Here is a 55954-nt window from a genome sequence, read left to right as displayed (position 1 = left end):
CGTCTTGCCGATGGTGTCGACGACCTGCTGCTGGCCTTCGCCGGGCACGCTCACCACGATGTTGTTGCTGCCCTGCTTGTTCACCTCCGCGTCGGACACGCCCAGGCCGTTCACCCGCTGGGTGATGATCTTCACGGCCTGGTCCATCTGACTGGCAGGCGGATTCTTGCCCGCCTCGGTCTTGGCGGTGAGCGTCACCGTCGTGCCGCCGGCAAGGTCGAGCCCCAGTTTCGGGGTGCTCCTCCCCTGGAGGAACATGACCCCTGTCAGGGCCACCATGACCGCGAGCAATCCGAGGAGCGTGCGCGCGGGATTGGGAATGCTGCTACGAGGCGGAGCCACTGGTCGTCTTACTTCCCGTCTTCAATTCGTTGCCTGCGCGCCGTCAGGCCGAGGGCTTCTCCGTCGAGGAGGCCTTGGCCGCGGGCTTCGACTCGGCGTCGTCCTTCGCCTCGCCGGCAACGTCCTTCTCGTCCTTGGACAGATCGATCGAGTCACCAGAGGACTTGCCGTCCTCGTCGCCGCCCTCGGCGTCCTCGGTGTCCTCGAGCTCGTCGCCCTCGTCGTCCTTGACGACGTTCATGATGGCCTGCTTGACGAACCGGGCCTCGACGCCCGGAGCGATCTCCAGGACCAGCCCGTCGTCGTCGGTGGCCACGACGGTCGCGTACATGCCGCTGGTGGTGATGACGCGGGCGCCGGGCTCGATGGAGCTCTGCATCTGCAGCTGCTCCTTGCGGCGCTTGCTCTGCGGCCTGATCAGCAAGAAGTAGAAGACCAGGGGCACGGCGAGGAGAAGCAGCAGATTGAACGCTCCGCCGCCGCCACCGTTCGCCGCAATAATCGTGTTGCCGCCCATTGCTGGGGCTTCCTTCCGATGTGGTTTATCCAGCCTGTCGCCAGAATGGCCTCACGCGTGGGAACCGCCCGGCTGGGGGACGGTGACCAAGTCCCGGAGTCTAGAGAGTACGCGAGAGCCCGGCAACGACGTGACGACCGGCGGCGCCGGGAAGTTCCCAAGCCGTTACTCCATGCCCGCCGGGCTGTGACCACTGGGACGAACGAGGGCCGGGGCAGACCACGGCAGGCCGGCCCCTGAGGACCGGCCTGCCTCACGCTTCGGCGGTCAGCGCATGCGGAACTTCTGGGAGCAGCGGGGGTCCTTGCCCTTCTTGTCGAAAATGATCAGGAAGGAGGAGTACCCCTGGCCCCGGGTGTACCTGCCCGAGAGCTTGTGCCACTTGCCGTCCTGCTTGGCCCTGGCCGTCTTGCGCACGGTGGCCGGGAGCGTGGCGCCGTCCCACCAGCGGACGTCCGCCTTGTGCCGGCCCTTGCCCGCCTTGCCGGTGATCTTGTACTGGATCCAGTTGACCCGCCAGACGCGGCCGCTCCCGCGCTCGAAGTTGACGTACACGTACCCGGTGAAGCCGCCTGCGGAGCACTTGTAGGTGTAGCCCGCGCTGGCCGCCGCCTTGGCCGGCCCCTGCGCCGCCACGCTCTCCGTGGCCGTGCCGGCCTGGGCCGCCGGGGCGGACAGGGTGAACGCCGCGGTGGCGAGTGCGAGAGAGGCCCCGGTGATTGCAAGTCGCATTGGACGCCCTTCGTGATCCCGAGATTCGTCGGTCAGAAGGACGGAATCATCGACGCGTCTCCCTGCTGCCTCCGTGATGTCTCCGCGGCGTCTCCACGCTGTCTCCGCCGCAGGTCACCGGCGAGCGGAAATGGTCCGATCACACAGAGTCGTCGTCGATTTCGAAGAGGGCGCCCGCCATCGGGGAGGTCGGCGGCGGGGTCAGGCCCAGATGGGCCCAGGCCGCCGGAGTGGCGATGCGGCCGCGGGGGGTGCGGGCCAGCAGGCCCTGGCGGACGAGGAAGGGCTCCGCCACGACCTCGACGGTCTCGGGCTCCTCCCCCACCGAGACCGCCAGCGTCGAAAGCCCGACCGGCCCCCCGCCGAACTTGCGCATGAGGGAGCTCAGCACGGCCCGGTCGAGCCGGTCCAGGCCGCGTTCGTCCACCTCGTAGAGGGTGAGCGCGGCCCGGGCCAGCTCGAGGTTGATCACCCCGTCCGCGCGGACCTCGGCGAAGTCGCGGACACGGCGCAGCAGGCGGTTGGCGATGCGTGGGGTGCCGCGGGAACGGCCGGCCACCTCGGCGGCGCCGTCGTCGGAGATCTCCACGCCCAGCAGGCGGGCGGACCGTTTGACGATCACCTCCAGCTCGGCGGGCTCGTAGAAGTCCATGTGCGCGACGAAGCCGAACCGGTCACGGAGCGGGCCGGGGAGCATGCCGGCCCGGGTGGTGGCGCCCACGAGGGTGAACGGCGCGATGTCCAGCGGGATCGCGGTCGCGCCTGGCCCCTTGCCGACCACGACGTCGACGCGGAAGTCCTCCATCGCCATGTAGAGCATCTCTTCGGCGGGACGGGCCATCCGGTGGATCTCGTCCAGGAACAGCACCTCGCCCTCGGCCAGCGTGGACAGGACCGCCGCCAGGTCGCCCGCCCGCTCGATCGCCGGGCCGGAGGAGATGCGCAGCGGCGCGTTCAGCTCCGCTGCGATGATCATGGCCAGGGTGGTCTTGCCGAGCCCCGGGCCGCCGGACAGCAGCACGTGATCGGGTGTCCGGCCGCGCCGGAGGGCGCTGTGCAGGACGAGGGAGAGCTGCTCGCGGACACGTTCCTGGCCGATGAAGTCGTCGAGCTTCTTGGGCCGGAGGGCGGCCTCGATGACCTCCTCCTCAGGCCCGTCCGCATCGGCTGACACGAGCCGTTCCTCGAAGTCCCCCACTACTTGCTCAGCTTCTTGAGCGCGGCCTTGAGCAAGGCCGGGACCGGCGGGGTCTCGCCGCCATCGAGATCGGCGGCGACGGCGTCCACGGCCGCGTCGGCGTCCTTGGCCGACCAGCCGAGGTTGATCAGACCGGCCTGGACCTGCTCGCGCCAGATCTCGGTGCGGACGGGCACGCGGACGTCGTCGGCATCGCCGATCGGCCCGCCCAGGCGGTCCCGGAGTTCGAGGACGATGCGCTGGGCGCCCTTCTTGCCGATGCCGGGGACCTTGGTGAGCGCGGTCAAGTCCTCGGTGGACACGGCCCGCCGCAGGGCGTTGGGCGTGTGCACGGCGAGCATGGCCAGCGCCAGTCTGGGGCCCACGCCGCTCGCGGTCTGGAGGAGCTCGAACACCGACCGCTCGTCCTCGTCCGCGAAGCCGAAGAGCGTCAGCGAGTCCTCGCGGACGACCAGGGAGGTCGGCACCTGAGCCTGGTCGCCGACCCGCAGCCCGGCGAGCGTGGCGGGCGTGCACTGCACGGCGAAGCCGACCCCGCCGACGTCCACCACGGCTCCGTCTGGTCCGGCGGCGGCCACCCGGCCGCTGACGAAGGCGATCACCCTGTGGTCCTTCCTGTCGTACGCGCGGCCAGCCGGGCCGCGTTGATCCGGGCCTGGGCGCCGCCGCGCCACACGTGGCAGATGGCCAGCGCAAGCGCGTCGGCGGCGTCGGCGGGTTTGGGAGGGGCGTCCAGGCGCAGCAGGCGGGTGACCATCGCGGTCACCTGGGCCTTGTCGGCGCGCCCGTTGCCGGTGATGGCGGCCTTGGCCTCGCTGGGGGTGTGCATGGCGACCGGGATGCCGCGCCGGGCGGCGCAGACCATGGCGATGCCTGCGGCCTGCGCGGTGCCCATCACCGTGCGCACGTTGTGCTGGGCGAACACGCGTTCGACCGCGACGGCGTCCGGCCGCATCTCGTCCAGCAGGGCCTCAAGGCCGGTTTCGATGCCGAGCAGCCGGGCGGCGATGTCGTCGTCCGGGCTGGTCCGGATGACGTCCACGCACACCAGCCGGAGCGCCTTGCCAGGCGCGCCCTCCACGACGCCGACACCGCATCTGGTGAGCCCCGGGTCCACTCCCAGCACCCGCACGGCCCACCCCTTCGATCATTTGTTCGGCACCGCCAACGCTACCGAAACAGCATGACATCGTCCCGCAACCCACGCCCCGTGTCCCGGCCGGCCAGGTCGAGGTCGTCGAACACGCGGATTTCGGTGATCCAGACCGTATCCCGCCCGGAAACGACGAAGGCCCGGCCCCCGAGGAGATCTCGGAAGCCGGGCCAGGCCACCAGAGCCATGACCTAGGCGTCGATCTTTTCCATGACTTCGTCGGAGACGTCGAAGTTGGCGTAGACCTCCTGGACGTCGTCGCTGTCCTCCAGCGCGTCCAGCAGGCGGAACACCTTGCGGGCGTTGTCCTCGTCGAGCGGCACCGACATGGTCGGCAGGAACTTGCTCTCCGCCGAGTCGTAGTCGATGCCCGCGTCCTTGAGGGCGGTGCGGACGGCGACCAGGTCACCGGCCTCGCAGACGACCTCGAAGCTCTCGCCCAGGTCGTTGACCTCCTCCGCGCCGGCGTCGAGGACGGCCATCATCACGTCGTCCTCGTCGGTGCCCTCCTTGGGCACGATCACGACGCCCTTGCGGTTGAACATGTACGACACCGAGCCCGGGTCGGCCAGGGAACCGCCGTTGCGGGTGAGCCCGACGCGGACCTCGGAGGCGGCGCGGTTGCGGTTGTCGGTGAGGCACTCGATGAGCACCGCGACCCCGCCGGGCGCGTAGCCCTCGTACATGATGGTCTGCCAGTCGGCGCCGCCCGCCTCCTCACCGGCGCCGCGCTTGCGCGCGCGCTCGATGTTGTCGTTGGGGACCGAGCTCTTCTTCGCCTTGTAGATGGCGTCGTACAGCGTCGGGTTGGCCTCGGGGTCACCGCCGCCGGTGCGGGCCGCCACCTCGATGTTCTTGATCAGCTTGGCGAAGAGCTTGCCCCGCTTGGCGTCGAGGGCCGCCTTCTTGTGCTTGGTCGTCGCCCATTTGGAATGGCCGGACATCTGTCAATCCTCCTGCTCCGTCGCCCGGCGCACCAGATCGGCGAAGTAGTGGTGCACGCGGAAGTCGCCCGTCAGCTCCGGGTGGAAAGCGGTCGCCATGAGACGGCCCTGACGGACGGCGACGATCCTACCGGCGTTGGAACCGGTCTCGGCGCGGCCGAGCACCTCGACGCCGGCGCCGACCGACTCGACCCACGGGGCCCGGATGAAAACAGCGTGGTAGGGGGCGTCGCCGATGCCGCTGAGCCGCACGTCGGACTCGAACGAGTCGACCTGGCGGCCGAAGGCGTTCCGGCGCACCGTCATGTCGATGCCGCCGACGGTCTCCTGGCCTTCGATGCCGTCCCGGATCCGGTCGGCCAGCATGATCATGCCGGCGCACGATCCGTACGCGGGCATGCCGGCCTCGATGCGTTTGCGCAGCGGGTCGAGCAGGTCGAAGGCGCGGGCCAGCTTCCACATCGTGGTGGACTCGCCGCCGGGCAGGACCAGCGCGTCGACGCGTTCGAGCTCCTCGGGCCGGCGGACCGGGCGGGTGCGCACCCCCGCCGCCTCCAGGGCCCGCGCGTGCTCACGCACGTCACCCTGCAGAGCGAGCACGCCGATCTCGGGCACAGCAGTCACCAGTGGAAACCTTCCGGGGAGTCGGGGGGCCGTTCACAACCCTAGACGCTCCTTACAACGCCCCGGCACCTGCCAGATCTTCCCTAGCCGAGCTTGAAACGGCGCAGAGGGAGCTCCATCGGCAGGAAACCGTCGGGTCCGCGCTCGGCCAGGTGGCGGCCGAACATGTGCCGCTCGGCGAGCGCGAGGCCGAACTGCTCCGGGTCGAACGGCAGGGGCACGTCGTCGGCGCCCTCGTCGATCGCCTTCCAGAAGGGGCGTTCGGCGGGCAGCCGGGGCCCCTGGTCGAGGACCACGCCGTCCTCGGCGGTGACGAACACGTCCCGGCGCAGCTCGCCCGCCTCGTACCAGCGGAACCAGCACCCGGAGATCACGCTGTGCAGCACGAGCACGCCGCAGTTGGCCCCCGGCAGGGCCGCGGCGGCCGTGTCGGCGATCCGGCGGGCGTCGTCGTCCAGGCAGAACAGGCGCCGGTCGCACAGCAGCAGGGCACGGTCGAACACGCCCACGAACAGCTCGTCCTCGTACGGCCAGAGCGCGAAGTCCAGCACGGTGTCGCCGGTCTCCACGAGGGAGGCCGCCGGATAGAGCCCGCGCGCCATGCTCGCCGCCGCCTCCGGGTCTGCCACCAGTCCCGGCCTGAACACCTTGCCCGGCTCGCCCTCGCTCGCGCAGGCGAGCGCAACGGACCACCCCATGCTCGTCCCCTCCCGCGACCGCCCGACGGGCCCGCCCGCCCCTCGATCCGGCCGCGGCCAGCGTAATCCCTCAAATGGCGGCTGTGGAGGGGCAGCGAAAAGTAACCACCCGGTCACCGGATCGGATGGTCTCCCACTCCATCAGCCCTGCCTGCCGCCGCGACTACCAGCCGCGGTGCGCGAACTTCTGGTCTTCGCCCAGCGAGGCGACGTTGATGCCGACCATCGCGTCGCCCAGGCCGCGCGACACCTTGGCGATCACGTCCGGGTCGTCGTGGAACGTCGTGGCCTTGACGATGGCCTCGGCGCGCTGCGCGGGGTTGCCGGACTTGAAGATGCCCGAGCCGACGAACACGCCCTCGGCGCCCAGCTGCATCATCATCGCCGCGTCGGCCGGGGTGGCGATGCCACCGGCGGTGAACATCACGACCGGCAGCTTGCCCGCCTGCGCCACCTCCTTGACCAGCTCGTACGGGGCCTGCAGCTCCTTGGCGGCCACGAACAGCTCGTCCTCGGGCAGCGACTGCAGCCGCCGGATCTCGCCGCGGATCTGGCGCATGTGGGTGGTGGCGTTGGAGACGTCGCCGGTGCCGGCCTCGCCCTTGGAGCGGATCATCGCGGCGCCCTCGGTGATGCGGCGCAGGGCCTCGCCGAGGTTGGTGGCGCCGCAGACGAACGGCACGGTGAAGGCCCACTTGTCGATGTGGTTGGCGTAGTCGGCCGGGGTCAGCACCTCGGACTCGTCGACGTAGTCGACGCCGAGGGCCTGCAGCACCTGGGCCTCGACGAAGTGGCCGATGCGGGCCTTGGCCATGACCGGGATCGAGACGGCGCCGATGATGCCCTCGATCATGTCGGGGTCGCTCATCCGGGAGATGCCGCCCTCGGCGCGGATGTCGGCGGGCACCCGCTCCAGCGCCATGACGGCGACCGCCCCGGCGTCCTCAGCGATCTTGGCCTGCTCGGGCGTGACGACGTCCATGATCACGCCGCCCTTGAGCATCTCCGCCATGCCGCGCTTGACCCGGGCAGTCCCGGTCGCGGGCGCGGTGTTGTCGGGAGCGGGACTGGAAGTGGACACGGGCATTCCTCACATGAGCGTACGACGGGACAACTTCCATGATATTGCCTGCTCTCACCCCGTCTCGACCCGGCACAGTGTCAGCAACAGGGATCGGCGCCTTACGGCATGTAGGGCTTGCCGTCGTTGACCAGCGCGACCCAGACCTGGCCGGGGGCGAAGGTCATCGGCTTGCCGTCGGCGGTGGTGAAGGTCGTGCCCTTCTCCTCCGACGGCCGTGACCACTTGGCGTCGTAGGCCTTGCCGTCGCGCAGGACCAGGGCCCTGCCGGTCCCGGTGGTCTTGATCAACGGGGTGTACGCGCCGAGCACGTCGCGGAACTGCGACCGCCCGGTCTTGGCGTACTGGATGACGACGGTCTGCCCGCCGAGCCGGCCGCCCTCGCGCGCCACGTCGGGGCTGCCGTTGTACGAGGCCAGCCAGCGCTTCTGCTTCGCCGACCAGGTGAAGCCCATCCGGACAGCGGGCCACCTGGCGGTGAACGACTTCATGGGCCTGCCCCCGGCGGGCGCCGGGCCGAACCGGAAGCCGATGTCACGCGGCCCGGTGGCCTTCGGCGCCTGCTTCAGCAGATCCTTGGGGTCGGCGTAGAGGTTGTAGGGGATCGGCTTCGGCCCCCAGCGGACGTAGGAGCTGCCGCCGTTGTCCTGCGAGATGTCGTAGACCGGCGACTTGCGGATGTACTTCTTCATCTTCGGCTGGACGCCGGAGAAGGCGAAGGCCGGCCTGCCGAACTGCGGCAGGATGTGCATGTCGGAGATGCGCGCGCTGCGGACCGGGCCCACCCGGCGGGGCAGCTTGGACGAGTAGACCGCCATGAGACGCGTCTCACCGCCCTCGACCTGCTCGATGTAGACGATGTCGGCGGCCGAGACGCCGCTCTGCGGCATGGCGTTGCGGGTGTTCTCGATCTTCACGGCCAGCACCGGGTTCTTCAGCCCGGACCTGCCGCCGGTGAAGGGATGGGTGGTGGGCGGCGGGCTCGCGCTGGACGGGGCGGCACCGGGAGTGCCGGGCGGCGCGGCCTTCGCGGGCTTGTCCGAGCCGGAGCAACCCGCGAGCGAGCCGCCGAGCGCGATCACCCCGAGCAGCGCCGCCGTCCTCCCATGGACAATCCCGTTCCATGCGTTTCGCACCATTCACCCCTTCTCTGGTGACCCGCCAGAGGTTAGCGAATTCTCGTGAACGTCAAGACATACTCGGCCCGGGGGTTGATCGGTTCAGAGTCGTGGCGGGTCGTCGTCGATCTCGAAGAAGCCCGGCAGGGGCGCCCGGCCCGCCAGCGGCAGCACCCTGATCAGCAGCTTGCGCCGGGCGATCCGGGCGGCGGAGACCGCGTCGTTGTAGAAGCGGCGCGCGTAGGCCACCTTGGCGGCCGCGGCGCCCAGCTCCTCCAGGACGTCCTGCCCGTCGCCCTTGGCCTCCAGGGTGGCCGCGAAGTCGGGCTGGTCGACCACCGCCCGCAGCGCCCGCGACAGGTCGCTCTCGGCGAACTCCCGGTTGTCGGCGTCGGCGGTGCGGGCCTCGTGGGCGGCGGTGGCCAGGACCAGGCTGGTCGCCGGATCCAGCAGATGCGAGGCGGCCAGCTCCAGGGAGACGGCCGCCCGGCGCACCAGCGCCGCGTCGAGCGCGGCGCGGGCGGTCTCCACCCGCACGTGCAGCCGGTCCAGCCGGGTCGCACGCCAGGAGACGTACACGCCGATCAGGAAGAGGACGGCGACCCAGAACAGCACGTCGACGATCCAGTCGGGGAACATTCAGACCACCCCTCAGGCCCCGACGCCGGACTCGACAACGCCGGAACCGCCTAGGGCGACCGTCTCGTACACCCGCAGCACGTCGCGCGCCACCGCCGACCAGTCGTAGGCGCGGACCGCCGCGCGCGCCTCCGCCGACAGGTGCTTGCGCCGCGCCGGGTCGTCCAGCAGCTCCCCCGCCGCCGTGGCGAGCGCCGCATGCTCGCCGACCGGGAACAATGCCCCGGCCCGGCCGCCCAGCAGAACCCGGTCGAACGCCTCGATGTCGCTGGCCAGGATCGGCGCGCCCGCCGACATGGCCTCGGCGAGCACGATGCCGAAGCTCTCGCCGCCCACGTTGGGCGCCACGAAGACGTCCACGGAGTGGTAGGCGCGGATCTTGTCCTCCTCGCTCACCATCCCCAGCACCATGACCCGGTCGCGCAGCTCCGGCGACACCTTGGCGATCGCGTCGTCGGCGTCGCCCGGTCCCGCGATCAGCAGCCGCAGGCCGGGACGTTCGCGGCCGAGGGTCTCGAACGCGCGCAGCAGCACCTGCAGGCCCTTGCGCGGCTCGTCCATCCGGCCGAGGAATCCGAGCGTTCCGCCGCCCGCCCTGCTCTGGTCGCCGTCGCCGCGACCAGGCCACCCGTCCAGCGGCTCTGCCATGGCATAGCGCTCGGTGGCCACGCCGTTGGGGATCAGGACCGCGTCACCGCCGAGATGCTCGACAAGGGTCGTGCGCGCGGCCTCGGACACCGCGATCCGGCCGGTGATCTTCTCCAGCGCGCTCTGCAGGATGGGCGCGGTGACCGAGACCACCCGCGACTTCTCGTACGAGGCGTGGAAGGTGCCCACGATCGGGCCGTCGGCCGCCCAGCAGGCCAGGATGCCCAGCGACGGCGCCGCGGGCTCGTGCACGTGCAGAACGTCGAACCGGCCCTCGTTGATCCACCGCCGAACCCGGCCCGCCGACAGGAAGCCGAACGCCAGCCGCGCCACCGACCCGTTGTAGGGCACCGGCACCGCGCGCCCCGCCGACACCGCGTACGGCGGCAGCCGCTCGTCGTCGTCGGCCGGTGTGATCACTGACACCTGGTGGCCGAAGCCGATCAGCGCCTCTGCCAGGTCGCGGATGTGCTGCTGGACGCCGCCGGGGACGTTCCAGGTGTAGGGACAGACGATCCCGACCCTCACCGGCCGTCCCCCGCCGCGGCCGCGGGCAGGTCCGCCACCCACACCTTCTGCAGCATGTGCCAGTCTTCGGGATGCGCGGCGATCCCCTCTTGGAAGGCGCGCGCGAGCTCCTGGGTCATGACCTGGATCATCTCCTGTCTGACGCCCTGGGCGGGAACGGGGATCTCCTCATGGACCCGCGCTCCCCAGTAGTCGCCCTCGTACCACAGGGTCACCGGGAACAGGGCGGCTCCCGTCTGGATCGCCAGCGCCGCCGACACGGCGGGCATCCGGGCCGTCGAACCGAAGAACTCGACATCGATGCCCTTGTCGGTCAGGTCACGGTCGACGACCAGGCAGACCGGCCGGCCGCCGCGGAGCCGCTGGGCCATCCGCCCGAACGCGGAAGCGCCCTTGTGCGGCAGTACCTCCATACCCAGGCTCTCGCGGAATTCTACGAAACGGTCGAAAAGGGACTCGGGCTTCAGCCTTTCGGCCACCGTGGTGAACGGGTAGCCGCTGTGCACGAGCCATGCCCCGGCCTGCTCGTAGTTGCCCATGTGCGGCAGCGCCAGGATGGCCCCGCGGCCGGAGTCGAGCGTGGCGAAGAGCTTCTCGTGGCCGGTCACGCGCATCCGGCCCAGGATGCGCTCCTTGTCGTATTCCGGCAGCCGGAAGACCTCCAGCCAGTAGCGGAAGTACGAACGCATCACCCGCTTGCTCAGGATCCGCACTTCGTCGTCGACCGCGTCCTTGCCAAGGACGCGGCAGAGGTTCTTCTCCAGCTGCTTGACGCCCGCGCCGTGCTGGTGCCAGGTGCGATCCGCGAGCGCCGCGAACGCCGCCCGGGCGACGCGCTCAGGCATCTTGCGGACGACCGTCCAGCCCATGGCGTAGGCGGCGTCCATCACCTCGTCCCGCAGGGGCACGTTCATGCGGGTGACCCGGCTGAGGACTCGTGGTTCTGTGCGGGGGGCCCGGAGGGCTTCTCGGAGTCCCGTGCCTGCTGGTAGACGGTGGCGAAGCGCTGGCCGACGGTGACCGTGCTGAGGACGGCCAGGGCCCAGAGCGCAAGCGCCAGGATGTAGGGCACGCCCAGGCCGTCGAATCCGGCCGCCACGAGCGCGACGATGAGCCGTTCGGCGCGTTCGGCGATGCCCACGTTGCAGGTGTAGCCCAGCCCCTCGGCGCGGGCCTTGGCGTACGAGACGACGACACCCGACACGAGGCAGTAGAGCGCGACCGCCGCCAGCACCTCCCGGTCGTCGCGGTAGAGCCCGATCATCAGCCCGGAGAAGATCGCCGCGTCCGCGACCCGGTCCATCGTGGAGTCCAGGAACGCGCCGAACTTGGAGATCTTGCCGGTGACCCGGGCGACCGCGCCGTCCAGCATGTCGAACAGCACGAACGCGGTGATCACCATCGTGCCCCAGAAGAACGCACCGCGGGGGAAGAAACCGAGCGCTCCGACGGCCACCCCGATGGTGCCGATGACGGTGATGGCGTTGGGCGAGACCCCGGTCCGCGCGACCGCCTGTCCGATGGGGGTCAGGACGCGTCCCAGCGCGGGCCGCAGTTTGTTGAGCATCGCCGTCCGTTCTCGTGAATTCCCTTGAGGGGTGTGCGCCGTATGAGGGTGTGCCCGCGGCCGCCACCGCGACGACGCGGGGGACAGGGCGACACAGCGCGCCCATCGTAGTGGGCGTGGTCAGCACAGGTGGTGAAGGCGGGGCACTGATCCTGGTTCGCCCGGAAAGAGATGACCATCACTTGAAACTCACCCCTTGTGATCCTGGCCGTCCCGGGAAAAGGTGTTGAACACGGGTGTGACGCCGGTCACGCACGTCGGGCGTACTCCGCCCGTCGGACGACGCCGTTCGGAAGGAGGGGCCGCCACCGCGCCGCACTCGGACGGAGGGCCTGGCCCAGAGGGCCGGGCTCCAACTGCACGCGGGCCCGCACCCGTCGGGCCCGTCCGAGGAGGTAGTCATGGCGGACAGAGGAGGCCACCCGGGAGCCGCCGGCAGGGCACCGGAGGCCGGCCGGCCCGACAGGGTTCGCAACGTCGCGCTGGTCGGCCATTCGGGCGCGGGAAAGACCACGCTCGTCGAGGCCCTGCTCAGTGCGACCGGTACGATCCAGCGGCCCGGGCGCGTCGAGGACGGCTCGACGGTCAGCGACTTCGACGAGGTCGAGGTGCGCCAGCAACGCTCGGTCAACCTGGCCCTTGCCCCGTTCATGCACGGGGACGTCAAGGTCAATCTCATCGACACCCCCGGCTACGCCGACTTCGTGGGCGACCTGCGAGCCGGGCTGCGCGCCGCCGACGCGGCGCTGTTCGTCATCTCCGCGGTGGACGGCATCGACGGCCTCACCAGGCTGCTCTGGGAGGAGTGCGCCGCGGTCGGCATGCCGCGCGCGGTCGTCATCACCAAGATCGACCAGCAGCGGGGTGACTTCGACGACGTGGTGCTCACCTGCCAGGACGTCTTCGGCGAAGGCGTGCTCCCCTGCTACTTCCCGGTCGGGGCGGGCGACGAGCTCAAGGGCCTGATCGGCCTGCTCACCCAGCGCTGCTTCGACTACTCCTCCGGGGAACGCGTCGAATGCGCCCCGGATCCCTCCTTCCTGGGCCAGATCGAGGAGCAGCGCGGCGCGCTCATCGAGGGGATCATCCAGGAGAGCGAGGACGAGGGCCTCATGGACCGGTATCTGGCCGGTGAGGACATCGACGTCAAGGCGCTCATCGAGGACCTGGAGACGGCCGTCGCGCGCGGCTCGTTCTACCCGGTGCTGGCCACCTCCGTGCCGCACGGCGACCACCCCGGCCCGGTCATCGGCATCCAGGAGCTGCTGGAGGTCATCACCCAGGCCTTCCCGTCCCCCCTCGAACACGGCATCCCGCCCGTCACCGCCGTGACCGGAGGCCCTCCCAAGAACATCGAGTGCGATCCGGAGGGGCCGCTCGTCGCCGAGGTCGTGAAGACGACGTCCGACCCGTACGTCGGCCGGATCTCGCTGGTCCGCGTGTTCTCCGGCACGCTGCGGCCCGACACCGTGGTGCACGTCTCCGGCCACGGCCTGGAGGACCGCGGGCATGAGGACCACGACGTGGACGAGCGCGTGGGCGCCCTCACCTCGCCGCTCGGGAAGACGCAGCGGACGATCTCCGCGTGCCGGGCCGGCGACATCTGCGCGGTCGCCAAGCTCAGCCGGGCCGAGTCCGGCGACACGCTCTCCGATCCGGGCAACCCCCTGCTGATGGCGCCCTGGTCCATGCCGGACCCGCTGCTGCCGGTGGCGATCCGCGCGCACTCCAAGGCCGATGAGGACAAGCTCAGCCAGGCGCTCGGCCGGTTGGTGGCCGAGGACCCGACGCTGCGGCTGGAGAACAACTCTGAGACCCGCCAGCTGGTCCTGTGGTGCATGGGCGAGGCCCACGCCGACGTGCTGATCGACCGGCTCCGCACCCGCTACGGCGTGGAGGTCGAACGGGTCGACCTGCGCGTTCCGCTGCGGGAGACGTTCGGCGGCTCCGCCAAGGGGCTCGGCCGGCACGTGAAGCAGAGCGGTGGGCACGGCCAGTACGGCATCTGCCACGTCGACATCGAGCCGCTGGCGTCCGGCGAGGGCTTCGAATTCGTCGACAAGATCGTCGGCGGTGTGATCCCGCGGCAGTTCATCCCGTCCGTCGAGAAGGGGATCAAGCAGCAGATGAGCCGCGGTGTCGCCTCGGGCTACCCGCTGGTCGACATCAAGGTCACGCTGCGCGACGGCAAGGCCCACTCGGTGGACTCCTCCGACATGGCCTTCCAGGCCGCCGGCGCCCTCGCGCTCAAGGACGCCGCCGCCAAGGTGCCCGTCCTGCTCCTGGAACCGGTCGACGAGGTCGCCGTGCTGGTGTCGGACGACTACGTGGGCCCGGTGATGTCCGACCTGACCTCGCGCCGCGGCCGCGTCCTCGGCTCGGAGAGCATCCCCGGCGGCCGCACGATGATCAAGGCGGAGGTGCCGCAGCTGGAGATCATCCGATACGCGATCGACCTGCGCTCGATGTCCCAGGGCACCGGGACCTTCAGCCGCACGTTCCTGCGGTACGAGCCGCTCCCGTCGCATCTGGCCGACAAGGTCGCCGCGGAGTCCAAGGACGACTGACAGGGAGACCGGACCCGATCGGGCCGCCGGTACCGGGCGATTCCGGTGCCGGCGGCTCATCCTTGAGAGTGATCGCGGTTCACCCGTCCGTCGGACGGAACCGCTCCCGGCGTGTGTCATTCTTACGTTCGCTATGACGAACACGGGGGAAGACGAGGCGCCCGCGCTGCCGGGACGCCGCGGGGTGATCAAGAGTTTCGGCATCGCGGCGGGCGGCCTCGCGGCAGGCGCCGCCGGGGGCGCGGCCGTCGTGGCGGGCCTGCCGGCGGAGACCCCGGCGTCGGCGATGGCGATCCCGAGCGCCGGTTACTGGCGCCCGGCCCGCGGTCACGTCGACGTGACCTGGTCGGTGGACACCGACCAGAGGCTGGTGGCCCTCACGTTCGACGACGGCCCGATGCCCGACTGGACGCCCATGGTCCACGACGTCCTCGACGCGGAGAAGGTCAAGGCCACGTTCTTCATGGTGGGCGAGCGCCTGCTGGCGAACGCCCGGCTCGTGCACGGCCGGATGGCGCGGCATGAGGCGGGCAACCACACCTGGCAGCACAAGGACCTGTCCCTCCTGACCCACGACCAGGCCCACCGCCAGATCCACCGGGCCCACGCCGCGATCAAGAAGATCACCGGCAAGGAGGCGCGGCATCTGCGGCCGCCCTTCGGCCAGCTCGGCGGCACCACGCTGAGCGCCGCAGGCCAGCTCGGCTACGACGTGACGATCTGGTCGATCAAGATGCTGGAGAAGACGTACGAGAAGAACCCCCCGCAGCTGGTCGACTACATCGTCAACAACACCAGGCCCGGCACCATCGTGCTCGCCCACGACACCGGCAAGCCCGATCGCCTCGTCGCCCTGAAGAATCTCGTGCCCATGATCCGGGGCCTGCGCGCCAAGGGTTTCGAGTTCGTCACCGTCTCCGAGCTCATCGAAGCGGGGGCACAGCCCGGGCCTGCCAAGCGCCCGTAGTACCTGCCGAGCGCCCCTGGTAGCGCCCCCTGGTAGCGCCCCTTCGGTGTGGCCCTCGTGCTCACAGGTGTTCGTGCGGCCAGGCGTCGGCGAGCATCTGGCGGGTGTCGCGCAGCAGCTGCGGCAGCACCTTGGTGTGGCCCACGACCGGCATGAAGTTGGTGTCGCCGCCCCAGCGCGGCACGACGTGCTGGTGCAGATGGGCGGCGATCCCCGCGCCCGCCACCTGGCCGAGATTCATGCCGACGTTGAAGCCCTGGGCGCCGCTGGCCTTGCGCAGCGCCGTAAGGGCCTGCTGGGTGAACATGGCGAGCTCGGCGCACTCGGCGCCGTCCAGCTCGGTGTAGTCGGCCACGTGCCGGAAGGGCACGACCATGAGATGGCCGGAGTTGTACGGGTAGAGGTTGAGCACCGCGTAGACCGAGCGCCCCCGGGCCACGATGAGCCCTTCGTCATCGGTCATCTCGGGGATCTCGCAGAACGGGCACCCGTCTCCTGATCCCGCTCCGGTCGGCTTTCCCTCGCCCTTGATGTAGGCCATCCGGTGGGGAGTCCAGAGCCGCTGGAAATTGTCGGGTACGCCCGCGCCACCCCGTTCTTCCTCGATAGAGGGCTGGTGTGCGTTCTGGGCACCCGACTCGGGCGCGTCGTCGCGCGCCTCCTCCATCCCGGGCTCCTCCGGCTCTACGCTCAAGGCGGCGCTCTCCTTTTGTTCACGGCCTGACCAGCAGCATAGAGAGAGAAGCCGGATGGCCTGAAGTCGGGATCCCCGGCGGGCTCCGGCGTGGCGCCCTCGACGTACCGGACTTTTCCTGGCGCCCCGGGCGACATCTCGAGATCATGGACACACAATCGACCCGTGGGGGGAATCGATGACCGACCTCGACAAGGGCTATCCGGGGAACGGCGGGGACGGCCCGCGCCCCGAGGTCCGGTCCATGCCGTTCTTTCCGGGCCCGACAGGGCAGGCTCAGGCCCCGCCGTCGACGCCCGGGGCTGCGCCGCCAACGCCCGGGGCCCCGCCGCCAACGCCCGGGGCGGTGCCGCCCTCCGCACCGCCGCTGGTGCCCGCGCAGATCGCGGGCGGCCGGCATTCGCAGCAGCGCGAGGCCGAGGGCCGCATCACCATCGACGACGAGATCATCGAGAAGATCGCCACGCTGGCCGCCCTGGAGGTCGACGGAGTGGCCACGCTGAGGGGGCGGATCGAGCCCGGTGAGGACGGCCGGCTGGGCACCGGGCCGGGCAGCCGGGGCGTCCGGGTCCACATGCACGAGAACACGGTGTCCCTGGACCTCGGCCTGGTCGTGGAGTACGGCAGCGTGATCATGGAGGTGGCCAAGGTCGTTCAGAGCAACGTGGCCCGGGTGGTCGGGCTGATGCTGGGGATGCGGGTCACCGCGGTCAACGTCTCGGTCGAGGATGTCCAGAAGCCCGCCGAGGGCTCCGGCCGGGGACCCGGCCAGGCGCAGGGCTCCGGCCGGAAGTAGGGATCGGGGTCGTTCCCCTCCCGCCCACAGGAACGACCCCGACGACTGGACACGCACTCTAGACAGACGACACGCCGATACCAAGCGGTTTCCGAGCGTCACCCGCCGGGGCTGGCGTAGCAGTTCTCCGTCGCCAGCCCGGTGAACGTGGTGATCTTGACCCGCTGCACGGCCGCGACGGAGACACCGCCGAACTTGAAGGTGTGCAGCCGGCCGCCCTTGACGGTGGTCTGCTGGGAGGAGGTGCGGCCGCCCCGCACGGTCACCTCGGCGCGGACGAAGCCGTTGCCGGCGACCTTCACGTCGACCTCGAGGGCGCCGCCGACCTGCCGGTAGAGCGCGGTGCCGACGGGACACCAGGTGATCGTGCCGGTGCCGCCGCCGGTGCCCGGCAACGGCGGCCCGCCGCCCTGCTGCCCGGGGCCCTGTTCTCCGGGATAGGAGCGTCCGGTGGACTGGTTCTGCTGGGGCTGCCCGGGGTCGGGCTGCCGGCCGGGGGCCGCGGGATCACCGGCCGGAGGGATCTGCCCGGACGAGGGCGCCTGCGTGCCCGCAGCCTGCCCTCCGGTGGTGGTCGAGCCCGCGCGCTCCTGGTCCAGCAGCGGCATGAGCAGGACCACGATCGCGGCCACGACGAGGGCGGCCGAGCCCCCGTAGCCGAAGACCCGGCTCCAGGCCGACCGCGGCCTTCCGCGCGGCCTCGTGGACCCCATCCGCATTCTCCCCGGTTGTGACAATTGACCGTTGAGGCTACCAACTCGCCCGGCGGTCCACGTCCGCGCGGCCGCATCCGGCGGCGTCCGGTGGGCTCCCCGCGCACGCGCACGCGCACGCGGACGGGGCCCGGTCCGGATGTCCGGAACCGGGCCCCCGCCAGGGCGTCGCGTCAGATGGGGCGTCGCGTCAAATCTGGACGCGGGCCTCGACCGCCTTGACGATCTCGGCGACCGCCTCGTCGATCGGCACACCGTTCTTCTGGTCGCCGCTGCGGTAGCGGAACGACACCGCGTCCTTGGCGACGTCGTCGTCGCCGGCGAGCAGCATGAACGGGATCTTCTGCTTCTGCGCGTTGCGGATCTTCTTCTGCATGCGGTCCGAGGACGCGTCGACCTCGACCCGGATGCCCTGCTCCCGCAGCCTGGCCGCGATCTTGTCCAGATGCGGCACGTGCGCGTCGCCGATCGGGATGCCGACCGCCTGCACCGGCGAGAGCCACGGCGGCATGGCGCCCGCGTAGTGCTCCAGCAGCACGCCGAAGAACCGCTCGATCGAGCCGAAGAGCGCCCGGTGGATCATGACCGGCTGCTGCCGGGTGCCGTCGGCGGCCTGGTACTCCAGCCCGAACCGCTTGGGCTGGTTGAAGTCCACCTGGATGGTGGACAGCTGCCAGGTCCGCCCGATCGCGTCCTTGGCCTGCACGGAGATCTTCGGGCCGTAGAACGCGGCGCCGCCCGGGTCGTCCACCAGGTCGAGGCCCGACTCCTCGGCGGCCTGCTTCAGCGCGGCGGTCGCCTCCTCCCAGTCGGCGTCCTCACCGATGAACTTCTCCGACTCGTCCCGGGTGGACAGCTCCAGGTAGAACTCGTTGAGCCCGTAGTCGCGCAGCAGCCCCAGCACGAAGGACAGCAGCGACTTGATCTCGTCGCCCATCTGCTCCTTGGTGCAGTAGATGTGCGCGTCGTCCTGGGTCATGCCGCGCACGCGGGTGAGGCCGTGCACGACGCCCGACTTCTCGAACCGGTAGACGCTGCCGAACTCGAACATCCGCAGCGGCAGCTCCCGGTAGGACCGCCCGCGCGCGTCGAAGATCAGGTTGTGCATCGGGCAGTTCATCGGCTTGAGGTAGTAGTCGCCCCCGTCGACCTCCATCGGCGGGAACATGTCGTCCTTGTACCAGCCGAGGTGCCCGGAGGTCTCGAAGAGGTCGCCCTTGGTGATGTGGGGGGTGTTGACGAACTCGTAGCCCTCCTCCTCGTGCCGCCGGCGCGAGTAGTCCTCCATCACCTTGCGGACGACGCCGCCCTTGGGGTGGAAGACCGCAAGCCCGCTGCCGATCTGGTTGGGGAACGAGAACAGGTCGAGCTCGGCGCCGAGTTTGCGGTGGTCGCGCTTCTCGGCCTCCTCCAGGAACTTGAGGTATTCGTCCTGCTTCTCCCGGGACTCCCATGCGGTGCCGTAGATCCGCTGGAGCTGCGGGTTCTTCTCGCTGCCCCGCCAGTAGGCGCCGCCGGTGCGCATCAGCTTGAACGCCGGGATGACGCGGGTGGTGGGCACGTGCGGCCCGCGGCACAGGTCCTTCCACCGCAGGTCGCCGCTCTTGGCGTCGAGGTTGTCGTAGATGGTGAGCTCGCCGGCGCCCACTTCCACATCGGCGCCGTCATCGGAGCTCGCGTTGCCCTTGAGCCCGATCAGCTCCAGCTTGTAGGGCTCGCCGGCCAGCTCCTCGCGGGCGGCCTCGTCGGAGACCGGGCGCCGGGAGAACCGCTGCCCCTGCTTGACGATCTCGCGCATGCGCTTCTCGATGCGCTTGAGATCGTCGGGGGTGAACGGCTCCGCGACGTCGAAGTCGTAGTAGAAGCCGTTCTCGACGGGCGGGCCGATGCCCAGCTTGGCGTCGGGGAACAGCTCCTGGACGGCCTGGGCCATCACGTGCGCGGCCGAGTGGCGCATGATCGCGCGGCCGTCGCCGGAGCCGATCTCGACCGGCTCGATCGCGTCGCCGTCGCGCACCTCGTAGGCAAGGTCGCGCAGCTCGCCGCCGACGCGGGCGGCGATGACGTTCCGGCCGTCCGCCTGGAGGGCCTCCCCGGCGGTCGTGCCTGCGGGCACCACTCGCTCGCTTCCGTCGAGGGTGATGCGCAGCTCAGACACGGTGGACACGGGTTCTCTCCTCGTGATGGTGATGTGGGCTGGACGGGTTCTGATGGTGAACGGATGTGATGCTATCGAGTCGAGGCCCTGGGCAAACGGAGAAGGCCCCGGGGAAGAACTCCCGGGGCCTCACCGCGTGCGTACGTCAGGACAGGCGGCAGCGGCGCCGGGAGCGACCCGGCGTCGTCGTCTCGAGAACAGCCGCCATGCCTCGATGATAGCCGTAAAGACTCGGCAACCGCACGGCGATTCAGCGCGCCGGCGCCCTCACGCACGCCTAGCCTCCCGCTCCGTGCGCTTTCTGCCAGCAGCCGCCGCGGTGACGGCTGTCGCCGCCGTCCTCTCGGGATGCGGAGGCCCCGGGCAGGTCGGCCCCCGGCCCGCCGGGAACGGGGCGGGCCTCGGCATTCCGGCCGCGCCGCCGTCGGCGGGACCCGTCGCACCGCCCGGCGTGCCGCCGACGTTCATCGACCGGGGACCGCCGTACCGCCTGGTCAACGTGGCCGCCGCGCTGGCCGGCCCGGCGCTGGACCCCGCCCGCCGCGCCCAGCTGTCCGCGGAGGCCCAGCGCACCCACGCCATCGCCCGCAGGCGCGGCACCGACGTCACACTCGCCCGGTGACCTCACGAGTGGGAGCACTCCTCGTCTGCAGAGCGTCCATGTCCTCCAGCTCGCGTCCCTTGGTCTCCGGCACGTTCCTCAGTACGAAGAAGAACGCCAGCAGCGCGAACGCGGTGTAGAGGCCGTAGGCCAGGCCGAGCGAGACTCCGGACAGACCAGGGAAGGTCGTGGTGATCATCCAGTTGGCGATCCACTGGGCGGCGGCCGCCACGGCCAGCGCGGAGGCGCGGATGACGTTGGTGAACATCTCGCCGAGCATCACCCACACCACCGGGCCCCAGGTGGCGGCGAACGCGACCACGTAGAGGTTGGCGGCGACCAGCGCGGTGGTCCCGGCGACGCCGCCGAGATGGGGCTCGCCGTTCACGACCGGGGCGGTGGCGAAGCAGAGCGTCATGATCCCGAGCATGATCGCCATGCCCGCCGCGCCCGCCAGCAGCAGCGGCCTGCGGCCGATCTTGTCGATCAGCGCGATCGCCACCAGTGTGGACACCACGTTGACGACCGAATTGATCACCGAGGTGAGCATGGCGTCGTTCTCGCTGAAGCCCACCGCCCGCCACAACGACGACGAGTAGTAGAAGATCACGTTGATGCCGGCGAACTGCTGGAACACCGACAGCAGGATGCCCACCCAGACGATCGGCAGCAGGCCGAGGCGCGAGCCGCGCAGGTCGCGCAGGTGCACCGGCCGGTCACTGGCGAGGGAGCGGACGATCTCGCCCAGCTTGACGTCCACGTCGCCGCGGTTCATGACCTTGGCCAGCACCTGGCGGGCCCTGTCGAGCTGCCTCTTCTTGACCAGGTAGCGCGGCGACTCGGGGATCCTCGTCGCGATGACCCCGTACATCACGGCCGGGACGATCGCGCTGGCGAACATCCACCGCCAGGCCGTGCCGCCCCACGGGAAGTCACCGCCGGCACCGCCGTGGGACACGCGCACGATGACGTAGTCGACGACCAGCGCGGCGAAGATGCCGAGCACGATCGCCATCTGCTGCAGGGAGCCGAGCCTGCCGCGCAGGTCGGCCGGGGAGATCTCGGCGATGTAGGCCGGTGCGATCACAGATGCCGCGCCGACGGCCAGCCCGCCGACCACCCGCCAGAACGTCAGGTCCCACGCGTTGAACGCCAGCGCGGATCCGAGCGAGCTGACCACGAACAACATCGCCGCGATCTGCATCACGCGGACGCGGCCCATCCGATCCGAGATCGGGCCGGCGCACCAGGCCCCGGCCGCACAGCCCAGCAGGGCCGCCGACACGACGAGGCCCACGACGACCGGGCTCAGCTGGAACTGGGCCCGGAGGGCGTCGACCGTGCCGTTGATCACCGATGAGTCGTAGCCGAACAGGAACCCGCCGAGCGCCGCCGCGCCCGCCAGCAACAGGGCGGTCGCCGCCGAACCGGGCGGGTGTGCCTGCCGCGGCGGGTCGCCGCTCCCCCCGAGAGCCATGCTCCTGATCTTCCCCGCCGGGGGGACGTTATGCGATCGGCCGGTTACACACCGCTGTTCCGCCCGCGCCGGTACGGCAGCCGGACAGGGGCTGGTCAGCGGTGATACTCAGGGTTCGGATGGGATATCCCTCTCGGGGGGCACGTCAGAATGCCCGCGGCGGCCTAGGCTCGGGCTCAAATGAACGTGCACAGTCACTCCGCAGCGCACAGGCCGATGGCGCTCGTCAAAGGCGTTCGCGACGCCGTGCTGTCCTCGCCCGGCGGGCCGGACAGGCTGCTCCTGCCCAGGCCGCTCTGGCTGCGCATACCGATCGGGCTGATCCTCCTGGGCATGACGATCGGGTTCACCGCCGGCACGATCGCCATCCCGCTGAACATCTACAGGCCGGCGCCGCCCGTCAGCGCCGCGTGGTTCCTCGGCCTGGCGCAGGCACTGCCGCTGCTGGTCGCGCCGAGGTGGCCCCTCCTCGCGTGGCGGATCAGCGCGCTGGGCTTCCTGACCAGCATCCCGATGATGGAGGGCAGGAACTTCTGGGCCTGGCCGGTGACGGCGTGGCTGGCGTTCATGCTCATGCTGTTCATGGTCGGCGTGGGCTGCGATCGCCAGACCACGGTCGGCGTCGGCACGGTCACCATCGTCGGGGTGCTCGTGCCGGGCTCGGTGTTCGGGGCGATGCCAGGCTGGTTCGGCCTGATCCTCGCCGCGCTTGTGATCATGGCCCTCACCTTCGGCGACGCGATCGGCGGGCGCTCGGCCGCCGAGCAAAGTCTGCGCGAGCAGGAGGAGCTGCGCCGCAAGGACCTCGCCCGGGCGGCGGTGCTGGAGGAGCGCGCCCGCATCGCGCGCGAGCTGCACGACGTCGTGGCCCACCACATGTCGGTGATCGCCATGCAGGCCGAGGCCGCGCCGTACAAGATCCCCGACCTGCCGGACGCCGCCAGGCAGACCTTCGGCGTCGTCCGCGACGCGGCCCGTGACGCCCTCACCGAGACCCGCCGCGTCGTCGGGCTGCTGCGCTCCGACGACGAGGGCGCCGAGCGCGCGCCGCAGCCGGGCCTGAACCTGCTGGAGGACCTGCTCGCAGGGGCGCGCCGGTCCGGGCTGTCGGTGGAGCTCACCATTGTCGGCGTGCCGCGGGAGGTCTCGGCGGGGGTCGACCTGTCGGCGTACCGGATCGTCCAGGAGTCGCTCAGCAACGCCTCCCGGTACGCACCGGGGTCGCGGGTGCTGGTGGAGATCAAGTACGCGCGGGACGCGCTGCGGGTGACCGTCACCGACGACGGCGCGCGCACGACGCCGGACGACTCGCAGGGCGGCGGCCACGGGCTGGTCGGCATGCACGAGCGGGTCACGATGCTGGGCGGCACCCTCTCCGCCGCCACGCACGAGGGCGGCGGCTGGCAGGTCGTGGCCGAGCTCCCGTACGGCGAGGACTAGACGGCCACACCGAAGATCGCGTTTACGCCGTACAGTGCTCTCGTGAGCATTCGGGTGCTGATCGCCGACGATCAGGTGATGATCCGTGACGGCCTGGCCGCGCTGCTGTCCTCCGACCCGGAGATCGAGGTGATCGGGCAGGCGGGCAACGGCCGGGAGGCCGTGGAGATGGCCCGCGAGCTCGACCCCGACGTCATCGTCATGGACATCCGCATGCCGGAGATGGACGGCCTGGCCGCCACGGCGGAGCTGGTCGGCGAGCCGCCCGCCGACGGGGTGGACCCGGCCGGGGTGCGTCCCAAGGTGCTGGTGCTCACCACGTTCGACCTCGACGAGTACGTGTACGAGGCGCTCGGCGCCGGGGCCAGCGGGTTCCTGCTCAAGGACGCCTCGGCCGCCGACCTAGTCAACGGCGTCCGGGTGGTCTCCACCGGCGACGCGCTGCTCGCCCCGTCGATCACCCGGCGGCTCATCGGCGACTTCGCCCGGCGCCGCCGCCACCAGCGACCCAGCCCCGGCGCGACCGCGGGGCTCACCCCGCGCGAGCTCGACGTGCTGCGGCTCATCGCGCGCGGGCTGTCGAACGCGGAGATCGCCGCCGAGCTGGTGCTGGCCGAGCAGACCATCAAGACGCATGTCGGCCATGTCCTCACCAAGCTCGCCCTCCGCGACCGCACGCAGGCCGTGGTGTACGCCTACGAGAACGGCCTGGTCGGCTGAAGGCCCGGCGCGCACCGGGCCTTCAGCCGGAGGTCAGCGCGACGGGTCGAGCAGGAGCTTGCCGCTCGTGCGCCGCGCCCGCAGGTCCTCGTGCGCCTGCCGTACCTCCGATAGGCCGTACTCGCCGCCCGCGATGACGCGCATGCGCCCGTCTGCGGCGAGCGCGAACAGGTCGTCCAGCGCCCTGCGCATCAGATCGCCGGGCAACTGGAAGATGTGCGCCAGCCACATGCCGGCGATGGTCGTGGAGTGGGCCATGAGGTTCGCGGGCTTCACCGGCTGGGGCTGCTGCCGTGAGGCCATCCCGTAGAAGGCGAGGCGGCCGTACGGGGCGAGCGCCTTGAGGCTGTCGTCGGTGACGGTGCCGCCGGTCATCTCCAGCACGATGTCCACGCGCTTGCCGCCGTTGGCCTCGATGAGCGCGGCCTTCATGTCGGGCTCGGCCGCGTCCACGGCGACGTCCGCGCCGAGCTCCAGCGCGAGGTCGCGCTTCTCCTTCGTCGAGGCGGTGGCGATGACGCGGCCGGCGCCCCAGGCCTTGGCGAGCTGCACGGCCAGCGTGCCGACCCCGCCCGCTGCCGCGTGCACGACCACGGACTCGCCCGGCTCCATGTGCACGCTGCGGCGCAGCAGGATCCAGGCCGTGGCGCCTTGGACGATCATGCCGAGCGCGGTCAGGTCGTCGATGGCGTCCGGCACGTCCCAGGCCAGCGTGGCGGGGGCGACCGCTTTCTCCGCGTACCCGCCGGTGCCGACGAGGGCGACGACCCGGCGGCCGTCGGCGGCGCGGCCGACGACCTCGCCGCCCGGCACCATCGGCAGCGTGGACGGGGACAGGTAGCTGTTCTCGGCCTGGTGGGTGTCGGCGTAGTTGATGCCGGCCCGGGAGACCTCGACGAGCAGCTGCCCGTCGCCCGCGACGGGGTCGGGCAGGTCGGTGACGTTCAGTACCTCGGGGCCGCCGAACTCGGTGATCTGGATGGCGCGCATGTCTCTCTGGTCCTCTCTCAGCGCGGGCCGGGGACGCCGCGGAACGTGAACGGGCCGGACTCGCGGCCCGGCACCACGAACCAGGCGTCCCCGGCGGTGTCGGCCGCCAGGATCGCCATGAAGGTCTCCACCACATCGGACACGTCGAGGATGGGGAAACCGGTCTCTTCCAGCCGGCCCCTCATCGGGCCGAGGATGTCGGTGTCGGCGAACGACGGGCAGAGGGCGTTGACGCGGATCCCCTCCTCGAGGTGGGCGGGGCCGAGGGCGCGGACCAGGCCCACCACGGCCGCCTTGTTGGCGCCGTAGATCGGGTCGAACGGCGTCGCGGTGAGAGCGGCCATGCTCGCGGTGGCGATGATCTGGCCGCCGCCCCGGGCCCGGAGCGCGGGCAGCGCGGCGTGCACGCCGTAGACGACGCCGTCGAGGTTGATGGCCATCGCGCGCCGGTAGGTCTCCACGTCGAAGTCGGCGTCCACACCGCACCCGCTGGCGATGCCCGCGTTCAGGAAGGCGATGTCGAGCCCGCCGAACCGCTCGGCCGCCGCCGCGACCGCCGCCTCGCTGTCGGCGGGCTCGCGGACGTCGCACCGTACGAACATGCCGTCCAGCTCCTTGGCGAGCGCGCCGCCGCGGTCTTCGTCGATGTCCGCGAGCACGACGTGGGCGCCCTCGCCGGCCAGCCGCCGGGCGACCGCCGCCCCGATGCCCTTCGATCCGCCCGTGATGAGCGCGACCCTGCCCTCCATCGGCTCCTCCATCGGCAGGCCTCCCCTTCCTAAGTAACTGACCCGTCAGTTACTATAACCGAATGGACTTCGGTTTGAGTGCGCGGGCCCAGGAGTACATGGGCCTGCTGCAGGACTTCATGGACTCCCACGTCTACCCCGCCGAGCCGGTCTACGAGACTCAACGGCACGAGCTGCGCGCGGCGGGCCACGAGCACACCGTCCCGCCGATCGTCGAGGAGCTCAAGGTCGAGGCCCGCAAGCGCGGCCTCTGGAATCTCTTCCTGCCCGACAGCCAGGATCCCGCCCACGGCCTTTCGGTCACCGACTACGCGTCCCTCGCCGAGGTGACGGGCCGCTCCCCGCACCTGGCGCCCGAGGCCACCAACTGCGCGGCGCCCGACACCGGCAACATGGAGGTGCTGCACCTGTTCGGCACGCCCGAGCAGAAGGAGCGCTGGCTGAAGCCGCTGCTGAACGGCGAGATCCGCAGCGCGTTCGCCATGACCGAGCCGGACGTGGCCAGCTCCGACGCCACCAACATCTCCACCCGGATCGAGCGCGACGGTGACCACTACGTCATCAACGGGCGCAAGTGGTGGATCAGCGGCTCCGCCGACCCGCGCTGCAAGATCATGATCGTGATGGGCAAGACCGACCCCGAGGGCCACGTCTACCGGCAGCAGTCGATGGTGCTGGTGCCGCTCGACACCCCCGGCGTCGAGGTCGTCCGGCCGCTGCCCGTGTTCGGGTACTCCGACCAGCACGGCCACTGCGAGATCCGCTTCACCGACGTCCGCGTCCCGGTGGAGAACCTCGTCGGCGAGGAGGGCAGCGGCTTCGCCATCGCCCAGGCACGCCTCGGACCCGGCCGCATCCACCACTGCATGCGCGCCATCGGCATGGCCGAGCGCGCGCTGGAGCTGATGTGCGAGCGCGCGGTGTCCCGGGTCGCCTTCGGCGGGCCGCTGGCCAAGCAGGGCGTGGTCCGTGAGCAGATCGCCGAGTCGCGGATGGCGATCGAGCAGGCCCGCCTACTCACCCTCAAGACCGCCTGGATGATCGACAAGCACGGTGTGCAGGCCGCGCGTTCCGAGGTGGCCTCCATCAAGGTGATCGCGCCCCGCGTCGCGCTGGAGGTCGTCGACCGGGCGATCCAGGTGCACGGCGGCGCCGGCGTCAGCGACGACACCCCGCTGGCGCGCATGTGGGCCGGGCTGCGCACGCTGCGGCTCGCCGACGGGCCCGACGAGGTGCACGTGCGTTCCGTGGCCCGCGCCGAACTGGGTAAGTATCTCGGCAAATGACGGACACCACGGGGGACGTCGCGCCAGATCCGGGCGTACGGCGCCGTATGCCGCACGCCCGGCGGCGTGAGCAGCTCCTGCAGGTCGCGCTGGAGGAGTTCGGCCGCCGGGGCTACCACCTGACCCAGATGGAGCACGTCGCCGCCGCCGCGCAGGTCTCCAAAGCTCTGCTCTACCAGCACTTCACGTCGAAGGAGGACCTCTTCGCCGAGGTGACGGAGGCGATCGTCGCCGACATCACGCAGCGGCTGAACGAGGCGGTGCTGGGCGAGCAGGAGTCGGTGGAAGGCATCCGGGCGATGGTCCGGGTGCTGTTCGACTATGGCACCGAGAAGCCCGACGCCTGGGCACTGGTCGTGCGGCATCTGGACAAGCCCGAGGTCGGCTTGGAACTGCGCGAGCTGCGGGACCGGCTCGGCGGGGCGTTCGCCGACATCCTGCTGCGGCGGCGCCGTGCCGACCCGGCGCTGTCCGCCGCCGCGCTCGAGGCCAACGAGCGCCGGGCCCGGCTGCTGGTGCCGCTGATGTACGGGTCGATGCTCTCGATGGTGTCGTGGTGGCTCGACCATCCCGAGATACCGCGCGAACGGGCCGAGCGCATGGCGTTGGAGTTCATCTGGCTCGGCCTGGACCGGCTCCGCCACGGCGAGCGGCTGCGCTGAACGCATTACCCCTGACTGGGCGGTATCTCCCCGGAGCCGCGGACGATGAGGCGCGTCGGGAGCAGGATCCGCGCGGGCGGGCGCGCGTCACCCCGGATGCGGGCTTCGAGCAGGTGGGCGGCCTGCCTGCCCATGTCGGCGGGTTCGTGGGCGACGACGGTGACGGGGGTCGCCAGCAGATCGGCGAGCTCGAAGTCGTCGAAGCCGACCAGCGCGACGCGCGTGCCCGCGGCCCCGATCGCGCGCAGCGCTCCGACCGTCAGCAGGTTGTTGCCGGCGAAGACGGCGGTCGGCGGGTCGGGGAGGGCGAGCAGCTCGGTCATGGCGTGCCCGGCGCCCCGCACGTCGTGGCGTCCCGTCCGTACGAGCGTCGGGTCGGCCGGGACGCCGTTCGCCGCAAGTGCTTCGAGGTAGCCCTGGTGGCGCTGCCGCGCCGTGAAGATCTCCGGCAGGTCGACCAGGCAGGCGATCCGGCGGTGGCCGTGGGCGAGCAGGTGCTCGACGGCCGTGCGCGCGCCGCCGACATTGTCGATCAGCACCGTGTCGTTCGGCGGCACTGTGTCGTTTCGCGGCTCCGTGTCGGCCGGTCCGCCCGGGCCAGGCGGACGGTCCAGGAAGACCGCCGGGGTGCCCGCGATCAGCTCGGCGCGGAGGCGGGGGTCGCCCGTCTCGGATGGCACGATCAGCAGGCCGTCCACGCGGCGTTCGCACAGGGAGCGGATGAGGAGCAGCTCGCGTGCCGGGTCCTCGTCCGAGCTGCCGGAGATGACCAGCCGCCCACCGGCCCGGGCCACGTCCTCGACGCCGCGGGCGATCTGCGAGTAGAACGGGTTGGCCACGTCCTCGATGATCAGGCCGATGCTGCGGGTGCGCCCGCCGCCGCGCAGCGTGCGGGCGAGGTCGTTGCGCTGGAAGCCGAGGCGGGCGATCGCGCTGTGCACCCGCTCGGCCGTGTCGGGCCGCACGAAATCCTCGCCGTTGACCACGCGCGACACCGTCTTGAGGCTCACCCCCGCCGCCGCCGCGACATCTCGCATGGTCGGCCGCCTGTCCCCCATGTCACTGATGTCACCATGACCTGGGGCCAGAGCGACAGGCCGGATCCGGTCATTGACGCGCACGCGTCCGGCGACGACCATCGGGGTGCTTTGACAACGTTGTCATAGACGACACGTCCTCAAGGAGCACACGTGTCCCTATCTCGCTCCCCCAAAGCCCTCCTCTCCGGTGCTCTCGCCCTGGTACTGCTCCCCCTGGCCCCCGCCGCCCCCGCCCAGGCAGGCCTGCTTCTTCCAGCCCCCGACCTCACCTCCTACGTGAACCCGTTCGTCGGCACCAAGGACGGCGGTCCCGACTTCGGCCACGGCGGCGGCGCCGGGATGAACTTCCCCGGCGCGGTGACCCCGTTCGGGATGATGCAGTGGAGCCCGGACACCGTCCGCACCTCGGGCGGCGGCTACAAGTACGAGGACAACCGGCTCCGCGGGTTCTCGATGACCCACATCAACGGCCCCGGGTGCACGGGCGCGCAGGACTTCCCGGTCATCCCCATCTCGGGGACCATCGGCCGCTCCCCCGCCACGAACGGCGCCGACTACGTGCAGACGTTCAAGCATGAGAACGAGCAGGCGAGCCCCGGCTACTACGGCGTCACGACCGACGTCGGGGTCAAGACCGAGCTGACCGCCTCGACGCGCGCCGGGGTCGGGCGCTTCACGTTCCCCGCGGGCAAGCCCGGGACGGTCCTGGTCAACGTCACCGGCTCCATCAACGGCGTGGACGACGCAGAGGCGACGATCCGTGGCAACACCGTCTACGGCTGGGCCAAGACCGGTGGCTTCTGCGGCGCCAAGAGCCGCTACTACGTCTATTTCCACGCCACGTTCGACCGGCCCGTCCGGGCGTTCGGCACATGGAAGGACGACTCGGTGCAGCCGGGCGCCGAGAAGGCGCGGGGCGCGGCGCCGCCAAAGATCCCGCGCGAGACCGCCAAGCCCGTCGGCCGCCTCAACAACGGGCGGGACGGGCGGCCCGCTCCGTCGACTCGCCGCACGTTCGCCGGTGATGTGAACGTCAAGGGTCCCGGCTCGGGCGTCTACCTGCAGTTCGACTCGGACAAGCCGGTCCAGATGCGCACCGGACTTTCGTACGTGAGCACCGACGGCGCCAAGCAGAACCTCCGCACCGAGATAGGCGGCAAGAGCTTCGACAAGGTCCGTGCTTCGGCACGAGAGGCCTGGCAGCGCAGGTTGTCGCAGGTGAAGGTAGCCGGAGGCTCCATTGACCGGCTACGCACGTTCTACACGGCGCTCTACCACGTCTTCCTCCAGCCCTACGTCTTCGAGGACGTGGACGGCACCTACACAGGCTTCGACTACCGCACTCACAAGGTGCGCAAGGGGCATCACCATTACGCGACGTTTTCCGGGTGGGACATCTACCGGAGCGAGACGCAGCTGCTGGCGTTCCTGGCGCCGGACGTGGCCTCCGACATCGCGCAGTCGATGTACGAGAACGCGCGCTCGATCGGCGACGTCTGGGATCGCTGGTCGCATCAGAACACCGTCACCGGGGTGATGAACGGCGATCCGTACCACTCGATCATCGCGAGCACCTACGCGTTCGGCGCACGCGACTTCGACGCCAAGGGCGCCCTGGCGTCGATGGTCGCCGGCGCGGAACGGGTCGGCCCGAAGGCCGGTTACACCGAGCGCCCCGGCAACGCCCAGTACCTCAAGCTGGGCTACGTGCCGGGCGACGTCGCCACCACCGAGGAGTACGGGATCGCCGACTTCGGCATCGCGCAGATGGCCGAGCGGCTCGGCGACCCGGGCACGGCGAAGACGTTCATGCGGCGGTCGCACGGCTGGCAGAACCTCTACAACCCGCTGAACGGCTGGATCCAGCCGAGATTCGCCGACGGCTCGTTCCTCAGCCCGTTCGATCCGGCCGACTCCGGCTGGTACGTCGAGGGCAACGGCGCCCAGTACCACTGGATGACCTATCCGGACGTGCGCAGCCTGTTCAACGCCATGGGCGGGCGCGATGAGGCGGCCAAGCGCCTGGACCACTTCTTCACCAAGCTGAACGCGGGGCCGCACGAGCCGTACGCCTACCTCGGCAATGAGCCTTCGATGCAGTCACCGTGGCTGTACGCGTGGGCCGGCAAGCCCTACCGGACGCAGGACGTGGTCGACCGCGCCCGCCGGGAGCTGTTCAAGCCGACACCGGACGGCCTGGTCGGGAACGACGACCTCGGCACCATGTCCGCGTGGTACGTGTGGGCCTCGTTCGGCATCTACCCGGTGATCCCGGGACGGGCCGAGCTGCTGGTGAACGGCCCGGCGTTCACCAAGATCGAGATCCGGCGCTCGTCCGGCCAGAAGGTGACGATCAATGCACCCGGCGTCTCGGACTCGGCGCGCTACATCCAGGCGCTGAAGGTCGGGGGCAAGAGCACGTCCAAGGCCTGGCTGCCGGAGTCGTTCGCCCGGAACGGCGGACGCCTCGACTTCACGATGGGAGCGGCGCCCAACACCGCTTTCGGGTCGGCCGAGCAGGACGCCCCGCCGTCGTTCGGCGAGGGCGGCAGGTCGTACCTCACGGCCGTCAGCCCTGGGCTGATCCCGCTCGAACCCGGCGGCTCCGGCACCACGACCTTGCGCGTGCAGGCACTGGCGGGTGGCGGAACGGTCTCCTGGAAGGCGCGGCCCCCAGCGGGGATCACCGTGACACCCGACTCCGGGACGCTCACCGTGCCCGCCTCGGGCCACGCCGACCAGCAGGTGACGATCTCCGTGGCGGGCGGCACCAGGCTGGACTATCACTCCGTGCCGATCGAGATCCCCGGCGCCGGTGACGCGGGCGTGACGGTCAACGTCGCGCGCAAGGGGACGATCGAGTGGTACCACAACAACGCCGGCATCTCCGATGACGGTGCTCCGGGCGCCGCCAACTTCGACGGCGGCGGCTGGTCGTACTCCGCTCAGGCGCTCGCCGCCGCGGGCTTGACACCCGGCAAGCAGGTGTCCTGGAACGGCTTCACCTTCGGCTGGCCCACGCGGCGTCCAGGACAGCTCGACAACGTGCAGGCGCAAGACCAGACGATCGAGCTCGTCGACGCTCCCAAGGCGGGACGGCTGGCGTTCCTCGGCGCGTCCGGCAACGGAGACGTGCAGACCACGGTCACCGTCACCTACACCGACGGCTCCACGCAGAGCGGAACGCTGGGGCTGAGCGACTGGGCCCTGGGGGCCGACGCCTATCCCCCGAAGTTCGGCAACGAGATCATCGCCAAGGCGGCCTACCGGAACGGCGGCGACGGGGCACCGCACAAGATCAACGTCTACGTGTTCGCCGCCGTCCCGATCGAGCTCGACAAGGACAAGCAGGTGAAGAGCTTCACGCTGAGAACGCCGGAACAGGGCGGCGGCTCGCTCCACGTCTTCGCCTGGTCGCTCTCCTGAGAAACGAAGACGACCTGTCCGAGCAGTGAAACGACAGGGCCCGCCCCACGCGAACGTGGTGCGGGCCCTGCGGAAGACCAGGGGTGCTTCAGAGCGCGGTGACGCCTTCGGCCTGCGGGCCCTTCTGGCCCTGCGTGATCTCGAACGCGACGCGCTGGTTCTCGTCGAGGCTGCGGTAGCCGCCCGTGGCGATCGCCGAGTAGTGGACGAAGACGTCAGGGCCGCCGTCGTCCGGCGCGATGAAGCCAAAACCCTTTTCGGCGTTGAACCACTTCACGGTGCCTTCGGTCATGTTTCTCTCTCCTGGTGAAACCTCACCGGCCGCCGGGCGGCGGGCCGGGGCTGCATGCGGGCCGATTTTCCGTTTTCACCGGAATGGCCGGAGAAAGAAGAAACGCCCGCTGTCTTGAACTTCCCGCGGGCGCTTCGATCGAACAAACGTACGAGGAAATGACGACTGCAACACTGCCAGCCTACCCCTTGATACCGGCCAGCGCCTCCGCCACGCGGTGGCAGTCGTGGAAAGTGTTGTAGAGAGGCACCGGAGCGAGCCGAACCACATCGGGCTCGCGAGCGTCGGCGATCACCCCGAACGAACCCGCCAGCCGCCGTACCAGGCCTCCCGCGTCACTGACCCGCAGGGACAGCTGGCAGCCGCGGGCGACCGGATCCGCCGGGGTGATCACCTCGGCGACCCCGGCCAGCCGCGCCGCGAGATAGCCGGTGAGGCGCTCGCTCCTGGCCCGCAGCGCCTCCATCCCGTACCGGTCGAAGATCTCCAGCGAGGCCAGCACGGGCGCCAGGGCCATGATCGGCGGATTGGACAGCTGCCAGGCGTCGGCCGAGGCGGGCGGAGAGATCTCCGGCTCCATCCGGAAGCGCGTCGCCGGGTCGGTCCCCCACCAGCCGGCGAGCCTGGGCAGTGACCTGTTCCGGACGTGGCGCTCGTGGACGAAGCAGCCCGCCACGGCCCCCGGGCCGGAGTTGAGGTATTTGTACGTGCACCAGGCGGCGAAGTCCACATCCCAGTCGTGCAGGTGCAGCGGCACGTTGCCCGCCGCGTGCGCCAGGTCCCAGCCGACCACGGCGCCGGCGGCCCGGCCGGCCTTGGTGATGGCCTGCATGTCCATCAGCTGGCCGGTCAGGTAGTTGACGCCGCCGAGCAGCACGACCGCGAACCGGTGCCCGTCGCGTTCGAGGAGGTCCACGATGTCCTCGGTGCGCAGGTGCTCCTCTCCGGCGCGCGGGCGCAGGCGGACGACCGTCTCCGCCGGGTCCAGCCCGTGATGGACGGCCTGGCTCGCGACCGCGTACGAGTCGGAGGGGAAGGCGGAGTCCTCGATGACGATCCGTGTCCGTTCCCCGGCGGGCCGGTAGAAGGTCGCCATCATGAGGTGCAGGTTGACCGTGAGCGAGTTCATCGCGACGACCTCATGCGGCAGTGCGCCGACCAGGCGCGCGGTGGGCTCGCGCAGGAGTTCGTGATAGTCCACCCAGGGCCGGCGGGCCTGCGTGTGCCCCTCGACGCCGAGCCGCGCCCAGTCCTGGAGCTCTTCGCGGACGCGCCCGGCGACCGCCCGCGGCTGGAGGCCCAGCGAGTTGCCCGCGAAGTAGGCGGACTCCTCGTAGAGCCCGCCGGGCGCGGGCGGCACGTGGAACTCCGCCCGCGCCGCCGGAAGCGGGTCGGTCTCGTCCAGCCGCCGGGCCTCGGCCTCCAGGTCACCCGTCATTTCTCTCCCCTTCATTGCCCGAGGGGGGACGACCCCCCACACCCCCCGAAGCGGCTCCGCCGCCCGCCATGAGATCCAGCGCGATGTCGACGATCATGTCCTCCTGGCCGCCGACCATGCCGCGGCGCCCCACCTCGACGAGGATGTCGCGGGTGTCGAGGCCGTAGCGGCGTGCCGCGTCCTCGGCGTGCCGCAGGAAGCTGGAGTAGACGCCCGCGTAGCCGAGCGTCAGGGTCTCCCGGTCCACCTGGACGGGCCGGTCCTGGAGGGGCCGGACGATGTCGTCGGCGGCGTCCATGAGCCGGAAGACGTCGCAGCCGTGTTTCCACTCCATGAGGTCGGCGACGGCGACGAAGGCCTCCAGCGGGCAGTTGCCGGCGCCGGCGCCCATCCCGGCGAGCGAGGCGTCGACGCGGCGGACGCCGTTCTCGACGGCGACGACCGAGTTGGCGACGCCGAGGCCGAGGTTGTGGTGGGCGTGGATGCCGATCTCGGTCTGCGGGTCGAGGAGGTCGCGGTACGCGCGGACGCGGTCGCGGACGCCGTCCATGGTGAGCCGCCCGCCGGAGTCGGTGACGTAGACGCAGTGCGCGCCGTACGACTCCATGAGCTTGGCCTGCTCGGCGAGCTCGGGCGCCGGGGCCATGTGGGACATCATCAGGAAGCCGGCGACGTCCATGCCGAGCTCGCGTGCGGTGGCGATGTGCTGGGCGGAGATGTCGGCCTCGGTGCAGTGCGTCGCGACGCGCACGGACCGGACGCCCAGTTCGTAGGCCCGCTTCAGCTCGGCGATCGTGCCGATCCCGGGCAGGAGCAGCGTGGTGAGCACGGCGCGTTCCATGACCTCGGCCGCCGCCGCGATCCACTCCTCGTCCAGGTGCGCGCCCGGCCCGTAGTTGACGCTGGAGCCCGCCAGCCCGTCGCCGTGCGCGACCTCGATCGCATCCACGCCCGCCGCGTCGAGGGCGGCGGCGATGTCGCGCACCTGGTCGACGGTGTAGCGGTGCCGGATGGCGTGCATGCCGTCCCGCAACGTCACGTCCTGCACGTACAGCTCGGAGGTCATCGCAGGGCCAGCCTTTCCGCCACCCGCAGCGCAGCGGACGTCATGATGTCGAGATTTCCGGCGTACGCGGGCAGGTAGTGCGCGGCGCCCTCCACTTCGAGGAACACCGACACGAGATGCCCTTCTCCCCCGGCCAGATCGGTCAACGGGTCACCGGAGTCGAGGGGACGGATCTGGACCTGCTGCTTGAGCCGGTAGCCGGGGACGTACGCGGCGACCTCGTCGACCATCTTCTCGACCGAGGTGCGCACGGCCTCCTCGTCGCAGTCGCCGACGACGCAGTAGACGGTGTCGCGCATGACGAGCGGCGGCTCGGCGGGGTTGAGCACGATGATCGCCTTGCCGCGCGCGGCACCGCCCACGACCTCCAGTGCCCGGGACGTGGTCTCGGTGAACTCGTCGATGTTGGCGCGGGTGCCGGGCCCGGCCGACTTCGAGGCGATCGACGCGACGATCTCCGCGTACCGCACCGGGGCGACCCGGGAGACGGCAGCGACGATCGGGACGGTGGCCTGGCCGCCGCAGGTGACCATGTTGACGTCGGGCGCGTCGAGATGCTCGTCCAGGTTGACGGGCGGGACGACGTACGGGCCGATCGCCGCGGGCGTGAGGTCGACGAGCCGCTTGCCGTACGGGGCGAGGACGGCGGCGTTGTGCTTGTGCGCCTTGGCCGAGGTGGCGTCGAGGACGATCGCGACGTCGGCGAACGCGTCGAGCTTCACCAGGCCCTCGACGCCCTCGTGGGTGGTGGCCACGCCGAGCCGGCGGGCCCGGGCGAGGCCGTCGGAGCCGGCGTCGATCCCGGCCATCGCCACGACCTCCAGGGTCTCCGACAGCCGGATCACCTTGATCATCAGATCGGTGCCGATGTTGCCGGAGCCTATGATCGCGACTCTGCTCTTCGTCAACGGAGTCTCCGTCATCGGAGGGTCGTTCCTTCCAGGTCGAAGAAGCGGCGGGCGTTGCCGCCGAGCAGCGCGGCACATTCCTCGTCGGTCAGCGCCTCGCAGGCGCGGATGGTCGAGCCGGGCTCCAGCTCACCGAGGGGGAACGGGAAGTCGGTGCCCAGCATGACGCGGTCGGCACCCATCACCTCCACCAGCAGACGCAGGGCCCCGGGGTCGAAGACGGCCGAGTCGACGTAGAAGCGGTCGGTGTAAGCCGAGGGCGGCTTGGGCGAGTCCTTGCGGACGATGTCGCGGTTGCGCCAGGCGTTGTCAGCGCGGCCGAGGAGGTAGGCGAAGCTGCCGCCCCCATGGCAGAAGCAGAGCTTCAGCGAGCCCGGCAGCCGTTCGAACGCGCCCGAGAGCATCAGCGACAGGATCGACAGCTGGGTCTCGGCGGCCATGCCGACCAGCCACGGCAGCATGTAGCGGCCGCCCATCCGATCGCCGCCGAGCATGTCCCAGGGATGCACGAGCACCGGCATGCCCTCGTCGGCGCAGTGCGCGAGAAACGCGGTGATCTCCGCGTCGTCCAGGTAGCGCGCCCCGACGTGGTTGCCGATGTGCACACCGCGGTGCCCGGCGGCCTTGGCCTTGGTGACGGCGGCACAGGCCAGCTCGGTGTCCTGGAGCGGCACCTGGCAGAGCGGGAGGAGCCGGCCAGAGGTGTCGGCGCAGTAGGCGAGGATGCGGTCGTTCACCAGCTCGCACCAGTCGGCGGCGCGGGCGGCCTCCGCCTCGTACCCGAACATGAGCGGGGTGGAGGAGACGGCCTGCACGTCGACGCCGGCACGATCCATCGCCACGAGGCGGGCCGCCGGGTCCCACAGCTCAGCGGCGACCGGTCGGTAGTCGGCGTCGCCGCTCATCATCATGCCGGTGCTGTCGCCGTTCTGGCGCAGCCACGGCTCGCCCGCGCCCGCCAGCAGCCGGGCCTCGTCCCGGGTGATCGGCGGGAAGACGTGGGCGTGGACGTCGATGACGCTCACGAGGCTCGCTTCCGGGTCTGCGGGCGGAGCTCGGCGGGCCATTGCTTGCCCGGGTGCACGGCACCGCAGTTCGGGCACTTGCGGTCGCCGTCGTAGAACTTCTGGAACGTGGGCGGCAGGTCGTCGACGATCGAGCGGACCTGGAGCTCGGCGCGGTGCACGAGGTGGTGGCAGCTCATGCAGTACCACTCGAACGCCTCACGCAGGCCCTCAGGACGGGAGACCTCGACGACGAGGCCGATCGAGCCCTCCTCGGGCCGCTGCGGCGAGTGCCGGACATGCGGCGGCAGCAGGAAGACGTCCCCCTCGTTGATCTGCACGTCGACCGGCGGCTTGCCCTCGTCCTCCATGACGCGCAGCACCATGTTGCCCTTGAGCTGGTAGAAGAACTCCTCGGTCGGGTCGTCGTGGAAGTCGGTGCGCTGGTTGGGCCCGCCGACCACCATCACGATCAGGCCGGCGTTCTCGAAGACCTGCTTGTTGCCGACCGGGGGCTTGAGCAGGTCGCGGTGCTCGTCGATCCACTTCGGGAAGTTGAACGGCTGCCCGTGGCTGAGCTGTGGCAGGGTCATGACTGCGCCTCCTCGGTGAGGGTCTCCTTCGCGGGGATGGTCGCGGGGATGTACGCCACGCACGAGATCTCGATCAGCAGGTGCGGGTGCGGCAGCTGGTGGACGGCGACGGTGGTGCGCGCCGGCCCGGTCTCGTCGAAGTACTCGCCGTAGACCTCGTTGTAGCCGCCGAAGTCGTTCATGTTGACCAGGTAGGTCGTGACGTTGACGAGGTCGCCGAGGTCTCCCCCGGCCGCCTTCAGCAGGTCGCGGATGTTGTCGAGGACGGCGCGCGTCTGCTCGCGGATGTCCAGGTCGGTGACGCCCATCGCGTCGGCGCTCGCCCCGGCGAACGTGCCGTCCGGACGCCGTGAGCTCGTGCCCGACACGTAGACGAAGTCGCCCGCGCGCTTCACATGCGGGAAGCGCCCCCGCGGCTTGGCCTTGCCCTCGACGAGAAAGGCATCGCTCATCGGGTGGTCACCTCCACGCTGCCCAGCCCGGCGCCGGTCACGCGCACGTGGGCGTCCTTGGGAAGGGGCACGGCGGCGGTCGCGGCCCCGGCGAGGACGATCGAGCCGGGTTCGAGCGGTGTGCCGGCGTCGCGGGCGAGCCGTACGGCGGCGCGCAGCGAGCGAACCGGATCGCCGAGGATGGCGGCGGACGAGCCGGTCTGCACGGTCCGGCCGTCGATCTCCATGACGAGCCCGACGTTCGACAGGTCGCGCGGCTCGTGCCAGGCGCCGAAGCCGAACCCGGCCGCGGACGCGTTGTCGGCGATGACGTCGGGCAGCGTGAATCTGAAGTCCTCGTAGCGCGAGTCCAGCACCTCGAAGCCCACCGCGACCTTGAAGCCGTCGCGGCCGAGCAGGAACGCGATCTCCGGCTCGACGCGCGGGTGGATGAGGCCCGACAGGTCGAGCGTCGACTCGATGAGCATCGCGTCGGTGAGCTGCCCCCAGATGACGTCGTCGACGCCCATCTGGATCATCTTCGCGCGGCTGGTGAAGCCCATCTTCACGCCGATGCGCCGCTCGCCGCGGCGCTCTCGGCGGGCGATGCCGGCCCGCTGGATCTCGTACGCGGTCGCGACGTCGAACGGCTCGGAGTCGGTGAGCTTGGGCACCGCGCGGACGTCGCGCGCGGCACTTTCCAGAACCTCGGCGCAGGCGGCGATGTCCGTCATGAGATCTCCTTCGCGAACGCCACGCGCACGTCGCCGAGCCCGTCGATGCGGGCCTCCAGCACGTCCCCGGGGGCGGGCGTCGCCATCGGGCCGAGCGCCCCGGTCAGCACGGTGTCGCCGGCGCGCAGCGGACGGCCGAGCCGGACGGCGCTGTCGGCGAGCCAGAGCGCCGCGTTGAGCGGGTGGCCCAGGCAGGCGGCGCCGGTGCCGGTGGACAGCTGCTCGCCCCGGCGTTCCAGGACCATCCCGCAGAGCCGCAGGTCGACGTCCTGGAGGCGGGTGGGGCGGTTGCCGAGGACGTACATGCCGGACGAGGCGTTGTCGGCGACGGTGTCGGCGAGCGTGATGTCCCAGTCGCGGATGCGGCTGCCCACGATCTCGATGGCGGGCAGCACAAACGCGACGGCCCGGATGAGGTCGGCGACGGTGTGCCGTTCGAAGGTGAGGTCGTGTTCCAGGACGAGCGCCACCTCGGCCTCTGCCTTGGTCTGCATGACCGATCCGGCGGGGATCTCCGCGCCGTCCGGCACCGCCATGTCGGCGAAGAGCACGCCGAAGTCGGGACTGTCCACGCCCAGCTGGGCCTGGACGGCCGCCGACGTCAGGCCCACCTTCCGGCCGACCAGGCGCCGTCCTGCCGCCAGCCAGCCCTCGGTCAGCCGCTGCTGGACGGCGTACGCGGCGTCGGCGCCGTCGATCAGGTCGCGGACGGGCTCGCACGGCACGCCGGAGGCGTACGCGCCGAGGATGCGGTCGGCCGCCGCCTCGATGGTCGTCAGGGTCGTCTCGGTCACGGGCTCGCTCTCAGATCTGGATGCAGATGTTGACGGGTTCGGAGAAGAAGTCCAGCGAGTACTCGCCGCCCTCGCGGCCGATGCCGGAGGCCTTGACCCCGCCGAAGGGGGTCCGCAGGTCGCGCAGGTTCCAGCAGTTGACCCACACGATGCCGGTCTCGACTCGCGGTGCCACCCGGTGCGCCCGGGACAGGTCGCGGGTCCACACGGTGGCGGCCAGCCCGTACGGGCTGGCGTTGGCGAGGCTGAGCGCCTCCTCCTCGGTGTCGAAGGGGGCGACGTGGCAGACCGGCCCGAAGATCTCCTCCCGGACCGTCCGGGCGGTTTCGGGAAGGCCGGTCAGCACGGTCGGCTCGACGTGGAAGCCGGAGTCGCGCCGGTCGCCGAAGGCGGGGACCCCGCCGCCCGCGACGACGGTCGCGCCCTCCTCGCGGGCCAGCCGGTAGTACGAGAGCACCTTGTCCCGGTGCGCGGCCGAGATCATCGGGCCGTAGTCCGCCTGGGCCCGGGCCCGCTCGCCCAGCGCCGCCACGAACTCGTCGAAGACGGGCCGTTCGACGTAGACCCGCTCGGTGCACAGGCAGATCTGGCCGGAGTGGGTGAAGGTGGATCGCGCGGTGCCCGCGACGGCCGCCTCCAGGTCGGCGTCGGCGAAGACGATCGCGGGGTTCTTGCCGCCGAGCTCGAACGACAGCGGTGTCACGTGGTCGGCGGCGTTGCGCATGATGGCGGCGCCGGTGGCCGACTCACCGGTGAACGCGATCGCGTCCACGCCCGGGTGCCCGGTGAGGAACTCCCCGGCCGCGCCGGCGCCGTGCCCGTGGACCAGGTTGAACGCGCCGGGCGGCAGCTCGGCCTCATGGATCACCGAGGCCAGCAGCGTCGCCGTCGAGGGCGTCTCCTCCGACGGCTTGGCGACCACCGCGTTGCCTGCCGCCAGCGCGGGCGCCACCTTCCAGGTCAGCAGGAGCAGCGGGAGGTTCCAGGGCGAGATGATCGCGACGACGCCGAGCGGGCGCCGCACGGTGTAGTTGAGCGCCTGCCCGGTGCCGCCGCTCCACCCTGGCACGGCCGTCGTGTAGGCGCGCTCGGGCCTCCCGTACAGCAGGTCCGCGTAGGCCCGGAAGTTGCCGATCGCCCTCGGGATGTCGACGGTCGAGGCGAGCTCGCGCGGCTTGCCCGTGTCGCCCGTCTCGGCGTCCACGAACTCCTCGAACCGGGCCTCGATGCCGTCGGCGATCCGCCGGAGCACCGCCGCCCGTTCCTCGAACGTCGCCGCGCCCCAGGCTCCCGCCAGTGCCGCGCGGCCCGCCCGCACGGCGTCGTCGACGACCTCGCGCGTCGCCTCGGGGGCCGTCCCGGACTCGCTCCCGTCCACCGGGTCGACGAGCGGGTACTCCTCCCCGTCCGAACGGAACATGCCGCCGACATAGTGCTCAGCCTTCATGCCTGCGATGATTCCCCATCCAGCTATGCCGGACCAATACCGATCGACCCGGCTGCCATAACCGGTTTGTGATAGTAAGGCGGTATGCGCCCGATCGACCTGCTCAACGGGCGGCTGAAGCTCCGCCACCTCGTGCTCGTCGTGGCCATCGCCGACGAGGGCAGCGTGCTGCGCGCCGCCGAGCACCTGCGGCTGGCCCAGCCCGCCGTCACGCGCAGCCTTCGCGAGGTCGAGCACGTCCTCGGCGTCGAGCTGTTCACCCGGGGGCCGCGCGGCATGACACCGACCCTGTTCGGCGAGGCGTTCATCGAGCACGCCCGCGCCGTCCTCGCGGAGCTGCGCCGGGCGGGTGAGCGCATCTCGGGCCTGGCCGACGGGGCGGTCGGCACCGTCACGATCGGCACGCTCCTCGCCGGTTCCAACGTCCTGCTGCCGCGCGCGATCGCGACCCTCAAGAAGGCCCGGCCCGGCGTCACGGTGATCGTCCAGGAGGCCACGTTCGACGCCCAGGTCCCGCGGTTGCTGGAGGGTGAGATCGACCTGATCCTCGGCCGCCTCAACCCGATCGGCGACCTGCGCGGCCTGCGCCAGGTGACCCTGTACGCCGAGCCGGTGCGCCTGGTCGCCCGCCGTGACCACCCCGCCCGGTCCCGGCCGGACCTCACCCTCCGGGATCTGCTCGACTACCCCTGGGTGCTCCCCCTCGAACAGACCGCCCTCCGCCAGGAGCTGGAACAGATCTTCCGCAGCGAGGGCTTGGCGCTGCCGTCCAACCTGGTGGAGTGCACCTCGATCCTCACCGTCCGCACGCTCGTCCACGACGCCGACATGATCGCCGCCCTGCCCGAGCTGGTCGCCCGCACCGACAGTGAGCTGGAACCCTTGCCCATCCCGCTCGAACCCGTCCGCCGCCAGGTGGGGGTCACCCTGCCCGACCGGCGCCCGCTCACGCCTTCGGCCCGGCTGATGCTGGATCACCTCCGTGCCCAGGCCGCGGAGCTCACCGCTCAGAGCGCCTGAATCAGCGCGAGCAGCCTCCGGCTCACCAGCGACTCAGGGTCACCGAGATCCAGCACCACGTCGAAGTGGTCACGCTCCGGCACGGTCAGCAGTTCGCCGCCCCACTGCGCGTGGAACCGCCGGGACTGCTCGACGAAGCCCGTCCCGTCGTGCTCGGCAACGGTGATCACCGCGGGGCACCGCCGGGCACCGGCCACGAGTGCAGGGCTCAGCCCGGCCGCCCTCGCCACGTCCAGCCCGAGCCACTCGTTCACGTACACCCGCGTCAGGGGCCGGAGATCGAACAGCCCGCTGAACGGCATCGCCGCCTTGACCACGTCCGCCGGCAGCCCGAGTGCCTCCTGCCAGCCCTCCACCATGGTCATCCCGGTCAGATGGCCGCCCGCCGAGCTCCCGCCGACCACGATGCGGTCCGGGTCCAGCCCGTGCTCCCGCCCGTGCCGCCAGACCCAGGCGATCGAGGCACGCACCTGACGGATGATCTCCTCCAGGGTCGCCTCCGGCGCCAGCGTGTAGTCCGGCACCACGGTCGCGACGCCCCGCTCGTGCAACATCCCCGCCATGAACGCCGAGTCGGCCCGCGACAGCGCCTTCCAATAGCCACCGTGAACGAACACGAACACCGGCCGAGGCGCGTCACCTGTTCCCCACACGTCGAGCCGCTCGCCGCTCGCCTCGTCGTAGACGAGGCCCGGTGCCCCGGGCAGCCCCTCGACGGCCTTGTCCGACTCCGCCCGGTACCGGACCATGAGCTGCCCGAAGAGCTCCTCCCCCGCCTTCCGCCGCACGTTGTACGCGACGTCCAGTTCCTCGTCGCTGAGCTCCCGGCCCGGCCAATCACGCTCGTCCATGCCCCGCAGCCTCCCTGCCCGGCGGCGGACCGGGCAAATACCGTTGCGGCCCGTCGTTATAACCGCCTCGCTATGTGTGACTAGTCTGGCGACGGAGGCACGAGGCATGGAGTGGAGGTTCCTGGAATCGTCCTATATAGACATGAATGTCTATATATAGCCTGATCCACCGCCCGGTGGGCTAGGTTTCCCTTGTGGGTGGCGATCTCGGGCGGGTGCTGGCCGGGCGGTACCGGTTGCTCGCCCTGCTGGGGCGGGGCGGAACGGGAGCCGTCTGGCGTGCCCGTGATGAGCGGCTGGACCGGGAGGTCGCCGTCAAGGAGGTCCGGCCGCCGGCGCGGCCCGACGCCGGCTGGCCGGCACGGCTGGACCGGGAGGCCGGCGCCGCCGCACGGCTGGCGCATCCCGGCATCGTCACCGTCCACGAGCGGATCACCGGCGAGGACGGGCGGCCGTGGATCGTCATGGAGCTGGTGCGCGGGTGGTCCCTGGAGGCGCTCCTCAGGACGGGAGGGCCGCTGCCGCCGGCGCGGGTCGCCGGGATCGGCCTGCAGCTCCTGGGCGCCCTCCAGGCCGCGCACGGGGCAGGCGTGACCCACTGCGGCATCAAACCGGCCAACGTGATGCTCGACGGCGACCGTGCGGTGCTGACCGACTTCGGGATGGCCGCCGCCGGCGGTCAGGTGATCTTGCCATGGCGGGCGGCGCTCGCCGGCACCCCCGCCTTCCTGTCCCCCGAGCAGGTCGGAGGACTGCCGGGCACCGCCGAGTCCGATCTGTGGTCGCTGGGCGCGACTCTGTTCGCCGCTGTGGAGGGCCGCCCCCCGTACGCGGGCGACTGCGCCGGAGCGGTCTGCGTCGCCATCGCGACACGGGAGCCCGCACGCCCGCTGCGCGCCGGTCCCCTCGAACCCGCCCTCACCGGGCTGCTGCGCCGGGATCCGGCCGAACGGCTCTCCCTCGACCAGGTGCGGGATCTGCTGGTCCTGCCCGCCCGGCGCGCCGCCCGGTGAGGGCGGCACGCCGGGCCAGGTCAGCGGACGCCGGCGGACTCAGACGTCAGCGGACGGTGAGGTCGGCGGTCTGGTCGCCGGCGGTGATCTGGTAGGCGCCGGACTGGGCGTACGGGGTTCCGGCCCCGTTGATGTCGCCCGGGGTCACGGCGAGGGTGGACATCGGGAACGTGAGGGTGACCGAGCGGGTCTCGCCGGCCTTGAGGGGCACGCGGGTGAACGTGGCGAGCCGCTTCGGCGGCACCTGGACGCGGCTGTACGGCTGACCGGCATAGACCGGAACCACCATGTCGCCGTCGCGGTTGCCGGTGTTGCCGACCTGGAGGGTGAGCTTCACCGTGCCGCGCCTGGAGACCGTCCGGTCGGCGAGCGTGAGGCCCTTGACGGCGAACGTGGTGTAGGAGAGGCCGTGCCCGAAGGGGAACAGCGGGTCGTACGCGGAGCTGGGACCGCTGTTGGTGCCCGGTAGCTGCTGGTAGTACATCGGCTGGTCACCGACGGACTTGGGCCATGAGACCGGGAGGCGGCCGCCGGGGTTGGCGCGGCCGTAGAGCACGTCCGCGACGGCGGTGCCGGCCTCGCTGCCGGGGAGCCAGCCCATCAGGAGCTGCTTGGCGTCGGCGGCCTTGCCGAGCACGAGGGGACGGCTCGCGAGAACCACGACGGTGACCTTCTTGCCGGTGGCCTGCAGGCGGTCGACGAGCTCCTGCTGGTCGGCGGCGAGCTCGGGGGTCTCGTTGTCGGCCACGCCCTCGGCGCCGGGCTTCTCGCCCACGACGACGATGGCGCCGTCGGCGTCCTCGGTCTTGTCCACGGCCTCGCCGGCGTCCTTGACGAGCTCGGCCCTGTCACCGGCGAGCGCCTTGACGCCCTCCCAGACGGTGACGCCTGGATCGTCGACGCCGTCGGGGATGCCCTGCCATCCGATGGTCCAGCCGCCGTTCTGGATCGGCACCGAGTCCGCCCCGTTCCCGGTGACGACGACCTTGTCACCGGTGGGCAGCGGCAGCGCGTTCCCGTCGTTCTTGAGAAGCGTCATCGACTCGGTCGCGGCCTTCACCGCGAGCGGCTTGTCGGCGCCCAGCACCGCGGCGTCGGCCTTGGCCGGGTCGACGTACGGGTTGTCGAAGAGCCCGAGCTGGAACTTCAGCGTCAGGATGCGCCCGACGGCCTCGTCGAGGCGCTTGCGGGAGACCTTGCCGCTCTTGACCTGCGCCACGAGGCCGTCGATGTAGCCGTCGACGGAGCCCGGCGGCAGCATCGCCACGTCCACGCCCGCGTTCATGGCGATGCCGGCGGCGTCGGCGTAGTCGGCCGCCACCTTGTGGGCCTTCTGGAGTGCCTGGACGTCGTCCCAGTCGCTGATGACGACGCCCTTGAAGCCCCACTGGCGGCGGAGCAGATCGGTGAGCAGGTAACGGCTCGCGTGGGCGGGGACACCGTTGATCGCGCCGGAGTTGACCATGAGGGTCTGCGCACCCGCGTCCACGGCCGCCTTGTAGGCCGGCAGGAAGGTGTCCTGGAAGTAGCGCATGTCGAGGTGGGAGTTGGCCCGGTCATGGCCGTTGAACGGCTCGGAGTACCCGGCGAAGTGCTTGACCGTCGCGGCGACCTGGCGGTCCTGCTGGGAGCCCTTGACGAAGGCGGCGCCCAGAGCACCGGCGAGGTGCGGGTCTTCGGAGTAGGTCTCGTAGTAGCGGCCCCAGCGGGTGTCGCGCGCGATGTCCTGGACGGGCGCGAAGTTCCAGTTCGGTCCGGTGGCCTTGACCGCCTTGGACGTGGCCTGGCCCATCGCCTGCGAGATCGCCGGGTTCCAGGTCGCGCCCACGCCCAGCTGCTGCGGGAACTTCGTCGCGCCGAGGACGTTGTTGTGCCCGTGCACCGCGTCCACGCCGTACAGGAGCGGGATGCGCAGGCGGTGGTTGTCGATCGCGTACTTCTGGATCGTGTTGATCATCTCGGCCCAGGCGCGGGGCGTGTTCTGCGCCGGCGCCTGGCCGCCGCCGGACAACATCTGGCCCACGTGCTGGTCGGCGAACATCTTCTTCATGCAGGTGGTGTTGAGCTGCCCGCCGGACCAGTTGCAGTCGCCCTGGATGGTGACGACGGCGGGCTGGGCCGTCTGGCCGACCTTCTCTTCGACGGTCATGCGCCTGACCAGGTCGGCCACCCGCACGGGCGTCGGCGCGGACCTGTCCAGGTAGGCGGGGATGGAACGGGCGGTGGCCGCCCCTGGTATCAGGGTCAGGGCCAGCAACGCGGGCGCGACGAGTGCGCCCGCGCGGAGAAGGGATTTCATGCGCGGCTCCTCACTGGGGTGGAGGTCAGCCTGGATGATCTCGGCGTCGCGACGAACGCGCAAGAGAGCGCTTTCCAACCGGCTCCACCGTGGGTGGCCGCATCTGGACGCGTCAGCTGAGCCCGCGCACGAACCGGTCTATGGCCGGGAGGGTGTCGGGGGTCAGGTCCCGGCGGGTCACCGCCATGACGTCGCCGCGGAACGACCGCACCTCGACGAAGCTCTCCGGGGTCGACTCGATCAGCAGCGGCAGGATGTCCTCCAGGAATTTCCTGGTGCCGGTCTTGAACTTCTTCTGGCGCAGGTAGGAGCGCTTGGGCCTCTCGAACGTCCCGACCGTGCTCTGCAGGTCGTAGCGCAGGTCGGTCACCGGGAACGGCTCCCGGTCCCAGGTGCTGGTGGCGATCGTCTCTCTCGACCGGCCCTGCGTGCGGGCTTCGACGAACGTCTCGGTGTCGGCGTCGGCGATCTCGCAGTCGTGGATGGGGAAGACCCTCCCGGCTCGGCCCCCGTAGTCGGAGCCGCGGCACAGCGAGGGCCCGCAGAACAGCACGTGGCTGAACGGGCCGATCGGGGCGTCCAGCCGGACCTTGTGATGCGACGTCCCGTCGAACAACAGGTGCCAGCGGGGCGTCACGAAGTCCAGGAACGCCGAGACGGCGCCGGCGTCGTACCCCGGGTCCTTGACGATGAACCGCAGGCCCTTGCGCCCGTCGTCGACGAGGACGAGGTACTCGCGGAACGGCCCGGGACCGCCCTCGAACGGGAAGTGCCTGACGTACGCCCCTTCATGCCCGGGTACGGGCTCGTGGGCGGCCCATACCTCCTCCCAGGATCCGGCCCGCCTGTTCTCCGTCTGTGTGCGCATCACGTCGAGGAGCTTGGCGTCGCCGGGCTCCGCCGGCGGCCGGCTTGGCGGGTCACCGGCGACCTCGACGTACCCCTGGCGCCGCTTCTCGCTGATCTTTCGTTTGAAATGGCGTTCGGCATGGGCCTCGTCGTCCAGGGTCATGCTCGACCCCCGCATGACGCCGCCCACCACGCCCCATCCCATGTAGCAGCGGATGCCCTCGCGGCGGATCTGCCAGCACCGCACCATGCCACCGGTGCGCTTCTCGAAAGTTCGCCATTCCGACATGCCGCCACACCTTTCCACAGGCGGCGGCGCCGAAAAAGCCGTTTCAGGCGTTCAGGTAGGCCAGCACGGCGAGCACGCGGCGGTGGCCGCTGTCGCTGGGCGGCAGGTCGAGCTTCAGGAAGATGCTCCCGATGTGCTTGCTGACGGACCGCTCCGTGATGACGAGGGTCTTGGCGATGGTGGCGTTGTCGTGGCCCTGCGCCATGAGCGCGAGCACCTCGCGCTCGCGCGGGGTGAGCCCCTGCAGCGGTGAACGGCGTGTCATGAGCTGGGAGACCACCTCCGGGTCGAGTGCGGTGCCGCCGGCGGCGACGCGTTGCAGCGCGTCCAGGAACTCCTCGACGCGGCCGACCCTGTCCTTGAGGAGGTAGCCGATGCCCTGGGCACCGCCCGCCAGGAGCTCGGTCGCGTACGTCTCCTCCACGTACTGGGAGAGGACGAGCACCGGCAGGTCGGGCAGCGCCTTGCGCGCCTCGATCGCGGCCCGCAGGCCCTCGTCGCGGAAGCCCGGCGGGAGCCGGACGTCGAGGACGGCCACGTCGGGCCGGTGCGCCAGCAGGGCGGGCACGATCTCCGGACCGGTGTCGGCGACGGCGACGACCTCGTGCCCGTCGCTCGTCAGCAGCAGGACCAGCCCCTCGCGCAGCAGGGCGTTGTCCTCCGCGATCACGATCCGCACGGCAGCTCCACCTCGAGTGTCGTTCCCGCGCCGACGGGGCTGTCGACCCGGGTGTCGCCGTCCAGCGCGGCGACCCGGCGGCGGATCCCGGCCAGCCCGCTGCCGCGGGCCGGATCCGCGCCGCCCTTCCCATCGTCCCGCACGATGATCCGCAGCCGGTCACCGTCCCGGCGCAGTGTCACCTGGGCCGCGGCGGCGCCGCTGTGCTTGGCGATGTTGGTCAGGGCCTCGGCGACGACGAAGTAGGCGGCCGCCTCCACCGCCGCCGGGACGCGGCGTTCCGTCCCGCCGACCTCCAGCTCGATCTCCACGGTGATCGGGATGTGCTGCCCGGCGGCGAGGGCGCGGACGGCACCGGGCAGGCCGCGGTCGGACAGGATCGGCGGGTAGATGCCCCGGATGACGGTGCGCAGCTGGGTCAGGGCGTCCTCGATCCCCTCCCTGGCCTCCAGGAACAGCGCGCGGGCGGCCCCCGGATCGGCGTCGAACCGCCGGTCGGCGAGGCCGAGCCGCAGCGCGACCGAGACCAGCTGGGCCTGCGTGCCGTCGTGCAGATCGCGTTCGATGCGGCGCAGCTCGGCGCCGTGGGCCTCCAGTGCCTCCGCCCGCGTCTCGGTCAGCTGTTCGACCCGTTCGGCGAGGCTGACCCCGCGGGTCGGCCCGAGCAGCTTGGCGGCGATCCACGCCTGCCACCGTGCCAACCGCGGCACCAGCCACCACAGGGCCAGGATGTTGATGCCGGCCTGCAAGAACGGCATGGTCAGCGCCTTGTGCCAGCTGTCCAGGACGATGAACGCCGACTGCGAGCCTTCCGGCGCCGCCCACCACCACAGCGGCAGGGACAGCGAGAAAAGGATCGACGGCCACAGCGCGACGGCCATCACCCCCGCGAGCAGCCCGCCGTAGCCGTGCAGGACCATCCACGCCAGGTCACGCCAGGTGGAGGGCGTGCGCAGGAGCGCGAAGCCCTGCTCGAACGACGTGCCGCGCGGCGGCGCATAAGGCTCGGGGATCTCGTGGCCCAGCACCCGGGCCACCCTGCGCCGTTCGGCACTGGTCAGGGCCCGCAGCGGGCGGGCGACCTCCGGCAGCCAGGGAATGGCGATCACCAGGATCGACAGGAACGCCACGAGCGGAAGAAGGCAGGTGCCGAGGAGCGCGGGAAGCGCGGTGCGCAGGCCGCCTGCCAGGAAGGTGGTGGCGTCCCTGCTGCGTCTCAGCGCGTACTTCATGGCCTTCTCTAGTCCCATATCGCAGCTCACGTTAGGGGACCGTTCAGACCCGCCGGAATGGCACCCGCTCCCCGGCTCGTGGTGTAGCTGGCTACACCTCCGATCCGGGGGTGCGAGCCCATGTGGCCGACCGTCTCCGGACCCTACGTTCGACCAGGTGAGAGAACGGTCGAGAGCGAGAGGGAACATGACGACATTGATGTCGCAGGCGGCTGAGGCGACGGCCTATGCGGTGCGGATGGAGGAGGTCACCCGGTCGTACGGCTCGGTGACGGCGCTGCGCGGCGTCTCCAGGGCGTTCCCGCGCGGCGGCTTCACGGCCGTCATGGGGCCGTCCGGCTCGGGCAAGAGCACGTTCCTGCACTGCGCGTCCGGCCTCGACCGCCCGACCTCCGGCTCGGTCCTGATCGGCGGCACCGACATCGGCCGCCTCAGCGAGGCCAAGCGGACCCGGCTGCGGCGCGAACGGATCGGGTTCGTGTTCCAGTCGTTCAACCTGATCCCGTCCATGGACGTCGAGCAGAACATCACCCTCCCGCTCCATCTCAGCGGCGCGCGCGCCGATCCACGGTGGCTCGCCGAGGTCGTGGGACGCGTCGGGCTCACGGACCGGCTCCGGCACCGGCCGTCCGAGCTGTCCGGTGGGCAGCAACAGCGGGCGGCCGTCGCGCGAGCCCTCATCACCAGGCCCGAGGTCGTGTTCGCGGACGAGCCCACGGGAGCCCTCGACCCGCGTTCGGCGCGTGACGTGCTGGGCTTGCTCCGCGAGGCGGCGGACCAGACCGGGCAGACCGTGGTGCTGGTGACGCATGACCCGATGGCGGCCGCATGGGCCGACTCGGTGCTCTTCCTGCGGGACGGCGAGATCGTCGCCGAGCTCGCCGACCCCACCCCCACCACCGTGATGGCCCACTGGGAGATCTTGTGAAGCCGCCGAAGGGCGCCCTGGCGGGCGTGTTCGTGGCGTTGGTGTTCGCCGCCGCGCTGGTCGGTTCGTGCGGCGTGCTTCTGGAGTCCGCGCTGCGGGCGCACGCGCCGGTGGACCGGTACGAGGCGGCCGCGGCGGTCGTCACCGGTGAGCAGTCGGTCTCGGTCCGGCAGAAGCGGGCCGGGTCGGAACCGGAGAAGCAGACGCGGCCGCTGACCGAACGCGCCCGCGTCCCGCTCGCGGCTGCCGAGCGCCTGCGAGCCGTGCCGGGTGTGCGGGCGGTCATCGCGGACGTGTCGTTTCCCGTGCTGACGGCGTCGGGCGTGACGGTCACCGGCCATGGCTGGGATTCGGCGGCGCTCCACTCCTACGAGCAGGGGTCCGGCCGTGCCCCGCAGGCGCCGGACGAGGTCGTGCTCGACACCGTCACGGCGGCTCGCGCGCGAGTGGCGGCGGGCAGTGTGATCGGGCTCCAGACGACCGGTGCTCCCCAGCCGTTCCGGGTCACCGGGCTGGTCAAGGCGGGCGGTCCGCCCGGCGCGTTCTTCGCACCGCAGGCAGCGGCGGCGCTGAGCGGTCACCCCGGGCAGGCGGACGCGCTGGCGGTGATCGCCGGTGGACGCGTGGACACCGCCGCGCTGAAGAAGGCCGCCCCGGGACTCATGGTGAAGACGGGCGCCGCGCGGGGAGACGCCGAGGACCTGACCGTGCGGGCCGCACGCCCCGACATGATCGATATGGCCGCCTCGTTCGGCGCGGTCGCCGTGATGACGGCGCTGGTGGTCGTCGGGGGTCTGATCGCCCTGTCGATCCGGGAACGCGGCCGCGAGTTCGCGTTGCTGCGCGCCGTCGGCGCCACGCCCTGGCAGGTCCGTGGCCGGATCATGCGGGAGACGCTCCGGACGGCCCTGCCCGCAGGGCTGCTCGGCGGCCTGCTCGCACTGGCGCTCGGCGCCGCGATGCACCGGGCCATGGTGGCCAGGGACGTGCTCCCGGACGGTTTCGGGCTGTCGCTCAGCCCGCTGCCCGCGCTGGCCGCACTGCTCATCAGCCTGCTGACAGCGATCCTCTCGGCGTTCTTCGCCTCGCTCCGCGCCACCCGCATCCGGCCGGTCGAGGCGCTCGGCGAGGCGGCCGTCGAGTCGGGCTCGCTGCCTCGCTGGCGGGTCGTCACGGGTGTGGTGTTCCTCGTCCTGGGGGTGAACGCGCTCGGCGTCTCGACGCTGGCGAGCGGATCGGCCGCCGCCGCCTCGATCGGCGGGCTGGTGATCACGCTGATCGTGGCGACCGCGCTCCTCTCCCCGCTCATCGCGCGGCGCGGCGGGCGCGTGTTCGGCCGGGTCCTGCGCGCCGCGGCACCCGTGGCCGGGCGGCTCGCGGACATCAACATCGGCGCGGCGGCGCTGCGGCTCGGCTCGGTCATCACGCCGGTCGCGCTGGCGGTCGCGTTCGCCGGGGTGCAACTCTTCGCGCAGTCGACGTCCGTCCGCGCGACGGAGGTGCAGGCGGCCGAAGGGGCGCGCGCGGACCGGATCGTCGTGCCGAAGGGTCCGGGACTGCCCTCCGGCGTGCTCGACGCCGTGCGGAGCACTCCCGGCGTGCGGGCCGCGACCGCCGTCAAGCAGACCACCGTCGTGATGTCCGTCAGGGAACTCGCGGAGAACAACCTCCGCTCGCTCTCCGCCAAGGGCGTCAGCCCCGAGGGGATCACGCAGACGATGGACCCGGGCGTGACGAAGGGCTCTCTCGCCGACCTCCGCGGCCCCGGCACCGTCGCGCTCAGCGAGAGCGTCGCCGAAGGCATCCGGCTGGGTCAGGAGCAGAACTTCTGGCTCGGAGACGGCACCCCGATCAAGGCCCGGGTCGTGGCGATCTACGAGCGCGGCCTGGGGTTCGGTGACGTGCTCCTCCCCCGCGCCACGGTCGCCGCGCACACCACGACGCCCCTGGACGACCACATCCTCGTACGGGGCGACGCGGATCTGCGCCCCGCCCTCGCCCGCCACGCCGGAGCCGGGGTCATCACGCAGGACGCCTTCGGCGCGCAACAGTCCGAGGAGCTCCGGCTGCAAGGCTTCATGAGCTACGTGGTGGTGCTGGCCATCTGCGGGTTCATCGTCATCGGACTGGTGACGACGCTGGCACTCGCGACCGCCTCCCGGCGCCGCGAACTCGCCCTGCTCCGCCTGGTGGGCGCGACCCGCCGCCAGGTACTGCGGATGCTCCGGCTGGAGGCGGCCATCATGCTCGGCGTCGGGCTGGCCGTCGGAACCCTGATCGCCGGAGTCACGCTGCTGGCGTTCGCCACCGCCGTCACGGGCCTGCCGCTGCCCGCCGTACCGCCGCTGACCTTCGCGGCGATCCTCCTGCTCGTGGCCGGCCCCGGTGCCGCCGCGATGCTCCTGCCCGCCCGGCCGATGGTGCGCCGGAGTCCAGAATCCAGCTGAAAGCGAGAGACGCCAAGTACCTCTACAGGTGAGGCCGACCGAACCCTGCGGCCCCGTCCCCTGACCGTGCCTTGCGCCGTTAACATCTCCGGAGTGCCAAGATCCCTGTTGGCACTGATGTGTACCGGAACGGCGGAAATGGACGACCTCGAGCTCCGGCGGTCCCTGCCGGGCAACCTGCCCCAGCTGTTCGCTGACGACCAGGTCGAGCGGGCGCTGGACGTGGCGCTGCCCGCCGGGGACGTGGTCTGGCCGGACCCCGGCTACCCGCAGCGCCAGATCCTGCTGCGCCCGGCGTTCTGGCTGAGCGACGAACCGGTCACCGGCGAGCTGTGGGCGGCGCTCCGCGCGGCGCACCCGCGGTCCGGGCTGTGGCCGGTGCTGCTGGACGAGACCGACCAGCCGTGGGCCGCGGGGCAGATCGCGCCCGAACCGGTCACCGACATCGACAACTACCTCCCCAGCGCGTTCATGTCCGAGGTCTGGGCCGACTGGGCGGAGCAGACCGCTGACGAGGACCACGACGACCTGGCGCCGTTCGGCCGCGACTGCCCCGGCCCGGCGCAGCGCGGCGCCTCGCTGGACGACCCGGGCGCCGTGGCCGACCGCCACGCCCGCGCCCTCGCCCCCCGCGGGCTCTCCCTCGGCCTCGTCGCGGTCGAGCGCAGCGCCGACGTCCTCGCCGCCATGGGATGGCAGGGCGCGCTCAACCACAACGAGTGGACGGCGCCGCTCGCCGCCGTGGTCCGCGGCTGGGAGGACCGGTTCGGGGCCCGCGTCGTCGCGATGGGCTTCAACACCCTGGAGCTGAGCGTCGCCTCACCACCCGTCAGCGCCCGCCACGCCCTGCACGTCGCCGCCGAGCACTGGGCGTTCTGCCCCGACATCCTCTTCCAGGGCCCCGGCACCCTCGGTGGCTACGCCGAGGAGATCCGCGGCAAGACCCACTGGTCGTTCTGGTGGGACTGACCGCTTGACCGGGATTAACGGCTTGATAACGACGCGATAGCGCCCCCTCCTACGGTCGTTCCGACTGATCCGTCCAAGGAAGGGGCACCATGGCACGACTTCGCACGATCGGCGCCGTCGCCGCGGTCGCGGCCGCGACGGCCGCCGGCAGCGTGGCCGCCGGCGCGCCGGCGCAGGCCGCCATGAAGGACTGCAAGCGCGGCTACTTCTGCGCCTGGTCCAACACCTCCGCCCAGAGGTTCGCCGACAAGCCCGATTGCAAGTGGTGGAGCGACGGCTGGAACTGGAGCGGCAAGTGCGCGGACGGCACCCGCCACCGCGCCAACGCCATCTACAACAACGGCAAGAAGGGAGCGGGCGCCGCCCACGTCCGCGTCTACGACAAGGCCGGCGGGAAGGGCAGCTGGGCCTGCATCAAGCCCGGCCACGCCTGGAACCTGACACGCATGGTGAAGTCCAGAAAGGGATGGGTCCATGTCCACCGGTGGACGTGGGGCCCCAAGAAGGACCAGCCCATCATCTACAGCGGCATCGACTCCCACAAGTGGGTCTGGAAGTGCTAGCGCCACCCCCTGACCGCTGAGGCCCGCCGGATGCCAGCCCGGCGGGCCTCAGCGCTCAGCAAGCGGTGTTCAATGGATGCTCGGGTGGCCAGTTGTTCCACTCCTGTCTAATATTTCGCGGCAGGGGAAGATCGGAGGCGCCCGCCTCCGGACGGCAGGCCATGAGGGGACGGCAGCCAGGTGCGGATCAGGGCCAGGACGAGGGAGCGCCGCGTGCTGCCCGGCGGCCGGGTGCTCCCGGTGGTCATCGGCACCGCCCTGCTCGCCACCCTGATCGGCGACGTCACCATGATCATCCTCGACCGGCAGGGCGAACCGGACGGACCCGCCAAGGCCGATCCCGGCGAGCTCGTCTCGGTCTCGGGAGAGGCCATGGGTGTCCCGGCGGTCGCACCGCTCACCCGGCGCCTCCAGCCCAGCCTGCTGATCGCCGGGACCGGCTCGCTGCCGCCCACGGTGGTGGAGCGCACGCGCCGTATCAAGGGCGTCGCCGGGGTCACGGTCGTCGACGCGGCCCGCGCCCAGGTCGGCGGGCGGCGGGTCGGGCTACTCGGCGTGGACCCGTCCGCGTTCCGCGCGTTCGCGCCCAAGCAGTCCGCCGAGTCCGACCAGCTCTGGCGCACCGTCGCGACCGGTGGGCTGGCCGTGTCGTTCACGCTGAGCCGGGAGGGCACGCTGCCGCTCGGCGGCGTCGTGCAGGCGGGCAGCACCGCCAAGCCCGGCCAGGTGCGGATCTCCGCGTACGCCTCGATGGGGATCAGCGACGTCGACGCGGTGGTGTCCCGGACCCAGGCGCGCACCCTGGGCATGCCGGACGGCAACGGGCTGGTGATCAGCGCCCCCAAGGCCGACCGCAAGAAGCTGTCGAAGGCGCTCAAGCGCATCCTCCCGCGCGGCACGAAGATCGCTCCCATCGCGCCGCAGACGTCGCCGGTCACGCCGGCCGGCCTGCGCCGGCAGCCGCAGGTGAGCGGCCGCCCCGACGGCGTCACCGGCAACCGGTCGACCATCACCGGCAACATGATGACGCCGACGATGAGCAAGGTGGTGACGGAGCTCGACGGCATGTTCGGGGCGTTCCCCGTCATCGGCTGCTTCCGCAACACCGGCGACCCGCAGGACCACGCGCTCGGCCGCGCCTGCGACTTCATGGAGACCACCACGGGCCGGATGCCGAGCGCCAGCGCGCAGCGCCACGGCGACCAGGTCGCCCAGTACGCGATCAGCAACGCCCGGCGCCTGGGCATCTCCTATGTGATCTGGAAGCAGCACATCTGGAACATCAGGTTCCCCGGCTGGCGCAAGATGGAGAACCGCGGCAGCCTGACGCAGAACCACTTCGACCACCTGCACATCTCGGTGCTGCGCTGACCGATCACAGACGTTCGAGCTCGCACCAGACGGCCTTGCCCTCGCCGGTCCGGCGGACGCCCCAGCGGCGCGCCAGCCGGCCGACCACGTGCAGGCCCCGCCCGGACTCGGCCATGCCGTCCTCGCAGCGGCGGATCCGCGGGCGGCCGTCGGTGCCGTCGAAGACCTCCAGCACGAGCCCTTCCTCGCGGACCAGCCGCAGGGTGATCTGCCCGTCCGCGTGCCGGATCGCGTTGGTCACCAGCTCCGAGGCCAGCAGCGTGGCGGAGTCGGACAGCTCGCCCAGGCCCCAGCGGTCGAGCCGGTCGCGGATCAGCCCGCGGGCGCGCCGCGCCGCCGCGGGATCGGCGGGCAGGTCCCAGGTGACGTGGTCGTCGGCCGGGATGCGGCGCAGGCGCGCCACGAGCATCGCGATGTCGTCCCGGTGCTGGTCGTCGTACACGCCGTCGAGCGCGGCCTGGCACAGCTCCTCCAGCGGCCGGGCGGCGGCGCCGTCGCCGAACGTGCGGCGCAGGCGGGCCAGCCCGTCGTCGATGTCGCGCGAGCGGTTCTCCACCAGGCCGTCGGTGTAGAGCACCAGCAGGGCGCCGTCCTCGACGGTGAACTCGCGGCTGACGATCGGCCCCTCGCCCACGCCCAGCGGAGGCGCCGGCGGCACGTCG

55 protein-coding genes (2 of these 55 cut by a window edge) are annotated in these 55954 nt (G+C 71.2%); 16 read left to right on the top strand and 39 right to left on the bottom strand.

What is annotated here, in order from left to right:
- From secD to pgsA, 16 genes are all read right to left on the bottom strand, one after another.
- Positions 1 to 342 carry the 5' end (the start) of a protein translocase subunit SecD gene (gene secD / locus F8566_RS43080; protein WP_225994044.1) on the bottom strand. Its footprint begins 1434 nt before the window's first position, so only the first 342 of its 1776 coding nucleotides appear in the window; it begins with the start codon at positions 340 to 342; its stop codon lies beyond the left edge, outside the window.
- A 43-nt stretch (positions 343 to 385) separates the two neighbouring features.
- Positions 386 to 859, bottom strand: a complete 474-nt coding sequence (gene yajC / locus F8566_RS43075; protein WP_151569027.1) for a preprotein translocase subunit YajC — start codon at positions 857 to 859, stop codon at positions 386 to 388.
- Between the two features lie 267 nt (positions 860 to 1126).
- Positions 1127 to 1591, bottom strand: a complete 465-nt coding sequence (locus F8566_RS43070; protein WP_151569025.1) for a hypothetical protein — start codon at positions 1589 to 1591, stop codon at positions 1127 to 1129.
- A gap of 139 nt (positions 1592 to 1730) precedes the next feature.
- Positions 1731 to 2765 (bottom strand): Holliday junction branch migration DNA helicase RuvB, encoded by a 1035-nt coding sequence (gene ruvB / locus F8566_RS43065; protein ID WP_404800399.1) that lies wholly within the window; start codon positions 2763 to 2765, stop codon positions 1731 to 1733.
- Between the two features lie 23 nt (positions 2766 to 2788).
- Positions 2789 to 3391 carry a Holliday junction branch migration protein RuvA gene (gene ruvA / locus F8566_RS43060; RefSeq protein ID WP_151569021.1) on the bottom strand — a complete coding sequence of 201 codons (603 nt, stop codon included), beginning with the start codon at positions 3389 to 3391 and terminating at the stop codon, positions 2789 to 2791.
- Entirely contained in the window at positions 3388 to 3921 is a 534-nt protein-coding gene (ruvC, locus tag F8566_RS43055) for a crossover junction endodeoxyribonuclease RuvC (protein ID WP_151569019.1), read from the bottom strand. Before ruvC ends, ruvA begins: the two co-directional genes overlap by 4 nt.
- A 38-nt stretch (positions 3922 to 3959) precedes the next feature.
- Positions 3960 to 4130, bottom strand: a complete 171-nt coding sequence (locus F8566_RS50500) for a hypothetical protein (protein ID WP_192810154.1) — start codon at positions 4128 to 4130, stop codon at positions 3960 to 3962.
- Between the two features lie 3 nt (positions 4131 to 4133).
- Entirely contained in the window at positions 4134 to 4886 is a 753-nt protein-coding gene (locus tag F8566_RS43050; protein WP_151569017.1) for a YebC/PmpR family DNA-binding transcriptional regulator, read from the bottom strand.
- A gap of 3 nt (positions 4887 to 4889) precedes the next feature.
- Entirely contained in the window at positions 4890 to 5510 is a 621-nt protein-coding gene (pdxT, locus tag F8566_RS43045) for a pyridoxal 5'-phosphate synthase glutaminase subunit PdxT (protein WP_151569015.1), read from the bottom strand.
- Positions 5511 to 5593: 83 nt separating this feature from the next.
- Entirely contained in the window at positions 5594 to 6208 is a 615-nt protein-coding gene (locus tag F8566_RS43040) for a DUF6928 family protein (RefSeq protein WP_151569013.1), read from the bottom strand.
- A 163-nt stretch (positions 6209 to 6371) separates the two neighbouring features.
- Positions 6372 to 7295, bottom strand: coding sequence for a pyridoxal 5'-phosphate synthase lyase subunit PdxS (pdxS, locus tag F8566_RS43035; protein ID WP_151569011.1), 924 nt, complete (start codon positions 7293 to 7295; stop codon positions 6372 to 6374).
- 95 nt (positions 7296 to 7390) lie between these two features.
- Positions 7391 to 8428: a DUF3048 domain-containing protein gene (locus F8566_RS43030; RefSeq protein WP_151569009.1), complete on the bottom strand. Its 1038-nt coding sequence runs from the start codon at positions 8426 to 8428 to the stop codon at positions 7391 to 7393.
- 81 nt (positions 8429 to 8509) lie between these two features.
- Complete coding sequence (locus tag F8566_RS43025; RefSeq protein ID WP_151569007.1) at positions 8510 to 9046, bottom strand: LemA family protein; 537 nt, start codon at positions 9044 to 9046, stop codon at positions 8510 to 8512.
- Positions 9047 to 9058: 12 nt separating this feature from the next.
- On the bottom strand, positions 9059 to 10222 hold the full coding sequence (locus tag F8566_RS43020) for a glycosyltransferase family 4 protein (RefSeq protein ID WP_151569005.1): 1164 nt from the start codon (positions 10220 to 10222) through the stop codon (positions 9059 to 9061).
- Positions 10219 to 11136, bottom strand: coding sequence for a phosphatidylinositol mannoside acyltransferase (locus F8566_RS43015; protein WP_151569003.1), 918 nt, complete (start codon positions 11134 to 11136; stop codon positions 10219 to 10221). The genes F8566_RS43020 and F8566_RS43015 overlap by 4 nt, the downstream gene beginning before the upstream one ends.
- Positions 11133 to 11789: a phosphatidylinositol phosphate synthase gene (gene pgsA / locus F8566_RS43010; protein WP_151569001.1), complete on the bottom strand. Its 657-nt coding sequence runs from the start codon at positions 11787 to 11789 to the stop codon at positions 11133 to 11135. Before pgsA ends, F8566_RS43015 begins: the two co-directional genes overlap by 4 nt.
- Before the next feature lie 401 nt (positions 11790 to 12190).
- Here pgsA and F8566_RS43005 point away from each other — a divergent pair, with 401 nt between their 5' ends.
- Both F8566_RS43005 and F8566_RS43000 read left to right on the top strand, forming a co-directional pair.
- Positions 12191 to 14356: an elongation factor G-like protein EF-G2 gene (locus F8566_RS43005; RefSeq protein WP_151569000.1), complete on the top strand. Its 2166-nt coding sequence runs from the start codon at positions 12191 to 12193 to the stop codon at positions 14354 to 14356.
- Between the two features lie 133 nt (positions 14357 to 14489).
- A complete protein-coding gene (locus tag F8566_RS43000; protein ID WP_151568998.1) occupies positions 14490 to 15323 on the top strand; it encodes a polysaccharide deacetylase family protein in 834 nt (277 codons plus the stop codon).
- A 61-nt stretch (positions 15324 to 15384) separates the two neighbouring features.
- On the opposite strand, the gene F8566_RS42995 is transcribed toward F8566_RS43000, so the two are convergent.
- Positions 15385 to 16017 (bottom strand): HIT family protein, encoded by a 633-nt coding sequence (locus F8566_RS42995; RefSeq protein ID WP_404800398.1) that lies wholly within the window; start codon positions 16015 to 16017, stop codon positions 15385 to 15387.
- Positions 16018 to 16195: 178 nt separating this feature from the next.
- Between F8566_RS42995 and F8566_RS42990 the strand changes: the two genes are divergently transcribed.
- Entirely contained in the window at positions 16196 to 16813 is a 618-nt protein-coding gene (locus F8566_RS42990) for an Asp23/Gls24 family envelope stress response protein (RefSeq protein WP_151568996.1), read from the top strand.
- Between the two features lie 98 nt (positions 16814 to 16911).
- Here the strand turns inward: F8566_RS42990 and F8566_RS42985 are convergent, their stop codons facing one another.
- Positions 16912 to 17526 carry a hypothetical protein gene (locus F8566_RS42985; protein ID WP_151568994.1) on the bottom strand — a complete coding sequence of 205 codons (615 nt, stop codon included), beginning with the start codon at positions 17524 to 17526 and terminating at the stop codon, positions 16912 to 16914.
- Positions 17527 to 17716: 190 nt separating this feature from the next.
- The gene (gene thrS / locus F8566_RS42980) at positions 17717 to 19693 is read right to left on the bottom strand and encodes a threonine--tRNA ligase (protein WP_151568992.1); all 1977 of its coding nucleotides are present in this window, start codon (positions 19691 to 19693) and stop codon (positions 17717 to 17719) included.
- A 283-nt stretch (positions 19694 to 19976) separates the two neighbouring features.
- On the opposite strand from thrS, the gene F8566_RS42975 reads away from it, so the two are divergent.
- Complete coding sequence (locus tag F8566_RS42975; RefSeq protein WP_151568990.1) at positions 19977 to 20306, top strand: hypothetical protein; 330 nt, start codon at positions 19977 to 19979, stop codon at positions 20304 to 20306.
- On the opposite strand, the gene F8566_RS42970 is transcribed toward F8566_RS42975, so the two are convergent.
- Entirely contained in the window at positions 20290 to 21762 is a 1473-nt protein-coding gene (locus F8566_RS42970) for a sugar porter family MFS transporter (RefSeq protein ID WP_151568988.1), read from the bottom strand. The two genes, F8566_RS42975 and F8566_RS42970, sit on opposite strands and share 17 nt — an antisense overlap.
- Positions 21763 to 21942: 180 nt before the next feature.
- On the opposite strand from F8566_RS42970, the gene F8566_RS42965 reads away from it, so the two are divergent.
- Positions 21943 to 23202 carry a sensor histidine kinase gene (locus F8566_RS42965; RefSeq protein ID WP_225994043.1) on the top strand — a complete coding sequence of 420 codons (1260 nt, stop codon included), beginning with the start codon at positions 21943 to 21945 and terminating at the stop codon, positions 23200 to 23202.
- A gap of 42 nt (positions 23203 to 23244) precedes the next feature.
- A complete protein-coding gene (locus F8566_RS42960) occupies positions 23245 to 23922 on the top strand; it encodes a response regulator (RefSeq protein ID WP_151568986.1) in 678 nt (225 codons plus the stop codon).
- Between the two features lie 33 nt (positions 23923 to 23955).
- Here F8566_RS42960 and F8566_RS42955 read toward each other — a convergent pair whose 3' ends face one another.
- Together F8566_RS42955 and F8566_RS42950 are read right to left on the bottom strand one after the other, a co-directional pair.
- Complete coding sequence (locus tag F8566_RS42955) at positions 23956 to 24912, bottom strand: quinone oxidoreductase family protein (RefSeq protein WP_151568984.1); 957 nt, start codon at positions 24910 to 24912, stop codon at positions 23956 to 23958.
- Between the two features lie 17 nt (positions 24913 to 24929).
- Positions 24930 to 25673, bottom strand: a complete 744-nt coding sequence (locus F8566_RS42950; protein ID WP_225994042.1) for an SDR family oxidoreductase — start codon at positions 25671 to 25673, stop codon at positions 24930 to 24932.
- Between the two features lie 50 nt (positions 25674 to 25723).
- Here F8566_RS42950 and F8566_RS42945 point away from each other — a divergent pair, with 50 nt between their 5' ends.
- Together F8566_RS42945 and F8566_RS42940 are read left to right on the top strand one after the other, a co-directional pair.
- Entirely contained in the window at positions 25724 to 26947 is a 1224-nt protein-coding gene (locus F8566_RS42945) for an acyl-CoA dehydrogenase family protein (protein WP_151568982.1), read from the top strand.
- Entirely contained in the window at positions 26944 to 27609 is a 666-nt protein-coding gene (locus F8566_RS42940; RefSeq protein ID WP_151568980.1) for a TetR/AcrR family transcriptional regulator, read from the top strand. Before F8566_RS42945 ends, F8566_RS42940 begins: the two co-directional genes overlap by 4 nt.
- 5 nt (positions 27610 to 27614) lie before the next feature.
- Here F8566_RS42940 and F8566_RS42935 read toward each other — a convergent pair whose 3' ends face one another.
- The gene (locus F8566_RS42935) at positions 27615 to 28646 is read right to left on the bottom strand and encodes a LacI family DNA-binding transcriptional regulator (RefSeq protein WP_151568978.1); all 1032 of its coding nucleotides are present in this window, start codon (positions 28644 to 28646) and stop codon (positions 27615 to 27617) included.
- A 153-nt stretch (positions 28647 to 28799) separates the two neighbouring features.
- Between F8566_RS42935 and F8566_RS42930 the strand changes: the two genes are divergently transcribed.
- On the top strand, positions 28800 to 32075 hold the full coding sequence (locus F8566_RS42930; RefSeq protein WP_225994041.1) for a GH92 family glycosyl hydrolase: 3276 nt from the start codon (positions 28800 to 28802) through the stop codon (positions 32073 to 32075).
- Positions 32076 to 32163: 88 nt separating this feature from the next.
- Here the strand turns inward: F8566_RS42930 and F8566_RS42925 are convergent, their stop codons facing one another.
- The 10 genes from F8566_RS42925 to F8566_RS42880 all read right to left on the bottom strand — a co-directional run bounded on the left by F8566_RS42925 (position 32164) and on the right by F8566_RS42880 (position 40782).
- Positions 32164 to 32367, bottom strand: a complete 204-nt coding sequence (locus tag F8566_RS42925) for a cold-shock protein (protein ID WP_151568976.1) — start codon at positions 32365 to 32367, stop codon at positions 32164 to 32166.
- Positions 32368 to 32548: 181 nt separating this feature from the next.
- The gene (gene kynU, locus F8566_RS42920; protein WP_225994040.1) at positions 32549 to 33805 is read right to left on the bottom strand and encodes a kynureninase; all 1257 of its coding nucleotides are present in this window, start codon (positions 33803 to 33805) and stop codon (positions 32549 to 32551) included.
- The gene (dmpG, locus tag F8566_RS42915) at positions 33795 to 34871 is read right to left on the bottom strand and encodes a 4-hydroxy-2-oxovalerate aldolase (RefSeq protein ID WP_225994039.1); all 1077 of its coding nucleotides are present in this window, start codon (positions 34869 to 34871) and stop codon (positions 33795 to 33797) included. The genes kynU and dmpG overlap by 11 nt, the downstream gene beginning before the upstream one ends.
- Complete coding sequence (locus F8566_RS42910; protein WP_192810153.1) at positions 34868 to 35779, bottom strand: acetaldehyde dehydrogenase (acetylating); 912 nt, start codon at positions 35777 to 35779, stop codon at positions 34868 to 34870. The genes dmpG and F8566_RS42910 overlap by 4 nt, the downstream gene beginning before the upstream one ends.
- 11 nt (positions 35780 to 35790) lie before the next feature.
- Positions 35791 to 36804 (bottom strand): amidohydrolase family protein, encoded by a 1014-nt coding sequence (locus F8566_RS42905; protein ID WP_151568970.1) that lies wholly within the window; start codon positions 36802 to 36804, stop codon positions 35791 to 35793.
- The gene (locus F8566_RS42900; protein ID WP_151568968.1) at positions 36801 to 37376 is read right to left on the bottom strand and encodes a 3-hydroxyanthranilate 3,4-dioxygenase; all 576 of its coding nucleotides are present in this window, start codon (positions 37374 to 37376) and stop codon (positions 36801 to 36803) included. The genes F8566_RS42905 and F8566_RS42900 overlap by 4 nt, the downstream gene beginning before the upstream one ends.
- Complete coding sequence (locus tag F8566_RS42895) at positions 37373 to 37828, bottom strand: RidA family protein (protein WP_151568966.1); 456 nt, start codon at positions 37826 to 37828, stop codon at positions 37373 to 37375. The genes F8566_RS42900 and F8566_RS42895 overlap by 4 nt, the downstream gene beginning before the upstream one ends.
- Positions 37825 to 38541 (bottom strand): 2-keto-4-pentenoate hydratase, encoded by a 717-nt coding sequence (locus F8566_RS42890; RefSeq protein WP_151568964.1) that lies wholly within the window; start codon positions 38539 to 38541, stop codon positions 37825 to 37827. The genes F8566_RS42895 and F8566_RS42890 overlap by 4 nt, the downstream gene beginning before the upstream one ends.
- Positions 38538 to 39335: a 2-keto-4-pentenoate hydratase gene (locus tag F8566_RS42885; protein ID WP_225994038.1), complete on the bottom strand. Its 798-nt coding sequence runs from the start codon at positions 39333 to 39335 to the stop codon at positions 38538 to 38540. Before F8566_RS42885 ends, F8566_RS42890 begins: the two co-directional genes overlap by 4 nt.
- A gap of 10 nt (positions 39336 to 39345) precedes the next feature.
- A complete protein-coding gene (locus tag F8566_RS42880; protein ID WP_151568962.1) occupies positions 39346 to 40782 on the bottom strand; it encodes a 2-hydroxymuconic semialdehyde dehydrogenase in 1437 nt (478 codons plus the stop codon).
- 84 nt (positions 40783 to 40866) lie between these two features.
- Between F8566_RS42880 and F8566_RS42875 the strand changes: the two genes are divergently transcribed.
- Positions 40867 to 41802 carry a LysR substrate-binding domain-containing protein gene (locus F8566_RS42875; RefSeq protein ID WP_151568960.1) on the top strand — a complete coding sequence of 312 codons (936 nt, stop codon included), beginning with the start codon at positions 40867 to 40869 and terminating at the stop codon, positions 41800 to 41802.
- On the opposite strand, the gene F8566_RS42870 is transcribed toward F8566_RS42875, so the two are convergent.
- Positions 41790 to 42653 (bottom strand): alpha/beta hydrolase, encoded by an 864-nt coding sequence (locus F8566_RS42870; RefSeq protein ID WP_151568958.1) that lies wholly within the window; start codon positions 42651 to 42653, stop codon positions 41790 to 41792. The genes F8566_RS42875 and F8566_RS42870 overlap by 13 nt on opposite strands.
- 194 nt (positions 42654 to 42847) lie before the next feature.
- Between F8566_RS42870 and F8566_RS42865 the strand changes: the two genes are divergently transcribed.
- Entirely contained in the window at positions 42848 to 43666 is an 819-nt protein-coding gene (locus tag F8566_RS42865; protein WP_151568957.1) for a serine/threonine-protein kinase, read from the top strand.
- 46 nt (positions 43667 to 43712) lie between these two features.
- Here F8566_RS42865 and F8566_RS42860 read toward each other — a convergent pair whose 3' ends face one another.
- The 4 genes from F8566_RS42860 to F8566_RS42845 all read right to left on the bottom strand — a co-directional run bounded on the left by F8566_RS42860 (position 43713) and on the right by F8566_RS42845 (position 49032).
- Positions 43713 to 45965 carry a glycoside hydrolase family 3 N-terminal domain-containing protein gene (locus tag F8566_RS42860; protein WP_151568955.1) on the bottom strand — a complete coding sequence of 751 codons (2253 nt, stop codon included), beginning with the start codon at positions 45963 to 45965 and terminating at the stop codon, positions 43713 to 43715.
- Positions 45966 to 46077: 112 nt separating this feature from the next.
- On the bottom strand, positions 46078 to 47103 hold the full coding sequence (locus tag F8566_RS42855) for a WGR domain-containing protein (protein ID WP_151568953.1): 1026 nt from the start codon (positions 47101 to 47103) through the stop codon (positions 46078 to 46080).
- A gap of 43 nt (positions 47104 to 47146) precedes the next feature.
- A complete protein-coding gene (locus tag F8566_RS42850) occupies positions 47147 to 47782 on the bottom strand; it encodes a response regulator (protein WP_151568951.1) in 636 nt (211 codons plus the stop codon).
- Entirely contained in the window at positions 47770 to 49032 is a 1263-nt protein-coding gene (locus F8566_RS42845) for a sensor histidine kinase (RefSeq protein WP_225994037.1), read from the bottom strand. The genes F8566_RS42850 and F8566_RS42845 overlap by 13 nt, the downstream gene beginning before the upstream one ends.
- 169 nt (positions 49033 to 49201) lie before the next feature.
- Here F8566_RS42845 and F8566_RS42840 point away from each other — a divergent pair, with 169 nt between their 5' ends.
- The 5 genes from F8566_RS42840 (at position 49202) to F8566_RS42820 (ending at position 55292) form a co-directional block, all read left to right on the top strand.
- Positions 49202 to 49942 (top strand): ABC transporter ATP-binding protein, encoded by a 741-nt coding sequence (locus F8566_RS42840; RefSeq protein ID WP_225994036.1) that lies wholly within the window; start codon positions 49202 to 49204, stop codon positions 49940 to 49942.
- A complete protein-coding gene (locus F8566_RS42835) occupies positions 49939 to 52389 on the top strand; it encodes an FtsX-like permease family protein (RefSeq protein WP_192810151.1) in 2451 nt (816 codons plus the stop codon). Before F8566_RS42840 ends, F8566_RS42835 begins: the two co-directional genes overlap by 4 nt.
- A 138-nt stretch (positions 52390 to 52527) precedes the next feature.
- Entirely contained in the window at positions 52528 to 53358 is an 831-nt protein-coding gene (locus F8566_RS42830; protein WP_151568947.1) for a DUF4253 domain-containing protein, read from the top strand.
- A gap of 89 nt (positions 53359 to 53447) precedes the next feature.
- Positions 53448 to 53921: a peptidase inhibitor family I36 protein gene (locus tag F8566_RS42825; RefSeq protein WP_151568945.1), complete on the top strand. Its 474-nt coding sequence runs from the start codon at positions 53448 to 53450 to the stop codon at positions 53919 to 53921.
- Between the two features lie 213 nt (positions 53922 to 54134).
- Positions 54135 to 55292: a hypothetical protein gene (locus tag F8566_RS42820; RefSeq protein WP_151568943.1), complete on the top strand. Its 1158-nt coding sequence runs from the start codon at positions 54135 to 54137 to the stop codon at positions 55290 to 55292.
- Between the two features lie 4 nt (positions 55293 to 55296).
- On the opposite strand, the gene F8566_RS42815 is transcribed toward F8566_RS42820, so the two are convergent.
- Positions 55297 to 55954 carry the 3' end of an ATP-binding SpoIIE family protein phosphatase gene (locus F8566_RS42815; RefSeq protein ID WP_151568941.1) on the bottom strand. The gene runs 1319 nt beyond the window's last position, so only the last 658 of its 1977 coding nucleotides appear in the window; its start codon lies off the right edge, out of view — the gene reads right to left on this strand; its stop codon occupies positions 55297 to 55299.

It is taken from the genome of Actinomadura rudentiformis (genome assembly GCF_008923185.1).
GTDB classification, from domain to species: Bacteria; Actinomycetota; Actinomycetes; order Streptosporangiales; family Streptosporangiaceae; genus Spirillospora; species Spirillospora rudentiformis.
The sequence above is the reverse complement of the archived record's forward strand: the minus strand, read 5'-3'. Positions and strand labels throughout refer to the sequence as shown.

Excerpts from the sequence above, each read along its gene's own strand:
- yajC (WP_151569027.1), bottom strand. The coding sequence starts at position 859 with ATGGGCGGCAACACGATTATTGCGGCGAACGGTGGCGGCGGCGGAGCG.
- F8566_RS43070 (WP_151569025.1), bottom strand. The coding sequence starts at position 1,591 with ATGCGACTTGCAATCACCGGGGCCTCTCTCGCACTCGCCACCGCGGCG.
- F8566_RS50500 (WP_192810154.1), bottom strand. The coding sequence starts at position 4,130 with ATGGCTCTGGTGGCCTGGCCCGGCTTCCGAGATCTCCTCGGGGGCCGG.
- F8566_RS43050 (WP_151569017.1), bottom strand. The coding sequence starts at position 4,886 with ATGTCCGGCCATTCCAAATGGGCGACGACCAAGCACAAGAAGGCGGCC.
- F8566_RS43040 (WP_151569013.1), bottom strand. The coding sequence starts at position 6,208 with ATGGGGTGGTCCGTTGCGCTCGCCTGCGCGAGCGAGGGCGAGCCGGGC.
- pdxS (WP_151569011.1), bottom strand. The coding sequence starts at position 7,295 with ATGCCCGTGTCCACTTCCAGTCCCGCTCCCGACAACACCGCGCCCGCG.
- F8566_RS43030 (WP_151569009.1), bottom strand. The coding sequence starts at position 8,428 with ATGGTGCGAAACGCATGGAACGGGATTGTCCATGGGAGGACGGCGGCG.
- F8566_RS43025 (WP_151569007.1), bottom strand. The coding sequence starts at position 9,046 with ATGTTCCCCGACTGGATCGTCGACGTGCTGTTCTGGGTCGCCGTCCTC.
- F8566_RS43015 (WP_151569003.1), bottom strand. The coding sequence starts at position 11,136 with ATGAACGTGCCCCTGCGGGACGAGGTGATGGACGCCGCCTACGCCATG.
- pgsA (WP_151569001.1), bottom strand. The coding sequence starts at position 11,789 with ATGCTCAACAAACTGCGGCCCGCGCTGGGACGCGTCCTGACCCCCATC.
- F8566_RS43005 (WP_151569000.1), top strand. The coding sequence starts at position 12,191 with ATGGCGGACAGAGGAGGCCACCCGGGAGCCGCCGGCAGGGCACCGGAG.
- F8566_RS43000 (WP_151568998.1), top strand. The coding sequence starts at position 14,490 with ATGACGAACACGGGGGAAGACGAGGCGCCCGCGCTGCCGGGACGCCGC.
- F8566_RS42990 (WP_151568996.1), top strand. The coding sequence starts at position 16,196 with ATGACCGACCTCGACAAGGGCTATCCGGGGAACGGCGGGGACGGCCCG.
- F8566_RS42985 (WP_151568994.1), bottom strand. The coding sequence starts at position 17,526 with ATGGGGTCCACGAGGCCGCGCGGAAGGCCGCGGTCGGCCTGGAGCCGG.
- F8566_RS42970 (WP_151568988.1), bottom strand. The coding sequence starts at position 21,762 with ATGGCTCTCGGGGGGAGCGGCGACCCGCCGCGGCAGGCACACCCGCCC.
- F8566_RS42965 (WP_225994043.1), top strand. The coding sequence starts at position 21,943 with ATGAACGTGCACAGTCACTCCGCAGCGCACAGGCCGATGGCGCTCGTC.
- F8566_RS42955 (WP_151568984.1), bottom strand. The coding sequence starts at position 24,912 with ATGCGCGCCATCCAGATCACCGAGTTCGGCGGCCCCGAGGTACTGAAC.
- F8566_RS42950 (WP_225994042.1), bottom strand. The coding sequence starts at position 25,673 with ATGGAGGAGCCGATGGAGGGCAGGGTCGCGCTCATCACGGGCGGATCG.
- F8566_RS42945 (WP_151568982.1), top strand. The coding sequence starts at position 25,724 with ATGGACTTCGGTTTGAGTGCGCGGGCCCAGGAGTACATGGGCCTGCTG.
- F8566_RS42940 (WP_151568980.1), top strand. The coding sequence starts at position 26,944 with ATGACGGACACCACGGGGGACGTCGCGCCAGATCCGGGCGTACGGCGC.
- F8566_RS42935 (WP_151568978.1), bottom strand. The coding sequence starts at position 28,646 with ATGCGAGATGTCGCGGCGGCGGCGGGGGTGAGCCTCAAGACGGTGTCG.
- F8566_RS42925 (WP_151568976.1), bottom strand. The coding sequence starts at position 32,367 with ATGACCGAAGGCACCGTGAAGTGGTTCAACGCCGAAAAGGGTTTTGGC.
- kynU (WP_225994040.1), bottom strand. The coding sequence starts at position 33,805 with ATGACGGGTGACCTGGAGGCCGAGGCCCGGCGGCTGGACGAGACCGAC.
- dmpG (WP_225994039.1), bottom strand. The coding sequence starts at position 34,871 with ATGACCTCCGAGCTGTACGTGCAGGACGTGACGTTGCGGGACGGCATG.
- F8566_RS42900 (WP_151568968.1), bottom strand. The coding sequence starts at position 37,376 with ATGACCCTGCCACAGCTCAGCCACGGGCAGCCGTTCAACTTCCCGAAG.
- F8566_RS42895 (WP_151568966.1), bottom strand. The coding sequence starts at position 37,828 with ATGAGCGATGCCTTTCTCGTCGAGGGCAAGGCCAAGCCGCGGGGGCGC.
- F8566_RS42890 (WP_151568964.1), bottom strand. The coding sequence starts at position 38,541 with ATGACGGACATCGCCGCCTGCGCCGAGGTTCTGGAAAGTGCCGCGCGC.
- F8566_RS42880 (WP_151568962.1), bottom strand. The coding sequence starts at position 40,782 with ATGAAGGCTGAGCACTATGTCGGCGGCATGTTCCGTTCGGACGGGGAG.
- F8566_RS42875 (WP_151568960.1), top strand. The coding sequence starts at position 40,867 with ATGCGCCCGATCGACCTGCTCAACGGGCGGCTGAAGCTCCGCCACCTC.
- F8566_RS42870 (WP_151568958.1), bottom strand. The coding sequence starts at position 42,653 with ATGGACGAGCGTGATTGGCCGGGCCGGGAGCTCAGCGACGAGGAACTG.
- F8566_RS42860 (WP_151568955.1), bottom strand. The coding sequence starts at position 45,965 with ATGAAATCCCTTCTCCGCGCGGGCGCACTCGTCGCGCCCGCGTTGCTG.
- F8566_RS42855 (WP_151568953.1), bottom strand. The coding sequence starts at position 47,103 with ATGTCGGAATGGCGAACTTTCGAGAAGCGCACCGGTGGCATGGTGCGG.
- F8566_RS42845 (WP_225994037.1), bottom strand. The coding sequence starts at position 49,032 with ATGGGACTAGAGAAGGCCATGAAGTACGCGCTGAGACGCAGCAGGGAC.
- F8566_RS42840 (WP_225994036.1), top strand. The coding sequence starts at position 49,202 with ATGACGACATTGATGTCGCAGGCGGCTGAGGCGACGGCCTATGCGGTG.
- F8566_RS42830 (WP_151568947.1), top strand. The coding sequence starts at position 52,528 with ATGGACGACCTCGAGCTCCGGCGGTCCCTGCCGGGCAACCTGCCCCAG.
- F8566_RS42825 (WP_151568945.1), top strand. The coding sequence starts at position 53,448 with ATGGCACGACTTCGCACGATCGGCGCCGTCGCCGCGGTCGCGGCCGCG.